Origin of the sequence: Mycolicibacterium tokaiense (assembly GCF_010725885.1) — a bacterium.
GTDB classification, from domain to species: domain Bacteria; phylum Actinomycetota; class Actinomycetes; order Mycobacteriales; family Mycobacteriaceae; genus Mycobacterium; species Mycobacterium tokaiense.
Genome location: NZ_AP022600.1, coordinates 5,409,122 through 5,466,792 on the forward strand (window position 1 = coordinate 5,409,122; position 57,671 = coordinate 5,466,792).

The following is a 57,671-nucleotide window of genomic DNA, read 5'->3' on the forward strand; positions in this document are numbered from 1 at the left end:
CACACACGCGGTGACGCACCGCCATGGCCCGGTCAGATTGGTGTTGATGACGTCGTCCCAGGTGGCTTCGTCCACCTCGTCGTAGCGCACCCCTTCACCCGGCCTGCCCGCGTTGGCCACCAGGACATCGATGCCGCCCAGCATCTCATTGGTGGTCGCGGCCGCGGCCTGGACCGAGTCGGACGAGGTGACGTCACAGACCACCGCGACACCGCCGATCTCCTCGGCCATGGCGTCGAGGGCAACGCGATCACGTCCCCACACCGCGACCCGAGCTCCCGCGGCGGCGTACTGTCTGCTGATCGCGGCGCCGATGCCCTTGGCACCGCCGGTCACCACAGCGCGGCGGCCGTCGAGCCGGATCCCGCCGCTCACAGCCCGCCCTCCGAGAGCTGGAACTCGGTTCGCTGCCCGCTCCAGGCGGGCACCCCTGCGCCTTGGACGGCCATGGCCACGAAACGGGATCCGAGCTCCTCCACCGACAGACCAGCGCCGGGTCGGTACCACTGCAGAGAGTGGTTCACCGCGCCCAGCAGGAACAACCGCAGCAGCGGATCGTCGGACACCAGACCGGCGTCCACCGCGTCGTCGATGACGCTCTGCCACAGCTGTTCGAAGGCGTCGCGGATTCGCACCACCCGTTGCCGCTCATCGGCGTCGAGGCGGTGGAATTCGCGCAGTGCCACCGTCACGAACGGACGCGAATCGCCGTGCAGCGCCTCGAGATGTGCCACCACCAGGACCCGTAGCCGTTCCAGCGGATCGGTGACACTCTGCAGCCGCGCCCGGACGTGCGCATCAGGACGGACGGTGCCCTCCGCCACCGCGGCCACAAGCAGCTCACGCTTGGAGGCGAACCTGTTGAAGAGGCTGCCCGTGGACATGCCGCACCGCTCCGCGATCTGGCGGACGGTGGCGGCGGCGAAGCCGGATTCCGCGAACTGATCCGCGGCGGCTATGAGCACCCGGTCCTCACCCTGTGGTTTCATGGCCGGCCCTCCTGTCCTCCTCTGCGGCTGCGTAGAAACCGCCGCCGGACTTCTGACCGTACCGCCCCTGTGCCACCAGATCGGCCAGCAACGGCGGCGGGGTGAACCGGTCACCGCCGTAATGCTCCGACAGTGCCGTGGAGACCTTCAGTGCGGTGTCGAGCCCGGCGAGATCCAGCGTGGCGATGGGCCCCATCTTGTGGCCGTACATGAGCTGCGCGACGGCGTCGACCTCGGCCGGGCTGGCTATTCCCTCGTCGACCAGCCGGGCGGCCTCCATGAAGAGCGCGGTGCTCATCCGATTGGAGATGAAGCCCGGAACGTCCTTGCGACACACCACGAATTGCCGGTTGTTGGACTCCAGATATCGCTGGGTGGCTTCCAGGGTGGCCCTCGACGTGGCCGGGGCGAGGATGATCTCGACCAGCATCATCAGCGGAGGCGGATTCGACCAGTGCACCCCGATCACGCGCTCGGGGCGCAGGCAGTGCTGACCGACGCTCTCGATGCGGAACTGCGAGGTGTTGGTGCCCAACACCACATCCTCGGCACACAGCTTTCCGAGACGTTCGAAGAGCTGTTGTTTGGGCGTCAGGTCCTCGACGATGGCCTCGATCACGAAGTCGGCCCGTTGCGCCGCGGCGTCGAGGTCCAGATCCAGGGTCAGGTTGTCGCGGGCGGTGTCGGCGACATCATCGGTGATCCTCCCCGAACGCTGCAGCCGGGCCAGGCTGTCCTGGATCCGGGCGTCGGCGGCTGCCAGGGCGCTCTCGGAGGTGTCGATCAGTGTGACCTCGAACCCGGACTGGGCCGCAACCTGGGCTATGCCGCTGCCCATCAGTCCCGAACCCACCACGAGCACGTTGTGCACCTGTCTCATCGGGCGGGTTCCGCGTCGAGCGTGGGACCGAAGATGGAGATGAACGAGATGAACTCGCCGGGCAACCCACCCATGTTGTGCGCCAGTCCCAATCGGGGTTCGGGCAACTGGCGGCTGCCCGCCTCACCGCGGAACTGCAGCCACAGCTCGTAGATCATCCGCAGCCCACTGGCGCCGACCGGGTGCCCGAATGACTTGAGCCCGCCATCGGGATTGACCGGCAGGGCGCCGGTCAGGTCGTAGCGACCGTCGAGGACGTCGCGCCACGCCTGTCCGCGTTCGGAGAATCCCAGGTCTTCCAGCAGGATCATTTCGGTGGGTGTGAAGCAGTCGTGCACCTCCGCCATCGAGATCTGGGTGGCCGGATCACTGACCCCGGCCTGACCGTACGCCTCAGCCGCACACGCGATCACCTCGGGAAAGCTGACGTGCTGATGCCCTGCGGTGGCCATGCCGTCGCTGCTCCCGGCATGCAGCGACATCCCTTTGAGAAAGATGGGCCGGTCGGTGTAGCGGTAGGCGTCCTCGGCCCGCACGATGATGGCCGCCGCCGCGCCGTCAGCCACCCCGGAGCAGTCGAAGACACTGAGGTCGCCGGCCACCCGCGGTGCCCGGGCGATCTTCTCCTTCGGCACCTCCGAGGTGTACTGCGCCAGCTCGTTGCGGGCGCCGTTGCTGTGGTTCTTCCACGCGATGTGGGTCAGGGCTTCGCGCAACTTGTCCGAATCCACGCCGTAGTGTTCGGAGTAGGCCGCGGGCAGCATCGCGTAGGCCGCCGGGTTGCTGATCTCGGCGGCGGTGTTGTCACTGGGCGCCTCGGCCAAGGTGAGTCCGGAAAACCCACTGTCCTTGAGCTTTTCGACACCCACGGCCATGGCCACGTCATACACCCCGGCCGCGACGGCGAACGCTGCGTTGCGAAAGGCCTCCGATCCGCTGGCGCAGAAGTTCTCCACCCGGGTGACCGGCGCCTCCACCTTGAGCGCCTTCGCCAGCGGCAGCCCCGAATGACCGGTGGACAAGGTGGAGAACCAGAAGGCCTCCACGTCCGACTTGGCCAGACCCTCCACCGAGGACAACGCCCGGTGCACCGCGTCGATCATCATGTCGTCGGCCGAGGAATCCCAGTTCTCGCCGAACTTGGTACATCCCATCCCGACGATGGCGATCCTGTCCCGCAGGCTGCCGCTCATGACGCTGTCTCCTCCCCGCCCGCTGCCGGGCGTGCTTTCCAGAAGTAGTTGGGTGTGCCCCGAACCGCATACGTGCGCCGGAAGGTCATCTCCACCGGACTGCCCAGTGTCAGGTCGTCGGCCGTCGCGTCGGCCACTTCCATCATGATGCGTCCGCCGCCATCGAAGTCCACCACGGCCGCCAGTGCCGGCGGCGCCGGGCTGTCGGAGACGGCATCGGTGCTCAGGGACACGACGGTGCCGCGGCGATCGGCGACGGAATAGGCCTCGGTGTCGTCGACGGAACCGCAGGCGCCGCAGACCCGGTGTGCGGGCAGGTACACCTTGCCGCACGCGCGGCACCGACTGCCCGTCAGACCGAACTTCCAGTCCACGTTGCGGTGGGCCGGCGCGGCCGCAGCACCGGGTCGCTCGGGACGACGGGTCGGCTCGCGTTCCAGCAGTCCCCGCCAGGTCAGATAACTCGGGTAGCTGATCTCGCGCCGTCCGGCGAGACTGGCCGACCCCGGCCCGTCGACGAGTGCGCGGACCAACATGGCGTCCACTCCACCGCCGACGTGGAGCACCAGGATGACGTCGCCCGTGGACGCGGCGTCCAACGCCCGCGCCAGCAGGAGACCGACGTCAGCAGCTCCGCAGAAGCCCACCGCGTCGCGATGCCCGTTCTGGGTGTCGCCCCCGCCGGTGGCCCCCACCGAAGCGGCTGTGGCGCCGGAGAATCGGCGGCTGGGTGCGGCGACCACGGTCTCGGTGGGCGTATCGGTGAAACCACTGGCCTTGCCGACTTCGGCCACGGCCTGAAGGACCGCCTCACCGAGGACGTGCTGGGAGAAGCGTTCCTCGGCGGTCTGACCGAATGGAGCTCCCGGCACGCGCCACAGATCCATCAGTTCCAGCGACACTGATGCGGTCCCGATGATCTCTGCCACCGCGTCCCCGTCCGGGGCGAACGCGAACGCAGCGGCGCCGTCGCCTCCGTCCACCTCGTCGGCGGAGCCGGCCCGTCCGGAGCGTTGGTCCCCAATGGCCGCGACCCCGCCGGTGGCCGCCGCCGTCACCAGGGCGGCGAAACCTCCTCGGAGACCGCCGAAGTCGGCCGTCATCCGCCAGTCGTCGCTACCGGTGGCAGCGTGCACCACCGTCGCGTTGGACTTGTCGAAGAACGGCGGGGATGACGTGGCGAAGTAGAGCGGCCCCTGCCGTTGCGGCGCGGGCAACTTGCGCAGCGCGGCCACCGCCATGGTGATGGGATCTTCGTCGTAGCTCGCCACGGCGCGTGCCCCGCGACCGCCACCGGCAGCACCCAATGCTGCGGCGACGGTGGCTCGGGACAGGACGTTGGCCGGCACGTAGTACGCGTAGCCCGTGATGCGGTTCGGGAACGTCATGTGCTGTCAGGCTCCTTCATCGGTCGGTGGGCCGGTCACCCTGATCGCGCTCACCGGGCAGCTGTCTTCGGCTTCCTGTAACTCCTCGATGTCGACACCGTCGAGGCTGGCCACATGGGCCTTGCCGTCGGGCCCCATCACGAAGGTGCGGGCTGCGACGGTGGTGCACCAGGTGGACCCGACGCACGTGCCGGCATCCACGTCGACCCGGACCGCCCCCTCGCCCGTCATGGCGCCGGCCTGCGATTGACCGGCAGGGCTTCGACCCCGTGCAAGATCAGCACCCGGTGCCAGGCCAGGTCCCTCTCCCCCACGGCCAGCACGGGCGGATCGATGGTCCTGGTCAGCGTTGTCAGCCCCGAGGTCAGCTCCATCCGGGCCAGCGCAGTGCCGAGGCAGAAGTGGATGCCCTGCCCGAACATCAGGTGCGGATTGGGTTTTCGGTCGATGACGAACGACTGCGGATCGTCGAAGCGCCTGGGATCGCGGTTGGCGGCGCCGGTCAGCAGATAGACCCGGCTGCCCTTCTCGATCTGCTGACCGCCGAGTTCGATGTCGGTGGCGGCCCGACGCACGATCACGTTGCCCGGCCCGAGGAACCGCAGACACTCCTCCACCGCCGCACCGGCCACCGTGGGGTCCGAGCCCAGCCGCCGCCAGTCCTGCGGCGAGGACATCAGCGTCAGCAGAGCGTTCGCCATGGCGTTCTGCACGGTCTTGTAGCCGGCGTCGAGGATCAGCATGCAGGTGCCGATGAGCTCGAGTTCGGACAGCGTTCCGTCGGCATCGTCGCTGGCTTCGACCAACCCCGACAGAATGTTGTCGGCGGGCTGTCTGCGGTACTGGAGAACCAGTTCCATCAGATAGTCCTCGAACTCGGCCATGGCCGCGGCCACGCGCTCATTACGCTGCGGATCGGCCAGTGCCCCGTTGATGAACAGACCCAGTTCCTCGGCCCACCCCTTCAATCGCACACCGTCTTCGACTGGCACACCGAACATCTCGGCAATCATCTGCCCGGGGAAAGGAACGCAGTAGTCAGCCATGAGATCCACGGTCTCGCCGTCGTCGAGTCGGCGTTTGACCGTGTTGGCGAGACCCTGCGCGATCTCGTCGGCCTTGCCCTGCAGCAACCTGATCCGGCGGGGCGTGAACGACTTGTGCACCAGACCACGCAGCCGGGTGTGGTCGGGCGGGCCCATGAAGACCATCCAGCTGGCCAGGATGTCGAACATCCTCTCGAAACGCCGACGGTCCTGGGCGGGTACCCGGCTGGCCAGGTAGGGACCCACCCGGTCAGACCCGAAAGCCTGATCGCGCAGCGCGGTACTCACGTCGTCGTAACGGGAGACCAGCCACGCCTTCATCGTGGTGTTCCACAGCACCGGAGCGTCTTCCACCAGCGACTCGAAGTAGGGGAACGGGTCGATGGCCAACTCGGGCGAGGTGAGACTGACCTCGTCGAGCAGGCGCGGACCGCTCGTCTGCGTCATGGGGGCCTCCGGGTATCGGGAACGACCCCAGCATCAAAACACCCGAACGCACGCTCGGTCAACCACCTGAACTCGCAGCTTTCCGTGTTTGACCGAGCGTGCGTTCGGACGTACCGTGTGCGTGATCGCAGTCACATCGAGCCCACACCCCGAGGGGAGCTCACATGGACGAGCCTCAACTGTTCCGCCCGTTGCGCGTCGTGATCGTTGGTGCGGGTGTGGCCGGTGTCCGTACCGCCACCGCCCTGCGCCGCCGCGGATTCGCCGGCGAGGTGGTGCTCCTGAGCGAGGAGGCGAGGCTGCCCTACGACCGTCCGCCGCTGACCAAGCAGATCCTCAACGGGACCTGGCATGCCGAGCAGGCCCGGCTGATCGGACCTGACCAGCTCGACGAGCTCGGCATCGACCTGCGACTCGGCGCCTGTGCGGTGGGCCTGGGCCCCAACAGTGTCCGGCTCGCTGACGGGGAGGCCGTGAGCGCCGATTTTGTGGTGTTGGCCACCGGATCACTGCCCCACCGACTCGCCGATCAACCGCGCGATCCGCGGGTGCACGTGGTGAACAACCTCGACGATGTCCTGCGCCTGCGGGCCGCGTTCGACACCGCGACCCGTCTGCTCATCGTCGGGGCGGGCCTCATCGGCGGCGAGGTTGCCTCAGCGGCACGCCGGGCGGGGCTCGAGGTCGACCTGGTCGACGCCCAGCCTGGCGCATTCACCCGGGCGCTGGGGCCCGTCGGAGGGACCCTGCTGACCGCCCGGCACCGCGAGCTCGGCGTACGGGTGCACACCGGCAGGTGGGCAGAACAATGGCTCGCCGACGACACCGGGATACATCTCGAACTGGACGACGGCACCCGGATCACCGGCGATCACGCAGTGATCGCCGTCGGCGCGCGCCCGGCACTCGACTGGCTGCTGGGCGCCCCGGAAACCGACCAGCCGATGCTGCAGGCGAACCTCGAACAGGGCCTGGCGTGCGACAGCGACGGCCGGGTCATCGGCACCTCGGCGCTCTACGCCGTCGGCGACAGCGCCGCCTGGGCCGACCCGGGCACCGGCGTGCGCACCCGAGGACAACACTGGACGCTGGCCATCGAGCACGCCGAGGTGGTGGCCGCGGTGATCACCGCGCGAGCCGGCACATCCGAGGCCGACGACGAGATGCCGTTTCCCACGGTGGGTCCGGCCTACATGTGGACCGATCAGGCGGACACCAAGGTGCAGGTGGTCGGCGATCCGCACCTGGGCGAAGAGCACCTCACGCTGTCCACCCCCGACGACGGCGCGGTGGTGCTGACCTCCGACCGTGGCCACGTGGTGGCCGTGACCCTGGTCGGCACTCCGCGCGCGTTGGCCGCCGCTCGCGCGGCCGTGGTCGACGCGCTGCCCACCGAGACGGCACTGGCCCAGATCGGCCATCGGGTTCCGTTGTTGCCCAGCACCTTCGACACCGCCCGGCGCTGAACGTCGCATGTACCCCGGACATCACGCAGCTGTGCGCCCTGACCACCCCGCGATCGTCATGAACGGTTCGGGCGAGGTCACCACCTACGCCGAACTGGAGCGCGAGTCGGCACGATTGGCCCGGTACCTGCACCAGTCGGGCCTGCGGATCGGAGACGGAGTCGTACTGGTCTCCCCCAACCACGCGATGTGCCTGATCGTGTACTGGGCCGCGGTGCGCAGTGGGCTCTACGTCACGGCGCTGAACTTCCACCTGGGCGCTGACGAGGGCTTGGCAGTGATGGCGAACTGCCGGCCGCGCGCACTCATCGCCTCGGCCGATTGCAGCGCGTTGGCCGCCGCGCTGGCGTGCGGCACGCCCACCCTGGAGGTCCGACTGTCCTTCGGAGGCGTCGTGGACGGGTGCGCCGACTATGACGATGAGCTTGCCGGTGTGTCAGCCGAACCACTGGCACATCAGCCGCGCGGTGCCGACATGCTGTACTCCTCGGGGACCACCGGCGGCATTCCCAAGGGCATCCGGCCGGCACTGCCCGACCGCGAGGTGCACGAACCGGGTGACCCGATGGTGACCTCGTTCGGCCCGCGCTACGGCTTCGCCACCGATACCGTCTACCTGTCCCCCGCACCGCTGTATCACGGCGGTCCGCTGCGCTTTGCCATCGTGGTGCTCGCCCTGGGGGGCACGGTGGTGGTACTCGAACGGTTCGACGCCGAGACCGCACTGGCGGCGATAGATCGTCACCGGTGCACACACAGCCAGTGGGTGCCCACGATGTTCGTCCGAATGCTGAAACTGCCCAAGGTGGTTCGAGATCGGTACGACGTGGGCTCCATGCGGTGCGCCGTTCACGCCTCGGCCCCGTGCCCGGTCGAGGTGAAGCGCGCGATGATCGAATGGTGGGGCCCGGTCCTCGAAGAGTATTACGCCTCGCAGGAGGCTGCCGGCATCACCATGATCTCCAGCCGGGACTGGCTGACACACCCGGGCTCGGTGGGACGTCCGGTGCTCGGCGAGATCAAGATCTGTGACGCAGACGGGGCGGAGCTGCCGCCCGGGTCCACCGGCACCATCTACTTCGCCCGCGACGAGGTGCCGTTCGTCTACCACGACGACCCGGAACGCACCCGCAAGGCGCAGCACCCCGAGCACGAGAGCTGGAGCACCCCAGGCGATATCGGTTACGTCGACGAAGACGGCTTTCTCTATCTCACCGACCGGGCCGCCTTCATGATCATCTCCGGCGGTGTCAACATCTACCCGCAGGAGATCGAGGACGAACTGGCACTGCATCCCGAGGTGTACGACGTCGCGGTGATCGGGGTGCCCGACGACGACCTCGGCGAGACGGTCGCCGCCTTCGTCATCCCCGCACCAGGTTCGGTGGCCGACGGCGAACTCGAACAGCGCATCCTCGACCACCTCGGCACCCGCCTGGCGCGCTACAAGATGCCACGTCGCGTCGAGTTCGTCGACGAGTTGCCCCGCACCCCGACCGGCAAATTGGCGAAGGCGGGTCTCATCGCGCGCTACCGCACACCGGCGCAGAAGGCCTGAGCTCGACCCACAGACCGCCCGCACCGGCCAGCGCCTGCCCGTCGAGCGTCAGCTCACCCTCCAGGAAACGCTTACGGCCCTCGACGGCGGCAACGCGGCAGAAGAACTGCAGTTGCCTACCCCAGGGCACCGGGTGACGGAAGTCGAGGTGCAGGTACGCGGTTCGCGCCATGGACCGGGGCGCCGCATTGGCCAGGCGTCCCAGAAGATCGTCGAAGAGAAGGGCGATGGCGCCCCCGTGCACCGCGCCGACGCCGTCGAAGTGACGCTCGATGGTGGTGACGCCGAACAGTTGCTCACCGTCGCCACCGGTGATGGTGTGCCGCGGTGTCAGGCCGCGGTCCCGGATCCCGTATCGCGGGTCGACCGTGAGCGCGGCGACGGCGTCCGGCTCCCCGGGGTCGAGCGCCGAGTCCACCAGCCGGTCGGCGACCCGGTCGAGCTCGTGCGCACATTCCCGCAACACCTTCGCGTCACCGCTGACACCGACCAGGGCGTCACGCACCCGACCAGACGCGGCCACCACGGCCGCGAACGCCGCCATCAGGTCATCTCTGTCGGTGGTCATCCGACGATTTCCGGCAACCACATACTGAATGTCGGCCACAGCGTGGTCACGATCAGAACCGCCAGCGCGGCCAGATAAAAGGGAACCAACGGTTTGACCACCTGGTCGAGACGGACGCCGGCCAACCGGCAGGACAGGAAGAGGTTTCCGGCGAATGGCGGTGTGATCATTCCGATCTCGAGGTTCAGCAGCATGATGGCCGCGAAGTGCAGCGGTTCGATGCCCATGGATGTAGCGACGGTTGCGAAGATGGGGGTGAGCACCAGGATGCTGGTGTTGGTCTCGAAGAACATCCCGATCAGCAACAGGACGATGTTGGTGATGAGCAGGAACAGCAGTGGGCTGCCGATGTTCTCGCTGACGAATGCGCTCAGCGAGGCCGGGATCTGCAGATTGGTCACCATCCGGCCCGCCACACTGGCGAACGAGATGAGCACCGAGAGAATGGCGCTCATCAGCGCGGCGCTCTGGAACAGTCCCCAGAGCCCGCGGGCCTTGATGCCCCGGTAGACGAATACCGAGACCAGCAGACCGTAGAGCGCGGTGACCCCGGCTGCCTCGGTGGGCGTGAACAGACCACCGTAGATGCCGCCGAAGATCAGTACCGGCATTCCCAGCGCGGGCAGCACCCGCCAGGAGGCCCGGCCGATACCCGCGACGTATTCGGCCACCGGAGGCCGGGCGGTGCGATCGTGGGCGCGGCGACTCTGGAAGTAGTTGACGATGCAGAACAAGACGATGAGCGCCAAAGCCGGTGCCACAGTGGACAACCAGACGTCGGCGATCGACAGACCCGCGGTGACCGCGTAGAGAATCCCCGGCACACTCGGCGGGATGAGAATCCCGATGAAACCTGCTGCCCCGATGAGGGCGGCGCTGTAACGACGGTCGTAACCGGCCTTGTCCATCTCCGGCATCATGAAACCGCCGACGGCGGCAATGGTCGCGATGGAAGAACCGCACACCGTGCCGAACAACGCCGACGCCGTTACCGCGATGGCCCCGATGCTGCCCCGCAGATGCCCCACGAACGCCGCGGCGAACCGCACGATGGCCGCGGACACCCCGCCGCGGGCCATCAACATCCCGGCCAGGACGAAGCCGGGGATGGCCAGCAGCGGGAAACTGTCCAAGGCCACCGTTGCGACCTGCGGTACCTCGCGGACATCGGTGCCCGCGATCAGCAAGGTAGTCAGTGCAGCACCGCCGACGGTCACACCGAAGGGCACCTTGAGGACCAACCCCACGATCAGCAGGATCACGAAGACGCCGAGCAACGCAAGGGGATTCACGGCACCGCCTGTTCAGCGGAGTCCGCCCTGGTGAGCAATTCGTCGGCCAGCGGCTCATTGAGCAGCACCGCGACATAATGGAAGACGCTGGTGACGGCGGCCACCAACAGTGCTGCGCCCACCGTCCACATCGGCAATCCCATCACCACCGACACGGTGCCGACCTCGAGCAGGAACATCACCTGCTGCACACACAGCATCGCGAGATAGGTGAAGAAGCACGCGGCCAGGAACGCCGACGTGCGCTGGACGGTGAGGATGACCCCGGGCGCGCGGTCGGGCGTGGTGACCCGCTCGACGATGGGGGTCAGGACGTCCACGCGGATCTCCTCCTTCCAGTGCACCGCGGCTGCCCCACCGAGGAACGACGACCAGATGAACAGGTATCGACTGGCTTCGCCGGGCCAGGACAGGCCCAGATCCAGTCCGATGCGGGTGCCGGCCTGCACCAGGATCAGCACCACCAGCAGGATCAGGCCCACCGTCGCGACCGCGAGTTCGGTCCGGGCCAGGATTGCACTGATCCGCCAGACCACCCGACGGACACCGGATGTCTTCGGAGCCGAGCCGAAGAGGACCTCAGAGGTCACTGCGCACCGAGTGTGGTCTGAATCTGCTCCATGATCTCGGGGTCGAAATTGCCGGCGGAATCGGCCCAGACCCGCTCGGCCTGCTCACGCAGGACGCCGGCGGCCTCGGGAGTCAGTTCGCTGAAGACGATTCCGCCGTCTTCGAGCTTCTGACGGTTGGTCTCCACATCCTGGATGTTCTGCTCCACCTCGAAGGCTGCGGCCTCGGTCGCAGCGTCCTGCACCACCTGGCGGTCGGCTTCCGACAGACCCTCGAAAGCCTGCTCGTTGATGACGAATCCGACAGCGCTGTAGGCGTGGTTGGTGATGGTCATGTACTCCTGGGCGTCCCCGAAACCGAAGCTTGCGGTGAGGTTCACGCCGTTCTCCTGACCGTCGACCAGTCCCTGCTGCAGCGAAGTGAGGGTCTCGGTGATGGGCAGAGGAGTGACCCGGGCGCCGAGGGCTTCGAAGTAGTCGATGAGCACCGGCACCTGGGTGACCCGCAGGTTCAGTCCCTCGATGTCCGAGGCGTTCTCCACGGGCCGAACGGAGTTGGACAGTGCGCGAAAGCTGTTGTCCCCCCATGCCAGTACCCTGATGCCGTGTTCGGCGAGCTTGCCGGCGCTGTACTCACCGAGGAACCCGTTGTAGTAGTGCTCCTTGACCTGATCCATGTCGGTGAACAGATACGGCAGGCCGGCCACTGACACGGCAGGCTCGACGCCGCTGAGGCCGAAGTCGCTGATGATGCCCATGTCGAGGGTCCCGCGCTGGATGGACTCCGACATGGTGAACTCATCCCCCACCACCCCGTTGAGCTGCAAGGTCACCCGGACGCGACCGTCGGTGCCCGATTCGACAGCCTCTTTGAACTGCTCGGCTGCCGGTGTCATGGCGTTGGTGGGTGCCGCTGCCGATCCCAGCGTCAGGGTGGTGGAACCGTCATCGCCACCCGAACCGCCGCAGGCTGTCACCACACAGACGGTCACGGCGCCGGCGATCAGCCCGGTCAGTACTTTTCGCTTCATCGTGTTTCCTTCATTGCTCGGCGTTGTCACGGATGCGCACCAGGCGGCGCAGGATCTTCCCGGTGGGGCTCTTGGGGAGTTCGTCGACGAGGTCGACGACACGAGGCACCTTGAATCCGGCGAGTTCTCGCCGGCAATGCGACTGCAGATCGGCAACATCACAGCGGGCGCCGGGCTTGCAGGCGACGACTGCACGCACGATCTCACCCCAGTGCGCGTCCGCCTGCCCCACCACTGCCACCTCGGCGACGGCCGGATGCATCAGCAAGACGTTCTCCACCTCGGAGGGGTAGACGTTCTCCCCACCGGAGATGATCAGATCGTTCTTGCGGTCGGCCAGGAACAGGTAGCCGTCCTTGTCGAGGCTGCCCATGTCGCCTGCGGTGCACCAGCCGTCCGGGTGCAGTGCCTCGGCGGTGGCGTCAGGGCGGCCGCGGTATGCGGTCAGCAGCACCGACTCACCGCGCACCCACACCTCCCCGACCGTGCCCGCCGGCACGGCCTTTCCGTCCGGGTCCCGGATCTGCACCTGCATCCCGATGACCGGCCGCCCCACCGAGGACTTCTTGTCGGGTGGATCGCCTGGCCGCAGCGAGGACACGATGCCGGTCTCGGTGGCACCGTAACCCTCGTTCACCGAACACCGAAGATGGCTCTCCACCTCGTCTTTGAGTGCGGCTGAGATCGGAGCCGACCCGCACAGAAAGTGCTTCAGGGACCCCAGGTCATGGGCACTGGCGCGTTCCTGTCCCACATCGACCAGCCGCTTGAGCATGGTGGGCACCACCGAGGTGTGGGTGATGCGTTGCGCGGCGATGGTCGCCAGGATGGCCTCGGGATCGAAGCTGGGTCCCGGCGCGATCACGTTGGTGGCCGCCGCCATGACGCAGCTGATGCCGAACCAGGTGCTGTTCGAATGGAACATCGGCATGACCGTGAGGAACCGGTGGTCACGCTCGCTGGGTGCGCCGTATTCGGCGATCAACGACAGGCCGTTGCGGATGAGTCCGCGGTGCGACACCAGGGCCCCCTTCGGCGCGCCGGTGGTTCCGGAGGTGAAGCCGAGGAAGAACGGCGTCTCCGGATCGACCGGACGCCGGTCGGTGGATCGCCCCCCTCCTCGGGTCAGCCACGTGTCGTAAGGGACTGCCCAGTCCGGGATCTCATCCGGACGGCCGATGACGACGTACTCAAGGGCGCGGTCGGTGAGGCGCTCACGTGCAGCGGCGACCACGGGCAGGAAGCTGGTCTCGGTGATCAGGATCAACGGCTCCGACACCGCGATCACGTGGCAGAGTTCACGTTCCACCGATCGGAAGTTGACCGGGGCGGCCGTCACACCGCAGCGGGCCATGCCGAACCAGAGATCGACGATCTCGCCGCAGTTGCGTAGCAGGAACGCACACCGATCCTCCTGCTGCAGACCCGATGCCTGCAGCGCCCGGGACACCAGTGCCGACCGCCGGTGAAGGTCGCCGTAGGTCACCGACCTCTCGCCCTGCACCCAGGCTTCCCCGTCGGGGTTCTTCGCCGCTGCCTGGTCGAGGTAGTCGGCCAGCGTCAACAACATGGCATCTCCTTCGGCGTCCCCGGAGCGGATGACAGAGCGATCGCTCGGGATAGCGTCTAGCATCATCATACGATCCTGTGATGTCAATCACCTGATTTCCGCATCTTGACCAGCTTTCGCGGTAGCGTGGCTCGAAAGCACTGCTACCGACCCAGATCAACGCGCCATCAATTGTTCAGCTTTTCTGATATTTGCACATTGGACATCCACGTGGATGACAGCGGAGAGGACACCGACATGCCCAAGAACTGGCCCGCAGAACTGGCCGTACGGGCTCTTCAGCGAGAAGGTGTCGAGGCAATGTTCGGCCTCCTCGGCGGACACATCAACCCCATTCAGGACTTCGCGTACCGGGCAGGCATCGAGATCTTCCAGATGCGCCACGAGCAGGCCGCGGTGCACGCCGCCGACGGGTACGCCCGCACCACCGGACGCCCCGGCATCGCATTCGCCACCGCCGGTCCCGGCATGACCAACACCGTCACCGCCATGCACATGGCCTACGGCGCGCGCACCCCGATCGTGTTGTTGCTGGGTGGGCACAAGCTACGCGAGGACGGGCGCGACACCGCGCAGGAGGCCGACGCGAAGTCGGTGCTGTCATCGGTCACGAAGTACTTTCAGCGTGTCACGCTGCCAGAACAGGCCGACCTGTTCATCAAGCGTGCGTTCCGGGAAGCGATGACCTATCCCTACGGACCGGTGGCACTCGAGTTCCCCGTCGACGTCTTCAATTACGAGCCGATGGCCGCCACCGACCAACTCGGTTACGTGCCCGGAGACGCCAGTCCGGTGGGCAGACCGCCGGCCTTCGACGGTGACCCCGACGCCGTCACCCACGCGTTCGAATTGATCGAGTCGGCACAACGTCCCGTCATCCTGGCCGGTGACGGCGTGCACTGGGATGGCGCCGCCGAGCAACTGCGCACGTTCGCCGAGACCATGTCCGTGCCGGTGAATCTGCGTCGCCACGCCCGCGGCGCGCTGCAGGAGACACATCCCCTGGGCGTGCCCGCGGCAATCCGTAAGCAGGTGCTGGCCGAGGCCGACGTGGTGGTGGTACTCGGCATGCACCTGAACTACTTCGAGGGGTTCGGCGATTGGAAGAGCGATGCCACCTTCATCCAGATCAGCAAGCACCCCAGCGATATCGGTGTCAATCTTCCCACGGCCGTCGAGATCACCGCGGACATCCGTTCGGTGCTCAGACAATTCAATGCGATAACCGAGACATCCGGCCGCCGGCGCAGCCCCGGACCGTGGCCGCAGCGCACGGCGGAGCTCGCAACTCGGTGGCGCGCCGACAGGGACGCCGATGTCAACCGCCGTCGCGACACAACTTCCCGGATCCACCCGGCAGTGTTCTCCCAGGAACTCGCCCAGTGCCTTCCTCCGGAGGTTCCGGTCATCTTGGATTCCTTCACCGCCTCCGGATACGTTGTGCAGCATCTGGATCCGACCGTCACCGGCCAGGTGATGGATGCCGGGCTGTCGGCGGCGTTCGGGCACGGGATCGGCATGGCGATCGGTGCGTCGGTGGCCCGCGGCTACCGTCCGGTGGTGTCGGTCCTCGGTGACGGCGGAATCGGCCTGGGCGGCGGCGACATCGAGGTCGCGGTCCGCTACGGCATCCCCGTGGTGTTCGTGGTCTACAACAACAGCGCCCTGTGCGGTGGGCTCGAGCTCTACGCCTATGGCGACGACTACTCGGTGCTCGGCCCCAATGCCCGCGGGGGTTTCGACGTAACCCGCGACATGCCCTACGAACAGATGTGGGAGCTGATCGGCTGCCACGGCGAGCGGGTCGAGTCACCAGGGCAGTTCCCCGCTGCGCTCGAGCGCGCGCTCATGTCCGGGAAGCCGGCGGTGATCAATGTGCTGGCCGACCGCGATGCGCAACCCGGTTTGTACGAGACACACCACGCCAAGGACATGTTCTGGCACCTGCCCGCCGACGAGGTGAAAGAGCCTGTGCGGCTGCGCCATCACGAGCAGCTCTACGAACGGTTCCACGCCGGGCGCAAGCTGGTCGACGACCTGGGCTGAGCGTGCGCTACTCCTGCACCCGGTAGATCCACACCATGGTGGTGGTCAGTTCACCGGTGTCGGTCCACTGGTAGCGGCGCTGCAGACCCTGACCGTCGTAGTTGCGCACGAACTCCAGCAGCGCCGGGCGGGTGATGGCACCGGAATCGATGCCCCGCAACAGCACGGTGCCCAGGTCGTAACCGCCCGCGCTGAACGGTCCAGGCTCCGTGCCGAAGCGCGCGGTGTACTCCTCGACGAACCTTTCCGGCACGGGAGCGCACGAGCACGACAGCACCGAATCCGCCGCTGCCCCACCGGCTTCGGCGATGAACTGGTCGTCCTTCACGGCGTCCCCACCGACGAAGGAGGCGGTCACGCCGGCGTCGCGGAGTTGCCGGACCAGCGTCGCCGCCTGCGCGGCGTATCCGGAGAAGAACACCGCGTCGGGACTCTGCGACTGGATGGCGCCCACCACGTCGGAGATGGACTGTTCGTCGTCCCCGCGCAATGAGGCAGCACAGCGCGGATCGGCCGCACCGCCCAGGGTGTCGCGGACCGCGGTCGCCAGCCCCAGTCCGTACTCGGAGCCGTCGTCCACGACGCAGACCCGCTCGCTGGCCAATTCGCGCCGCAGGTAGTTGCCGACAGCGGTGCCCTGGACACCATCGTTGCCCAGCCCTCGGAAGAACGTGCGCCAGCCGTTGTCGGCCAACCCCACCGCTGTCGCCGAGGCCGTGACCGCGACCATGCCGGCGTTGTCGAAGATGGCGCCGGTGGATTGCGCGTCCTGCGAGAGCTCGGGGCCGATCATGCCGATGGTGAAGGCGTCGTTGACGATCTGCCGACCGACCTCCTCGGCCCGGCCGGGATCGCCCTGGGTGTCGAAGGTCTTGAGCTGGACCTGGCAGCCGGGGTTGGCGTCGTTGTGTTTGTCGACCGCCAGCTGGATACCGTTCTCGATGTCGACGCCGGGCCCGGAGTCCACCCCGTCCACGGCACCGGCGACGGCAATGGACAACGGCGGGCAGATGGCGTCGCCACTACCGGCCGGATCGGCGGGAGCAGGCGGATCCGGCTGCGCGGAGACGGTTTTGCCGGACTGATCGATCTGGGCGACGGCCACGATCCGCAGATCCCCGCTGGAACTCCGGCCGGAACACCCCGTCACGATCACCACGGCTGCCACCGTCAGCACGATTCCCAACGTCGTGCTGACGCTGCGACCGCGCAATGTGCACCCTCCGGAGTCGATCACCCGCTTCGACGGTAAACATAGTCAACGATCACCCGTCATGCGGGGAGTAGACGCCGGCGGCGCGCCCGAAACCGGACGGGTTCAGAAATCGAAGCGGCCGTGCTGGGTGGACTCGCGGTGTGTATCCGGCGTCAGGTTGGCGATTCCGGCGATCGCCAGCACCGCCATCAAGACCAGGAAAGCGATGAGAATTGTCATGTGTCAAGGCTGCATCCAGCGACGATGCCGCAGCAGTGGCAGAAGTGCCAGACACCTGCAAAATCACGCCAACGTTGTCTCCAGGTACACGAAACACAACCGATACATCCGAGAAATAGCCTCACGCCACTTCTTGCGCCCGAAACTTATACAGTCCCGACCATCGCTTCATACCCTCGGAAGACCAACCACAACGGAGGTTCAGTAGTGCGCTCAGGTTCGTCGAGGAGAACGCAGCGCGCCGGGCAGGTCGAAGGGTGAAGCACTTGTTCTTCGTGCGCGCCGTCCTGCTGACGGTGTTCGCAGCATGGGCCGCACTGTTGTGCGCCGGCCACGCGGGCGCCGAACCGGCGCCCGACACCCAGACCGAGACAGCCACCGTCGCCGGCCGGCTGGTGAATTCCGGCGAACCTGTTGCGGGGGCGACGGTGCAGGCCCTCGACGACGCGGGCACCGCCGCCGGGTCCGGGGAATCGGGTGACGACGGTCGCTGGACGTTCGAAGTCCCGGTGGGCTCCTACACCTTCGAGGTGGTGCAGGACACCCTGCCCGAGGGCGTCAGCGTCCAGGGCACCGTGAACCGCGAGATCACCGCCGGGCGCACCAACACCGTCGTCTTCACCTTCGGTGAGGTGCGCACCTCGATCGAGACCCCGCTCTACGAGCGGATCATCCGGCTGGCCATCGACGGGCTGCGGTTCGGCCTGGTGATCGCCGTGGCGGCCATCGGGCTGAGCCTGATCTTCGGGACCACCGGCCTGACCAACTTCGCGCACGGCGAGCTGGTCACCATCGGAGCGGTGTTCGCCTGGGTGTTCAACGTGACGTTCGGTATGCCGCTGCTGCTGGCCTCGGTGCTGGCGATCGTGGTCGGCATCGGTGTGGGCTGGCTGAACAACGCCGGGGTGTGGAGACCACTGCGAAGACGCAGGGTGGGTCTGATCCCGCAGCTGGTGGTCTCCATCGGCCTGGCCATCAGCCTGCGCTACCTCATCCTGGCCCTGTTCTCGGATCGTTCGCAGGCGTTCGCGGACTACCCCGTGAGTGCCGAACGCCAGTGGGGACCCGTGGCCATCACCGACATCAACCTGATGACGATCATCATCAGCGTCGTCGTGCTGGTCGGGGTGGCACTGATGCTGCAGAAGACCGCTATCGGCAAGGCCATGCGCGCGGTGTCGGACAACAAGGACCTGGCCGCGTCATCGGGTATCAACGTCGAGCGGGTCATCACGCTGGTGTGGTGCCTGGGCGGCGCGCTGGCCGCCCTCGGTGGCGTGCTCCTGGCGATGTCGGAACTGGGCGGGCGCGTGCAGTGGGAGATGGGCTTCAAACTGCTGCTGCTGATGTTCGCCGGCATCACCCTCGGTGGTCTCGGTACCGCCTACGGCGCGCTGCTGGGCTGCATCGTGGTGGGTCTGCTGGTGCAGTTGTCGACCCTGGTGATCAACCCGGACCTGAAGTATGTCGGAGGCTTGCTGATCTTGATCGTCATCCTGATCGTCCGACCCCAGGGCATTTTGGGTTCCCGAGAAAGAATCGGGTGAGGACTGACCCATGGACATCCTAGGAGCTTTTCAGGTCGCGCTGGCCCAGCTGATCGGCCCGTCGGCCATCTTCTATGCGCTGCTGGCGATCGGACTCAACCTGCACTTCGGCTATACCGGTCTGCTCAACTTCGGCCAGATCGGCTTCGCGCTGGTGGGCGGCTACGGCGTCGGTGTCATGACGGTCACCTACCAGCAGCCGCTGTGGGTGGGGATCCTGGTGGGTCTGGCCGGGGCGGGCCTGCTGGCGGTGCTGCTCGGCATCCCGACGCTGCGCCTGCGGGCGGATTACCTGGCCATTGCCACCATCGCCACCGCCGAGGTGCTGCGACTGGTGTTCCGCTCCACCGTGGCCAACCCGGTCACCGGGTCCACCAACGGCCTGTTCGGCTATGCCGATCCGTTCACCAGATTCAGCCCCTTCGACTCCGGCAAGCAGTACTCGCTGCTCGGCCTGCGCTTCGTCGGCGACGACCTCTGGGCCATGGTGGTGGGCTGGACGCTGGTGCTGGTGCTGTGCGGCTTCGTGTACCTACTGACGCACAGTCCGTGGGGCCGCGTGCTCAAGGCCGTGCGCGAGGACGAGGACGCTGCGCGCGCGCTGGGCAAGAACGTCTTCGTCTACAAGCTGCAGGCCCTGGTGCTGGGCGGCATGATCGGCGGCCTGGGTGGCGTGTTCAACGCCTTGCAGACCAAATCGCTGCACCCGGACTTCTTCTCGACCGCGCAGACGTTCTACGCGTTCGGGGCACTGCTGCTCGGGGGCGCGGCCACCGTGTTCGGACCGGTGATCGGCGCCATGCTCTTCTGGTTCCTGTTGGCCATCCCGGATGCGTTGCTGCGCCAGGCGATCGCCGGGCCCGACCCGCTGCTGCCGTTCACCGATGCCCAGGTGGGTGCCATCCGCTTCATCCTGCTGGGCATCCTGATCGCGCTGCTCATGGTGTTCCGACCACAGGGCATCCTGGGCAGCAAACGAGAGGTGCAACTCGATGGCTGACACCGAATCCGCCCGCAAGGTGCTCTCCGCCGACGAGCGCGCCGCGATCTTCAGCGGCATCGACTCCGTTCCCGGATCGGCCAAACCCGATCCGGTGATGGTGGTGGACAACATCTCTCGCTCGTTCGGCGGTCTCAAAGCCGTCGACGTCGAGCACCTCGAGATCCAGCGCGGTTGTATCACCGGGTTGATCGGACCCAACGGCGCGGGCAAGACCACCTTCTTCAACCTGATCACCGGATTCGACCGGCCCGACACCGGCTCCTGGACGATGGACGGCGTCGACTTCCACACTCAGCGGCCCCATCAGGTGGCCCGCAAGGGTGTGGTGCGCACGTTCCAGCTCACCAAGGCGCTGTCGAAGATGACGGTGCTGGAGAACGTGCGGCTCGGCGCGTCCCAGCAGAGTGGTGAACGGATCCTGAATGCCCTGCTGCCCTTCACCTGGCGCAAACAGGAAGCGGCCATCACCGAACGTGCGCGTGCCATGCTCGCCCGGTTCAAGCTCGACGCCAAGGCCGACGACATGGCGGGTTCACTGTCCGGCGGGCAGCGCAAGCTGCTGGAGATGGCCCGGGCCCTGATGTCCGATCCCAAGGTGGTGATGCTCGACGAGCCGATGGCCGGCGTGAACCCCGCGCTGACCCAGAGCCTGCTCGAGCATGTGAAATCGCTGCGCGATGACGGCATGACGGTGGTGTTCGTCGAACACGACATGGATGTCATCCGCGAGATCAGCGACTGGGTGGTGGTGATGGCGCAGGGTTCGGTGATCGCCGAGTCCCGGCCGGACGACCTCTCGTCGAACACGGCGGTGGTCGATGCCTACCTGGGCAGCCACCACGATCAGGCCCTCGAATTCGACGACGAGGGCAATCCCACCGGCGCCACCGCCGAACTCGCCGAACAGATCGAGGCGGCCGAGGCCCAGGCCCTGGAGTCCGGCGGCGACCTGTCCGACGATCCGAGTACCACCGAAGGCAGCAAGTCATGACCGAACGCACTCCCGCCGAACTGGCCGCGACCCCGGAGGAGCACCAGCGCCTCGCCGAGGGCGCGCTGGTGCGCGGTGACCGCCTGATCGCCGGATACGTGCCCGGCGTCGACATCCTGCGCGGCTGCGACTTCTACCTGCGCGACGGTGAGATCGTCGGCATCATCGGCCCCAACGGCGCCGGCAAGTCGACTCTGCTCAAGACGTTGTTCGGGCTCATCCCCGTGCGTTCGGGCTCGGTGTCGCTGCGCGGTGAGGACATCACGTCGGCGCCGGCCCACGTACTCGTCACCAAGGGCGTGGGTTACGTCCCGCAGAACCGCAATGTGTTCCCGTCGTTGACCATCGAGGAGAACCTCGAGATGGGGATCTACCTGCGCCGGTCCAAGTTCGCCGAACGCTTCGACTTCGTGAGCGAGCTGTTCCCTCTGCTCTCGGAACGGCGCAAGGTCAAAGCCGGCGCACTGTCCGGTGGCGAGCGGCAGATGGTGGCGATGGGTCGGGCGCTGATGATGGAGCCGTCGGTGCTGCTGCTCGACGAGCCCTCCGCGGGCCTGTCCCCCATGTTCCAGGACGAGGTGTTCATCCGCTGCAAGAAGATCAACGCCGCGGGCGTCTCGGTGATCATGGTGGAGCAGAACGCCCGCCGGTGCCTGCAGATCTGCGACCGCGGTTATGTGCTGGACCAGGGCACCAACGCCTACACCGACAGCGGGCCCAACCTGATGAAGGACCCGAAGGTCATCGAGCTGTATCTCGGCACATTGGCGGGCAGCCGCGAAACCTGATCTCAGACAACAGAAAACGGGCCGGAGCTTAATGCTCCGGCCCGTTTCTTGTCGGTACTGACTCAGCCCTCGACGACGATGTAGTCCTCGGTGGTGAGCTTGTTGTCCGGCCCGAACAGCAGGCTGCCGTAGGAACCGACCGACGGCTCACCGGCCGGCCCGAAGGCCAGCTGACCGGTCACACCGTCGTAGTCGATGTCGGTTCCCGCGCGGATCAGGTCGCGGCACTGCACGAAGGTGGTGCACTTCTCGCCGTCGGCGGTGACCGCGTTGATGTTGGACGCGATGTCCACACCGGCGGTCGACTTGGCCTGCTCGGCAGCCAGCGCGGCGATCATCACCGCGTCGTAGGACTCACCCGCGTAGTTGAAGTCCACCAGTGCGGGATCAAACGCCAGCAGGCGCTGCTCGAACTCCGGGCCGACGTCGGTCAGCGGGGTGGTGCCCTTCATACCGGCCAGCAGGCCCGGGCCCATGCCCTCACCCAGCGCGTTGCCCATGTTGCCGTCGGTGCCGTAGGTCAACATGCCGTCTGACGGGCCGATGCCCACCTCGTGCATACGGGTCAGGATCTTGGCGGTCTCCTCGAAGCCGATCACGGCCACGGCGTCGGGGTTGAATTCCTTGACCTGGTCGACCTCGGCATTGAACGACTGTGCGTTCGGGTCGTAGATGATCGTGGTGATCTGATCGGAGGCGATGCCCGCGGCCTCGAGATCGCTGGCGGTGTTGCGCGCCAGGCCGGTGCCGTATGGGTCGTTGAGCGCCATGATGGCGACACGCTGGGCACCGTCACCGGTGATCAGCTGGGCCAGCGCCTGGGCCTGCAGCACGTCGGTGGGGGCGGTACGGAAGTACATGCCCTTGTCCGGATAGCAGACGAACTGATCGGAGGTGTTGGCCGGGGAGATCTGCACGACGCCCGCGCTGGCGATCTTGTCGATCACCTTCAGTGACACCGCGGACGACGCGGCGCCGATGATGACGTCGACGCCCTCGGCGAGCTGGCGGTCCACGGTGGCGTTGGCGGTGTCGGTGGTGGTGTCACCCGAGTCGCCGGTGACCAGCCCGACGGGCTGGTCGAGCACACCACCGGCCTCGTTGACCTCGTTGATGGCCACCTGCACACCCGCGACCTCGGGCGGGCCGAGGAAGGCCAGGGTGCCGGTCTCCGGCAACAGCGTGCCGATCTTCAGCGGAGCGGTGTCCGGAGCAGCGCCCGGCGTGGCCTGCGGCGGTTCACAATCCGTCGACACGACCTCAGCCTCGGCGGGAGCGCTGGTGGTGGCGTCGGCGGACTCGGAGGCCGCGGTTTCTTCGGTCGACTCGCTACTGGACGAACAGGCGGTCAACGCGAGGGAGGCGACGCCCAGAACCGCAAAGGCTCGGGCGAGAGTCCCAGTCATCATCGAGAACGCTCCTCAGGATTGGACTTCGGTGTGGTTGCCGGACCCCCCGGGGGCAGCCGACACCAGACGGTAACCCTTTCGGCAGGTACACGACTTCTACAGCCGTGGTCGTGACCAATCCGTTACCAAATCTCCGCGTGATTTAACGCCGCCGTAGCAGTGTCAGCTGGGCTCGGCATCGGCGGGCGGGTCCAGGGTTTCCAGGATCACCTCGGCCACCCGCTTCATGGTGGTCCGGCGGTCCATCGCCGCGCGCTGAATCCATTTGAACGCTTCGGGTTCCGACATGTTCTGCTTGGACTGCAGCAGACCCTTCGCCCGTTCCACCAGCTTGCGCGTTTCCAGCCGGTCGGACAGGTTGGCCACCTCGTTTTCGAGTTGCGCAAGCTCGCTGAAGCGGCTGACCGCCAACTCGATGGCCGGGATCAGGTCGTTGATCGAGAACGGCTTCACCAGGTAGGCCATGGCACCGGCGTCCCGAGCCTTCTCCACGAGGTCGCGCTGGCTGAACGCCGTCAAGATGACGATCGGGGCGATGCGCTTGGCGGCGATCTCGGCGGCGGCGTCGATACCGTCGCGCCGCGGCATCTTGACGTCCATGATCACCAGGTCGGGGTTGAGCTGCTCGGCCAGCTCCACGGCCTCTTGGCCGTCGCCCGCCTCGCCCACCACTTCATAGCCTTCTTCACGCAGCATCTCGGCCAGGTCGAGCCGGATGAGCGCCTCGTCCTCGGCGATGAGCACTCGGTGCGGGGTGACGACGTCGGCGTCGCTCTGTGGCGCGGTCATCCCGACATTGTGTCGTGAGCGCGGGCATTGGGCGAGCCCAGGGCCACATCGGTAACCTCTGACGGTTCGCGCGTGGCCATCCTCTATGGTGGTAACCCGCAGCAGGGACGCCCTCGTATCCCAACTGGCAGAGGAAACGGATTCAAAACCCGTGCAGTGTGAGTTCGAATCTCACCGAGGGCACCACCACTCCCCCGTTCACACGGCGAGGATCAGCACCTCCGCACCGGCGGTCTGCGGCACTTCCTTGATGCCCACCGCGTCGAAGGCGTCCTTGACGGCCTGCAGTTCGGTGTCGGTGAAGTAGTCGGCGGCGGCGTCGACGATCGCCGCGCGACCGTCGACGAACTTCGCGCCCGCGCCCAGGCCGTACATGGACTGGTAGATCACGGTGGCCCACAGGTCGTCGGAGACCGCCTTGGTCCGGGAATCGGTCATCATCTTGTAGGCGGCGTGGCTGAAGATGGTGCTGTTCCAGTGTTCGCCGAAGTCGTCCTGGCTGCCGGTGTAGTAGTCCCGCATGTGCGCGACGTAGCCGGTCCCGACCGAGCGCGGATTGGCCAGGTTGCGGATGGCGTGGAGGGCGGTGTCCTCGCCGATGAGCCAGCGGCCGGAACCGGTCTTGCCCTCGATCAGCACGCCCATGATGTCGGAGTAGGCCTCGTTGAGCGCTCCGGATTCGCCGGTGTCGAGCACCGATTCACCGTCGGCGATGATGTGGCTGATGACGCCGTGGGTGTATTCGTGCGCCACGATGTCCAGGGCTGCCTCGAAGCGCCCGGCGTTGCCGAATCCGAACAGCTGCCGGTCGGGATCCCAGAACGCGTTGGCGTAGCCGAAGAGATAGGTCTGCAACGAGTTCCGCGGGCTGTAGCCGATCGTGGACACCACCTTGGCGCCCTCGCCGTCGATGGAGGTCCGGCCCAACACCGCCAGGTAGTAGTCGTAGGCGGTGGCCATGTTGGCGTGGGCGGAGACCGCCGAGCCGCTGAAACCCCACGGTGGCCGGGTGACCGGATTGCCGGGCCCGATCGGCTGCCCGAATCCGAACAATCCGTAGGCCGTGTCGTGGGTGGAGAGGTTGCGCGGGGTGTCCACCAGCTTGCTGCTGTCGAAGAGGAACCACCACTTGGCCGGTTCGACGTTGATCACCCGGTTCTTGCCCTGCGCGTCGCGGGCGATGGCGCTGGCCGCCTGCACCGAGGCGGAGCCCCCCAGGATGGTGCCGACCTGTTCGCCGTTGGCGTGGATGTAGTAGACGGCCCCGGGGGCGGCCTCGTTGGCGCCGGTGATGGGACGCAGCCCGACCCGCCACACCAGCGTCGGCGCGGTGTCACGGTCGAGTGCCAGGATCATCAGGTCGGTGTCGATGGTGGTGGAGCCCAGCACCTGCTTCACTGCCGACGCGGTGGGCCGCAGGCCTGCCGACTGCAGCAGCCGGGTGGCGGCCAGGGTGGCCGCGGCTGAGCCGGCCCCGGCGTCGGCTGTGGTGTCGACCTCGGGCAGCCCGGGGTTGTAGTAGTTGAACAGGCCGGTGACCGTGCCCGCGCCGTCAGTGGTCACGACGACTTCACTGCCCAGCACGTCGATCCCGTCGATGCTGGGGCGCAGCCGGTAGAACTCCTCGATGACGCCAGTGGCTGCCGAGACGCGTTGCACAGTGATCAAATCCGTTGCGGCGAAGCCACTTTCCGCTCCCAACACCGGGGCGAAGGTGTTGAGGAACGCCGCTGCCCCTGCCGCGTCACGCACCTGCGTGTCGGTGAACTTCCCGCTGATCACCGAGATGCGGCCGCCGGTGTCCATCTGCACCGTCACCGCGCCGGGGCGGGTGACGTCGGGGTTGGCGATGTTGGTGGTGCTGGCGACGTCGACCGAGATGCGCGCCGAGGTGGGCCCGCTCAATCCCAGTAGCTGCCCCAGACCGTAGATGCGCGGCGGGTTGCCCGCTGCGTCGTCGATGGTGACCGTGAAGGTGTCGGTGATGCCTTTGAGGCCGGGCCGCGGGGTGTAGGTGAAGGTGCCGTCGGCGGCGATCGCCACCGTGCCGAAGCGCGCCGGGGTGACGACGGTGTAGGTCAGGGCATCGTCGTCGAGGTCGACGGCGTTGAGCTCCCCGCGCACCACGCCGTCGTCCCCCAGGCTGAGCGTGGGACGGGCCGTGGGTCGCTGGTTGTTCCACGCCGACTGCGTTTGCCGCAGCGCCACCCACATCATCTCCAGCAGCCGCGGCACCGGGAGGGCGGGCATTGGCAGATTGTTGGACAGCTGCCCCAGGCCCACCCAGGACAGGGCGTCGGTGACCATGGACGCGACGGTGACGGGCCGCCTCAGGGCCACCGGCGCCTCGGCGCGGTCACCGGTCGCGGAAAGCGCGGCGACCTGGGCCGCGGGCCGGGTGTCGACCGGCTCGGCTTCGGACTCGCTTGCTTGCGGTTCCTCGGCGGCGGGCTCCTCGGCGTCGGACGGTTGCGCCTCGGAGTCGGTATCGGCGCCGTTGTCCTGCTCTGAGGTATCGGGGCGATCACCTGTACCCCGACGCGGGGAGGTGGTCGGTTCGGCCTCCTGCGCCGCCGGTTCGGACTCGGGTCCGTCCTCGTCGTCGCGGTCGTCGAGGTTGTCGAGGTTGTCGCGGTCGTCGAGGCCATCTGGGTCGTCGGCCGGAGTTTCCTGTTCGGGCTCCGTCTCGACGCTCTCGTCGTCGGCCTCCTCGTCGTCGGAGTCCTCGCCGGCGTCCTCGTCGGCATCGGCGGTGTCGTCGGCGTCCGGCTTCTCTGGTGTCGATTCCTCGGACCCGGTGGCCGTCTCGGCAGTCGAGGTGTCGGTGCCTGCGGAATCGGATTCGGTCTCGGCGGCCGCGATGCCCGGCGCCGCCGCCACCAGACCGGCAGCGAAAACCACCGCAACGCTGCGGCGCACCCCCGTCAGAGCCGCAGTAGACGTCAAAACCGCAGGATTACAACGATGCGACACCACAGAGGACCCCCCACTCACGCCACAGCTGGCAATGAAACCCTAGCGGTTCGGGGCCGATATTTGACGGATTCGACGGCCGCGGTGGACTCAGGCCATCTGCTCCACGGTGTCGCGGCTGCGTTCGGGGTCGGTGCCCAGGACATAGGTGGGTGAGGTCGGCTCGGCGTCGGAACCCCTGACGCGTTCACGGGCGGCGCGGAATTCGGGCAGCGGCCCCATCGCCGCGTGGATGCCGTTGACCACCGACCACACCGCAGTCTGACGCGCCAACCGTTCCAGCGGGTTCGGGTTCCGGTGCATCACCATGGCGGCGGCCCAGCTGGGCAGCATGTCGCGAATCGCCCAGTCGATGACCTCACCACCGGGCGGGCCCAGGTCGCCGCCACTGATGTTCGGGCCGGTGAACATCGCCGCACCGTAGGTCAGCGCCAGCCTGGGCAGATAGGACTCCAGACACGCGAGGGTCTCGGCCTTCGTGGTCGGCAGGTCGGTACCGCCCAGGGCGTGCCCGACCTTGACAAATTCACCGTAGTACTTGTCGATCTTCTTGCCGCGCAACGGTTTCGGGTGGTAGTACTCGTGCGCGGTGGCAATCCCCCAGACCACCGTGGCGTAGTTCCAGCGCAGCCACTCCGGGTCGTCGGCGTCATAGGCCAGCCCGTCGGGGCGGGTGCCTTTGACCGTGTGATGCATGGCGCGCACGGTCTTGGCCAATCGTTCGGCGGTGGACGTGGACCCGTAGGCGGTGCCGGTGAAGAACGACACCGAATGCCCCAGCCGGACCATCGCCCCCTCGGGGTCCATCCGTCCGGTGGCCACACCGTTGTCGTCGCGCTGCGGAATCCTGGAGTGGTCGACACCCATCCAGAAAATCGACGGATCGAACCGCTCGAGATAGGCCGCAGCTTGCAGGCCGAGCACCAGGGCCGGCATGTGGGAGTGCACATGCCAGACCGCGCTGCCGGGTCCGAACCAACCGGGGTCGCCGGTGGGTTCGGCAAAATCCACCCCGCGGAAGTACCGCCCGCGGATCTCGTCGTCGTAGAAGCGCAGGAAACGCTGCTGAATCATCTGGTGGGGCAACGGAGGCAGTAGTTGCATACCGGTCGAGACTACTCTTCTGGATACGCCCGTGGCCAGAATTTGCCCGGCTACGATGTACCGGTGACTAGCCCCACCAGGTGGGCGGGCGTCCCGCTGACCGACCGCCGCATTGAGCGCCGCGGTCTGCTGGTCGCCGCCGCATTCGCGCTGTTCGGCGACGAAGGTGAGAGTGCTGTCTCGGTGCGCTCGGTGTGTCGCGAGTGCTCACTGAACACCCGCTACTTCTACGAGAGCTTCGCCGACACCGACGAACTGCTGGGCGCGGTGTACGACGTGGTCGCTGCAGGATTGGCAGCCGAGGTCGAGTCGGCGATCGCCGCCACCAACGCCGAGGGCGGCGATGATCTCGACCGGCTGCGTGCCGGCATCCGCACCGTGCTGGGGTTCAGCTCGGCAGACCCGCGCCGCGGCCGGGTGCTGTTCACCGAGGCCCGGGCGAACCCGGTGCTGACCGCGCGGCGGGCCATCGCACAGGAGAATCTGCGCCAGCTGGTTCTCAGTGAGCGCGAACAGAAACACCCGGGGGACGCGGCGGTGGCCACCCAGGTGGCGGCCGCGCTCTACACCGGCGCCATGGCCGAGCTGGCCCAGCAGTGGTTGTCCGGCAACCTCGGCGACGATCTCGAGGAAGTGGTGGCCCACACGGTCGCCATGGTTTCCGCCAGCGCCTGACCTGGTCCAACTCGCCGTTGCTCGTCGCCGCCGCGGGCTACGCTGCGCTGGTGGTGACCATGGGACGGCTCAGCGACGGCCGGTTCCGGCACGCGCATCCCTGTGTTCCGGTGCGCAGCGCCCACTACGCCGACTCCGCCGCCCGCCGCTTCCGCGTCCTGAAGATCGCCACCTGGATCGCGGCCACCGTCAGCGCGGGATTTGGCCTCTGGCAGCTGCTCGGCGGCTACGGCACCTGGCAGATCGGCCTCATCAACGTCATTACCGGACTGGCCTTCCTGGCCATCCCGCTGCTGCGACCACTTCCGGATCTGGTGGCCCCCATGGCGTTCGTCGTCGTGGCCTACGGCTCGATCTTCTTCATCACCTGGAATATCGGTACCGCCTCCGGGCTGCAGTTCTACTACCTCAGCTCGGCCTCGGTGCTGGTGCTGGTCCTCGGGATCGAACGCATCACCCTGGCCGGGGTCCTGGCGGGTCTGGGTGCAGTGCTGGTGGTTCTGCTGGAGGTGCTGGTGCCCGACAACGTGGGCGACCAGCCCGAATGGTCACTGCAGGTCGGATTCGTGACCTCGGTGGTGTCGTCGTGCGTGCTGGCATTCGCGACGGTCTGGTACGCCCTGCGCGAGATCGCCCGGGCCGAGGCCGCCATGGAGATGGAATACCAGCGCTCCGAACAACTCCTGGCCAACATGCTGCCCGCCAGCATCGCCGACCGACTCAAGGACCCCGACCGCAAAGCCATCGCCGACCGCTACGACGACGCCTCGATTCTGTTCGCCGACATCGCCGGATTCACCGAGCGGGCCGCCGACACCCCGCCGTGCGACCTGGTCGCCTTCCTCGACCGCATCTACACCACCTTCGACACCCTGGTGGACCGACACGGCCTGGAGAAGGTGAAGACCACCGGCGACTCGTACATGGTGGTCAGCGGGATCCCCCTCCCCCGCACCGACCACGTGCAGGCACTGGCCGACCTGGCACTCGACATGGCCGGCGCCGCAACTGGTCTCACCGACCCGCTGGGACGTGCGGTGTCCATGCGGATCGGCTTGGCCGCCGGCCCCGTGGTGGCCGGCGTGGTCGGCTCGAGCCGCTTCTTCTACGACGTGTGGGGCGACGCGGTGAACGTCGCCTCACGGATGGAGACCACCGACCAGGTGGGCCGCATCCAGGTGCCCGAGGACATCTATCTGCGCCTCAAGGACGACTTTGTGCTCGAGGAGCGCGGCAGCGTCGCGGTCAAGGGCAAGGGACTGATGCGCACCTGGTATCTGGTGGGCCGGCGCTCAGTACAGGTCCAGACGCCGATCGGCTAGCAGGTCCACGTGCTCGGTCAGCGACTTGTCGTGGGTGAGCGCCAGATCCACCTCGGCGAGCACCAGCTCGGGCCCCGGTCCCGCAGCGGCGGCCACCCAGCCGTCGGGGTCCACGATCACCGTGCCGGCCGTCCACGGCTGGCCCCGCTCGACACCGCAGCGGTCGCAGACCGCCACCGCCACCCGGTTGAGCCGGGCGGTGGACATGGCCGTGATCACCTCGCCGGGGCGCTCCCCCTCCGGGCGGGGAAACAAGGGCCAGTTCACCGACGCCACAATGAGTTCGGCGCCGGCGACCGTCACCGCTCGGGTGACTTCGGCGAATTCCAGGTCGTAGCACACCATCATGGCGATGTTGCCGTGCCGCGTCTTGACCACCGGCGGCAGCACACTGCCGGGCGTGAAGACCAACTTCTCCCGGTCCCAGAGGTGCGTCTTGCGGTATCCGGCCACGACGCCGCCCCGGTCGAGCATGACGGCGCTGTTGTAGACGTGTCCGTCGTCGCCGGCCTCGCAGTAGCCCACCACCACGATGGCGTCGCCGGCGGCGGCCGCCCAGTCCGCGAACACCGGAGCTGACGACGGCAACGCCAGCGCCCGCGCTTCGTCGGCGTCGGTGAACATGTAGCCGGTGGTGGCCAGTTCCGGCAGCACCACCACGTCCGCGCCCGCGGCGACGGCACGACCGATCAGGTCGGTGATGGCGGCACAGTTGCCGGCCACATCACCGAATTCGGGGGCGAACTGCGCGCAGGCAACCGACGTCGTCATGCCCACATCCTAGATATGCCCGTGGGGCCCGCCCGGCGAGAGAAGTTCCGGGCGGGCCGCACGGCCCCTCATCCAAGAATCGTCAGACTTTCCGGTTCTCCGACTTGATCAGCCACGCCAGCTTCTCCAGGCCGTCGATCAGCTGGTGCAGGATGTCAGCGGTGCTCGGGTCCTCGGCGTCCACGTCATCGTGAACCGCCCGCAGGGTCGCCACTGCCGCGTAGATCCGGGTCGTGATCAGGTCCACCACCTCGGTGGTGTTGTGTTCGAAAGCCGGGAATTCCGGCAGCGACGTGGTGGCGGCCACGGTGTCGGAACGGCCGTCGGCCACCCCGTCCAGAGCGCGGATGCGCTCGGCGATGGTGTCGCTGCCCTCGCGGGCGAAGTCCACCAGCTCATCGAGTTGCAGGTGCAGATCCCGGAAGTTGGTGCCCACAACGTTCCAGTGCGCCTGCTTGCCCTGAAGATGCAGCTCGATCAGATCGACGAGCACACGCTGCAGGTTGCCGTAGAAGGCCTCGGTGGGGACGAAGCCGGCGATCTCGGCGGCGTCGCGGCGGTTGGTGGTGGTAGCTGTGATGGCCATGGTTCAGGCACCTTCCTGTCACTCGGAACAACGGTGTCTGCACGTGGACCGCGGGGTCACGGTGCTGCTCACGTGCTTGTTGAATGTAACGCCGGAGGACGGGAAAGAATGCCCGCCGAGGTGTCTACTCCGTCACGGTTGGTGAGGCATGCCTTTGCTGTGAGTGCGTGGAATCGTTGCGGGCCAGACTCCGGGCGTACCCGGTGCCCATGACCAGCAGCGCCAGGCCGACCACGATGAACACCACCACCCGGAAGATTCCGTCGAGGGTGCCGAGGTCGAACAACAGCAGCTTGGCCGTCGCGGCACCGGTGAGCGTCAGCCCTGCGACGATGGGCGCGGTTCTGGCGGCGCGGTCAGCGGTGCGTTGTGCGTACCAGAGCAGTGCCGCCGCCATGGCCACCCAGCAGATGGTGGCGGCCATGTGCCCGGCCAGGAAACCGCTACCGCGCCCGCCGATCAGGACGCCGGCGGTGACGGTGAACACGGTGACCGCGTAGCCGATGACCGCCAGCGCCACCGCTGGGATGGCACGCGACCTGCGCGCGGTGGTCCAACTGAGCGACACCGCTGCCGCGATCAGCAGAACACTGGCGACCAGAACCGAAAGCGCTTCGGGCCCAGTGAGTTCCGTGGCGTACACCAGATGCCCCGGTGGCGCGTACTCGGTGTAGATGAGGGCGCCGATGGCGGTGAACGCGGCCGCGATCCACAACGCCACGGCACTGTGGCGACCGGCGACCGTCAGCACCACGGCCATGGCCAGGAACACCGGAGCCTCGATGTAACCGTCGAAGGCCACCGCCACCGCGACCACCGCAGCCACCGCAGAGGCCGCCGCCCAGATCGCCGCGACCGCCGGGGTGACACCGGGCAGTCGACGGTGCAGCAGCACGATGACCAGCAGCACCGCAGCCACCGCGGCGGCCAGCAGCACCGCGAGCAGCTGATTCACCGCCACGGCGGCACCCAGCGCCGGTACCACCCCGGCGGTCGCCAGTAGCGCCGTGCCGACCGGTCGCGACGTACCCGGCAGCAGTACCAGCGCACTGATCACAGCCAGCAGCGCCGCGATGCCGCACGCGCCGCCCAGCAGATAGGCGTCGCTGTCGGCGCCGAACCCGGCCGCCAGCAGTGCCAGCAGCAGCGACACGGTGACCGCGGCGACCCGTGCGGCGTGCATCCACAGCCAGTCGCGGCCCACCTGGACGGGCAGCGATGCGGCGGACAGCGCCAGCATGTATACCACCAGAAGTACCGTCAGCCCATCGGCCACGACGGGTGCCAGCACGGCCAGCGGACCCAGCACCAGCACGGCCAGCTGCTCGGAGTTCCAGCGGCGGGCCAACACCAGGGCACCCCCGCCGATCACCGACGCGAGCACCAGACCGGGCACCGGGGCCACCCAGCCGTAGATGGTGGTCATCGCCACCACATCCAGGTAGGCCGCCGCGATCCCGGTGGCCGCCATCGCGATGGCCCCCACCCGGCCGCCCGCGCGGCCGTGCAGCAGTACCGCAGACGCCACCAGGGCCCCCGCCAACACCGCGCCCCCGGCCACCCGGACGCCCGGAGCCAGCAGGCCGGCCTGGGCGGCCAGCACCAGCAGCAGCACCACACCGATGAGCGTGACCGCCACCCCCGCCGCCGCCAGCAGCTTGCCGATCCACCCCTCGCGTGGGGCGGACGGCAGCGCCACCGCAGCTGCGACCGGGCGTGCGGCAACAGGTGGGGGCGGCAGCGGGTACGGATACGGCGCGGGCGGCGGGTAGTACGGCGGCGGCACTGGCGCCGGGGTTCCCAGAGTGCGTTCCAGCTCGGCGATCTGCGCGCCGACCCGGGTCAGTTGCTGGGACAGCACGCTGAATTCCTGCGACAGGCGGGCCAGGGCAGCCTGGTGCGGTTGGCTCATGCCCACATCGTGACCCAGCGCCGGGTGGCGCGGATGAGTATGACTACTCGGATCTCATCAGGCGTCCTTGTCGAGCCCGTGCTCGATGGCGTAGCGCGCCAACTCCACCCGGTTGGCCAGGTGCAACTTGCGGAAGGTGGCCTGCACGTGGTTTTCGACGGTGCGGTGGCTGACCGACAGCTTGGCGGCGATCTGTTTGGCCGTCAGGCCTTTGGCGACGTGACGCAGCACCTCGGTCTCGCGTTCGGTCAAGGTGGGACCGTCAGTGCGCCGGGCCACCCGCCGGTATTCACCGAGCACCAGCCCAGCCAGGCCGGGGGTGAACACCGCCCGCCCGGCCGCGGTGGCCCGGACCGCTTGTGTCAGTTCGATTTTCGAGGCGCTCTTGACGAGATAGCCGGTGGCCCCGGCTTTCACCGCCTGCAACACGTCGTCCTGCTCGGCCGACGCCGACAGCACCAGCACGCGGGTGTCCGGCGACACCTCGAGCACCGCGGCGGTGGCCTCGGCGCCGGTGCCATCGGACAGGCTCATGTCCATCAGCACCACCTCCGGGCGCACCACCGCGGCCCGGCGCCGCGCGGCCGCCACTCCGTCGGCGGTGGCCACCACCTCGAAACCGTCCTCGGCGAGATCGCGGGCCACCGCGTCGCGCCAGATCGGGTGATCGTCGACCACCATCACGCTCGGCAGGCTGTCCTCAGTCACGCGGCACCGTCAACTCCCATTCCGTCCCTGCACTGTCGGTGGTCAGCGTCGCCGTGCCGGACAGCGCCTGCAGCCGGCCCACGATCGATTTGGAGATCCCCACCCGGCCTTCGGACACCGCTTCCTCGAGCCGCCCCGGCGCGATCCCGGCTCCGTCGTCGCGCACCGTGACGGTCACCGCGTCGTCCAGATCCTCGACCAGGACGTAGGCGCAGGCGCCCGGACCCGCGTGTGCGGCGGCATTGTCGAGTGCGTTGTCCACTGCGGCGGTCAGTTCCGCGGCCACCTCCGTGGCCAGCAGGACCGGGGTGGCCGGCAGGCTGACCACCACCGAGTCACCGGCCCGTCGCCGGATCGCCGCCCGGATGTCCACCGCCTCGGTGCCGGCATCAACGCTCTCGGAGCTGACCAGCCGGCGCAGCGCCCGTTCCTGCGCACTGGCCAGGTCAGCCAGTTCTGCTGTCGGTCCGCCGATCTCGCGACCCCGCTTGGCCACCAACGCCAGCACCTGGATGACGCCGTCGTGGACTTGGCGGGCCAGCCGTTCCCGCTCGGCCACCGCCGCCGACAGGCGCACCGCCCGTTCCAGTTCGGTGTGCGCACGCCGCGCCGTCTGGGCGGCCATGCCCACGGCCAGCCCGACCGCGAGTTCGATCACCAGGGTGGCGTTGCGCGCGAAGTCGAAACTGACCGAGCCCTTGAGCCCGGCGTAGACGGCCATCATGACGATGCCGGCGAGCATGCCCCACACCGGTCCGCGCAGGATCGCCGCCGAGATCGTGGCGTTGGTGGCCCACAGCGTGGTCGGCAGCGACTGGTTGTCAGCGATCCACTGATCTGTGGCGACCGCGGCGGTGGACACGATCAGCACGCACACCACCGCCAGCTCGGCGAGCACCCACACCACCCGTCTGCCGAAGCCCTGCAGATAGGCCGCCGCACACGCCAGCGTCCAGACCGACAGCAGACCGAACAGCAGCCACGCCAGCCAGGGCCGGGCCAGTTCGGCATAACTCACCACCGCAAAACCGGCGGCGTAGCCGAAACTCAGCAGCCGGAAGACCTGGGCGGCCCGCCACAGAGGCCCGCAGGGATCCCGGTCCGGCATGTGCCCAGCATAGGGCGGCGGCCGCAGGGTATGAATGACCGGTGAAGTGGGCCAAGCGCGCTGCAGCGCTGCTGCTGTCATCCGTCGTCTCTGCACTCACCGCCAACGCCTACCGGCCCTATCGCCGCGGTTATCCGTCGTTGTACGCGTTCGGCTTCGGCGTGGTGACCTCGGAGCTGCCACTGCAGGTGGCCGCGGGCCACGCCGCGGCGTTCCTGCCGATGTCAGGCCGGCTGGGCCGGGGCACGGCCGCGCTGGCGTGGGCACTGTCTGCGATGTCCTGGCTGGGCCTGGTCAGGCTCCACCACGCCGGACGCACCTGCGATGCGACGCTGACGGCGGCGCTGGACGCCGGGCTGGGTCCGCAGCGCCGGCGCGAGTCCCACGGGCTGTGGGAGGAACCGGTGCCCGGGGGCGCCACCGCGAAGAAACCCGGCCTGGTGCGGATGCTGCGGATCTACCGCGACTACGCCCACGACAGCGACATCCCCTACGGCGAGTTCGGTCGCCGCAACACCCTGGACATCTGGCGCCGTCCGGATCTGCCGAGGCACGGCCGCGCGCCGGTGCTGCTGCAGGTACACGGTGGGGCGTGGATCACGGGAAGCAAACGTGGGCAGGCGCATCCGTTGCTGAGCCACCTGGCCGAGCTGGGCTGGGTGTGCGTGTCGATCAACTACCGGTTGAGCCCGCGCTCCACCTGGCCGGACCACATCGTCGACGTCAAACGGGCGATCGCTTGGACCAAGGAGCACATCTTCGAATACGGCGGCGATCCCGACTGGCTGGCGATCACGGGCGGTTCGGCGGGCGGGCACCTCAGCTCCCTGGCCGCGCTGAGCGCCAACGATCCGCAGTTCCAGCCCGGTTTCGAGCACGCGGATACCCGCGTGCAGGCGGCGGTGCCGTTCTACGGGGTGTACGACTTCACCCGCAGCGACGATGCGTTGCACCCGTTCATGATTCCGTTGTTGCAACAGCGGGTGATGAAGCAGCGGCGCGGCAGCGTTCCCGAGGTGTTCGACCTGAGCTCGCCGATCCACCACGTCAGCGCCGAGGCTCCCCCGATGTTCGTGCTGCACGGTGCCAACGATTCACTGATCCCGGTGCAGCAGGCCCGCGATTTTGTGGCCCGTCTGCGCGAGGTCAGCGCAGCACCGGTGGTGTACGCCGAAATGCCCCTGGCGCAGCACGCTTTCGACGTCTTCGGATCTCCGCGGGCCATGCACAGCGCGGTGGCGGTGGAGCATTTCCTGGCCGAGGTCTACAGCAGGTCTACCGCTGCGCCCCGTTGATCACCGGCGCGTCGATCATGCCCTTGTCGACACCCCACATGGTGGCGATGGTGCGGTATTCGCCCGTGACCATGAGGTGCTCGAGCGCTTGGCGCAGCGACTCGGCAAGTGGCGAGCCCTTGCCCACCGGCCATCCGTAGGGCGCGGAGTCGAATACTTCACCGGCGGTCTCCAGGCTCCCGCCGCTGAGCTTCACCGCAAAGCCCGTGACCGGGGAATCGGCCGACATCGCGTCCACCGCGCCGGAGATCAGCGCGGCCGTCACGTCGTCCTGGCTGGTGAAGACCACCTTGTCCAGCGGTGCCCGTCCGGCCGCTTCACACGCCGCGCTCTTGGTGGGAATCTCGTCGGTCTCCTGCAACGTGCCGAAGGCAACGCCCACCCGCAGCCCGCAGGCGTCGTCCGGATCGATGCCGCTGCCCGGTCGCTGCGCCCACAGCGTGCCGGCCTCGAAGTAGGTGACGAAGTCGGCCGACTGCTCGCGGGCCACGGTATCGGTCACCGAGGACATCCCGAGGTGGAAAGCACCGGACTGCACCGAGCCCATGATCGTCTCGAACGCCGTCTCCCGGTAATCCGGTCGCAGCCCGAGCACGCGCGTGACGGCGTTCATGAGGTCGACGTCAAAGCCCACCAATTCACCTGAGCTGTCTCTGAATTCGTTGGGGGCGTAGGGCACGTTCACGCCGATCACCAACCGGCCCGCCGCGCGGATGTCCGCGGGCACCGTCGCAGCGATCGGGGCCACCGCACCGGGTGCGGGTTGCGCCGGAGGCGCCGTGCTCTCGGCCATGCCGACCGCGCGGGTGTCGGCCCGCTGCGGGCCTGCGCCGAAGTGCCACGCCGCCAGCGCGGACACCGCGATCACCACCACGCCGGCACTGAGCACCACGAGGCTGCGCCGGCGAGTCCGAACGGGGGCGCGGTGCCGGGCCGTCACGGGGGCCTGCGCAGCGCGGCGGGCCGCAACGGCCAGTTCGGTGGCGGTGCGGTAGCGCCGGCCCGGTTCCTTGGCCATCCCCTGGGCGATGACCGCGTCGAAGGCGGCCAGCGCCCGGTCGGTGTCCGAGGGCAGTGGCGGCGGTGTCACCATGTGGCCCGCGATCTGCTGTTCCAGACTGTCGTCGGGGTACGGCCGGCTGCCGGTCAGGCATTCGTAGAGCACACAGGCCAACGCGTAGATGTCCGAGCGCGGATCGGCCGGCCCGCCGCCGAAGCGCTCCGGCGCCATGTAGGCCAGTGTGCCCAAAGTGCTTCCTGCGGTGGTCAATCCGGGGTCGTTGGCGGTGCGGGCCAGGCCGAAGTCGATGAGGTAGACGAATTCACGGTCGGAGATCAGGATGTTCGACGGTTTGACGTCACGGTGCACCAGTCCCGCTGCGTGTGCGGCGTCGAGTGCCGAGGCCACTTGTTCGGTGACGCTGACCGCGAGGGCGGGTTCCAGTGGCCGCCTGCGCTGCCCGAGGATGGCGCCCAGGGTCATGCCCTCGATCAGCTGCATGTCCAGATACAGCCTGCCGTCGATCTCCCCATAGCCGTGGATGGGCACCACGTGCGGGTCATTGACACCGGCTGCGGCCTGCGACTCCCGACGGAACCGCTGCTGGAACACCGTGTCCGCGGCCAGGTGCGGGGGCAGCACCTTCAGCGCGACGATCCGGTCGGTGCGGGTGTCACGCGCCCGGTAGACCACCCCCATGCCGCCGCGCCCCAGGACCTCCATCAGGTGGTAGTGCCCGAAGGATCCGTGGGGTCCGTCATCGTCCGGCCCAGTACTGTCTGTGACCACCGTCAACTCCTGGCAGGCGAGGGGTTACATCACCTTCGACAGGAACGCCTTGGTGCGTTCATGGCTCGGATTGCCCAGCACCTCTTCGGGATCGCCCGATTCTACGATCACCCCGCCGTCCATGAACACCAGCTGATCGGCGACCTCGCGGGCGAATCCCATCTCATGGGTCACCACCACCATCGTCATTCCCTCGGACGCCAGGGTTTTCATGACGCCGAGCACCTCGCCCACCAATTCGGGATCCAGTGCCGAGGTAGGCTCGTCGAACAGCATGAGCTTGGGGCTCATGGCCAGCGCCCGGGCGATCGCGACCCGCTGCTGCTGGCCGCCCGAGAGCTGGGCGGGATAGGCATCGGCCTTGGCGGACAGCCCCACCTGGCTCAACAGATCCTTGGCCCGGGCCACCGCGGCATCCTTCTTGACACCCTTGACCTGCATGGGTGCTTCGATGATGTTCTCCAGTGCGGTGCGGTGCGGGAACAGATTGAAGTGCTGGAACACCATGCCGATGTCACGACGCTGCTTGGCGGCCTCGCGCGGGGACATCTCGTGCAGCTTGCCCCCCCGTTCGTTGTAACCGATCAGCTCACCGTCGACGTAGAGCCGCCCGGCGTTGACCTGCTCGAGGTGGTTGATACAGCGCAGAAAGGTGGACTTGCCCGAACCCGATGGTCCGACCAGCACCAGTACCTGGCCGCGCTGTACCTCGAGGGTGACGCCCTTGAGCACCTTGAGTGCGCCGAAGTCCTTGCAGACCGCCTCGGCTCGGACCATCGGTGTCACGGCTGCTCCCCCATCTGCGCCTTGGCCAGCGCCTCGAGCTGCTTGGTGGTCAGCTTGCGCGACGCCCCGCGGGAGAAGTGCCGCTCGAGGTAGAACTGGCCCACCATCAGGATGCTGGTGACCACCAGGTACCAGGTGGCGGCGACCAGGAGCAGCGGTACCGGTTCGAAGGTGCGGGCCGCGATCTCCCGTGAGGTGATGCCGTAGAGGTCCAGGGTGAAGGGCACCGCCGTCACCAGCGACGTGGTTTTCAGCATGCTGATCACCTCGTTGCCCGTGGGCGGGATGATCACCCGCATGGCCTGGGGCAGCACCGTGCGCCGCATGGCCAGGCCCCACGACATGCCCAGCGCCGTGGACGCCTCCAGTTGCCCTTCCGGCACCGAGCTGATGCCGGCCCGGATGATCTCGGCCATGTACGCGGCTTCGTTGAGCGCCAGCCCGATGATGGCCAGCGCGAACGGGAACGACAGCGCCTGCAGGTTGAACTGCAGCAGCGACGGCCCGAACGGGACGCCCAGTTGGACGTTCTGATAGATGGTCGGCAGCAGGCCCCAGAACACCAGCTGGACGTAGACCGGGGTGCCGCGGAAAACCCAGAGGTACACCCAGGCGACGTAGCGGAACACCGGGTTGGGCGACAGCCGCATGACGGCCAGCAGGATCCCGAGCAGGATGGCCAGCACCATCGAATAGACGGTCAGCTGCAAGGTGTTGACCAGGCCGACCATCAGTACCCGTTCGTTGAACAGGTACTCCATGAACACCGACCAGCGGTAGGCCGGGTTGGTGGCCGCTCCGTAGAGGAACAACCCGACCAGGATGAGGATGACGGCCGCCGCCACCCACCGCCAGGGGTGCCGTAGTGGAATAGCGTCTATGGCAGCCGGCGCAGTGGGCGGCGGGGCGTCAACACTCATGGATCAGCTGATCGCTCCGTTGATGACCGGCTTGTCGATCATGCCGGCCTCGACACCCCAATCGGTGGCGATCTTCTCGTACTCACCGTTCTCGATCAGGTGCTCGAGCGCCTGCTGCAGCGACTGCGCCAACGGCGATCCCTTGGCCACCGGCCACCCGTAGGGCGCGGCGTCGAAGATCTCACCGGCGGTCTCCAGCTTGCCTGCGCTCTGCTTGATGGCGTAGGCCGTCACCGGCGAATCGGCCGACATCGCGTCGGCCTGGCCGAGCACCACCGCGTTGGTGGCGGCGTCCTGGCCGTCGAACGGGATGATCTCGATGGCGGGGTTGCCGGCGTCGGTGCACGCCTTGCTCTTGGCGGGCAGTTCGTCGGTCTCCTGGTAGGTGGTGGCCTGCACCGCGACCTTCTTGCCGCACGCGTTGTTGGGATCGATTCCCGAGCCCGGCCGCTGTGCCCACTGCGTACCCGCCGAGAAGTAGGTGACGAAGTCGACCGTCTGCTCGCGCTCCTTGGTGTCGGTGAACGATGACATCCCGACGTTGAAGGTGCCGCCCTGGATGGACGGGATGATCTTCGCGAAATCGGACTCGCGGTATTCGGCGGTGAGGCCGAGCGTGGAGGCGATGGCGTTCATCAAATCGACGTCGAACCCGACGATCTTGCCGGACTCGTCTTTGAATTCGTTCGGTGCGTAGGGGATGTTGACGCCGACGACCAGCTTGCCGGAGGACTTGATGTCCTCGGGCACCGTGTTCGCGATCTCCTCGACCGCGCCCGAGGAGGCCGCACCACCGGTGGTGGGCTCCTCCTCACTGCCGCCGGAACTGTCGGTTCCTGCCGCACAGCCTGACAGCGCCATGACGCCGGACACCGCGAATATCGCTGTGGCGTACCACCAGCGTGGGCGTCCCGAGCGGCTCTGGTTTCCAGATTCCACGTTCCCTCTTCTCGTTGTTCGGGCCGTCCTGCGGCGGTCCCGGACCGCCGACGACCTTAACCACCGGCGACCCAGAGTGCAGTCCCGGTAACGAAACATTAATCACCGCGCCGACGGGGCAGGAGCACATTGTGTGTACTCGACGACGTTACCGACTGTGACCCGAACTCCACGCCGCCGTGACGCTGCTGTGCCACACTTCCGCCATGGTCACTCCTACCGTTTCGGGGCCGGCACCGTCTCTGCTGCCGCACCTGTGGAAATCCACCCTGGTATCGGGTGTGCTGGCCGTGCTGCTCGGGATCGCCGTGGTCGCCTGGCCGGGCATCTCGATCCTCATCGCCGCGATCTTCTTCGGCGCCTATCTGTTGGTCACGGGCATCGCGCAGGTGGTGCTGGCTTTCAGCCTGCGGGCCCCCGTCGGCAGTAAGGTGCTCCTGGGCATCAGCGGCCTGGCCTCGGTGGTACTGGGCGTGCTGTGCTTCCTGAGCCTGGCGGACTCCGTTCTGCTGCTGGCGATTTGGATCGGCATCGGGTTCATCTTCCGCGGCGTGGCCACCACCGCGTCGGCGATCAGCGACAAGACCCTGCCCGGGCGGGGCTGGGAGATCTTCTTCGGCGTGGTCTCCCTGATCGCGGGCATCGTGATGATGGTGCTGCCGTTCGAATCCCTGGCGACACTGGCGCTGGTGGTCGGCATCTGGCTGATCGTGACGGGCGTGTTCGAGATCGTGATGGCCTTCGGCATCAGGAAAGCATCCAAAGTCCTCCCCGGGTAGCCAAAGGTCCCTTGTCGGCGACATCACTGCCTGCGAGGCTGGAATCGCTGGTCGCACGGCCATGCGACTACTACAGTGTGTCGTAGTAGATGAGACCTGCAGCCCTCGGAGATGCCCATGGACGCCCTCGACGTATCGCGATGGCAGTTCGGAATAACAACGGTCTACCACTTCATCTTCGTGCCGCTGACCATCGGTCTGGCGCCGCTGATCGCGGTGATGCAGACCGTCTGGGTGATCACCGGGCGCTCGGAGTGGTACCGGCTGACCCGGTTCTTCGGCAAGCTGTTCCTGATCAACTTCGCGATCGGCGTGGCCACCGGGATCGTGCAGGAGTTCCAGTTCGGGATGAACTGGAGTGAGTACTCCCGCTTCGTCGGCGACGTCTTCGGTGCACCGCTGGCCATGGAGGGCCTGGTGGCCTTCTTCTTCGAGTCGACGTTCATCGGCCTGTGGATCTTCGGCTGGACCCGATTGCCCCGGTTGGTGCACCTGGCCTGCATCTGGATCGTCGCCATCGCGGTGAACCTGTCAGCCTTCTTCATCATCACCGCCAACTCCTTCATGCAGCACCCCGTCGGAGCGCGCTACAACCCGGAGACCGGCCGCGCCGAACTGGAGAGCATCGTCGCGCTGTTCACCAACGAGACCGGCGTGGCCGCGTTCTGGCATGCCGTCGCCGGAGCTTTCCTCACCGCCGGCACCTTCGTGGCCTGCGTCTGCGCCTGGTGGATGGTGCGCAATGCGCGCAGTGGGACCGAGACCGTTCCCGAGACCCGCACGATGTACCGCCCCGCCACCATCCTCGGATGCTGGGTGGCGCTGATCTCGGCGGCCGCGTTGTTCTTCACCGGTGACATTCAGGGCAAGCTGATGTTCGAACAGCAACCCATGAAGATGGCGTCGGCAGAGTCGTTGTGCCACACCGAAACCGATCCCGACTTTTCGATCCTGACGGTGGGCACCCACAACAACTGCGACAGCGTCATCCACCTCATCAAGGTGCCGTTCGTGCTGCCGTTCCTGGCTGAGAGCAAGTTCACCGGCGTCACACTCGACGGTGTCGAGGACCTGCAGCAACAGGCCGAGGAGAAGTTCGGCCCCGGCAACTACCGCCCCAACCTCTTCGTCACCTACTGGTCCTTCCGCGCCATGATCGGCTTCATGGCCGTGCCGGTGCTGTTCGCGCTGGCGGCGCTGTGGCTGACCCGGGGCGGTCGCACCACGGACAAGAAATGGCTGTCGACGCTGGCCCTGGTGACGCTGCCGACACCGTTCCTGGCCAACAGTGCGGGATGGATCTTCACCGAGATGGGACGCCAGCCCTGGGTGGTGGTACCCAACATCGACGGTGACCCACTGCTGCACCTGACTGTGCAGGAGGGGGTGTCCGGACATTCGGCGGGCATGGTCTGGATCAGCTTGGTGAGCCTGACGGCGGTCTACGGAGTGCTCGCCGTGATCTGGTTCTACCTCCTGCGCCGCTACATCGTCTCGGGCCCACAGGAACACGACTCCGAGCCGGCGCCACCCAAGCCACCCGGCGGCGAGGACGTGGCCCCACTCTCGTTCGCCTACTAGGGAGCAACCGACCATGGGACTTCAAGAAATCTGGTTCATCCTCGTCGCCGTGTTGTTCCTCGGATTCTTCGTCCTCGAGGGTTTCGACTTCGGCGTCGGCATGCTGATGGAACCCCTTGCCCGCATGGGCAGCAGTTCCGATCCCGTGACGATCGACAAGCGCCGCCGTGCGGTGCTCAACACCATCGGACCGGTGTGGGACGGCAACGAGGTGTGGTTGATCACCGCGGGCGGAGCGATGTTCGCCGCCTTCCCCGGCTGGTACGCCACGGTGTTCTCGGGACTGTTCCTCCCCCTGCTGGCGATCCTGGTGTCGATGATCCTGCGGATCGTGGCCATCGAATGGCGCGGCAAGATCGATGACGCGACCTGGCGCCGACGCGCCGACCTCGGGATCGCCATCGGCTCCTGGGTGCCGGCCATCCTGTGGGGGGTGGCCTTCGCGTCTCTGGTGCAGGGGCTGCCGGTGGACGCGGACGCCCAGATCCACCCGACCTTCGCCGCGCTGATCAATCCGTACACACTGCTGGGCGGACTGGCCACCGGCGGGCTGTTCCTGCTGCACGGCGCCGCGTTCCTGGCGCTGAAGACCGAAGGTGAGATCCGAACCGACATCCTGCGGGTGGCCCGGCTGTTGACCTGGCCGGTGACAGGGTTGGTGGCCTGCTTCGGCATCTGGACCCAGCTGGGATACGGCAAAACCTGGACCTGGGCGGTGCTGATCCTGGCCGTCGTGGCCCAGCTGGCCGCAGTTGCCCTGCTGCACAAGGGGACTCGCGACGGATGGGCGTTCATCTCGACGACACTGGTGGTGGTGGCCGTGATCGTGCTGGCGTTCGGGGCACTGTTCCCGAACCTGGTGCCATCAACCCTGAATCCGGACTGGAACCTGACCATCTTCAATGCGTCCTCCACCCCGTACACATTGACGGTGATGACCTGGGCGGCGGCCATCTTCGCGCCACTGGTGATCATCTACCAAGCCTGGACGTACTGGGTGTTCCGGCAGCGCATCTCGACGGAACGCATACCCGATCCCATCGGTCTGGGGCACTCGCACTGACCGCCACCCCACGCACGCCAGGGAGCCGGGCGCCGCTGGATCCGCGGCTGATCCGGGCCTCGGCAGCGGTGCGGCGCTTCCTGGCGGCCACCGTGGTGTGCGGTGTCGTGATCGCCGGGTGCGCCCTGGCCGCCGCGGTGCTGCTGGCCCACATCGTCGCGGGCATCATCACCGACCCCTCCGGCCGGACGTTGGACCGGTGGGCACCGGAGTTGGTGTTGCTCGCCGCGCTGTGGGCGGTGCGGGCATGCGCACAGTGGGCGCAGGCCCGGCTGAGCCAACGCGGCGCCAGCGGCGCCATCGCCGACCTGAGCGGACGGGTCCTGGAATCCGTGACCGCCGGTGACCCCCGCACCGTCACCGAGCGGCGGGCGCAGGCCGCCACCGTGGTGGTGCGCGGCCTGGACGGGCTCCGGCCGTTTTTCACCGCCTACCTGCCCGCGCTCATCCTGGCCGTCATCCTGACCCCGGCCGCCGTGCTGGTGATGGCCCTGTTCGACCTGCAGGCCACCCTGATCGTGCTGGTGGCACTGCCGCTGATCCCGATCTTCATGATCCTCATCGGCCTGGCCACCGCCGAGCGGTCCGCCGCCGCCCTGGACGCCATGACCACGCTGCAGGCACGGCTACTGGACCTGATCGCGGGCATCCCCACCCTGCGCGCCCTGGGCCGTGCACAGGGACCCGGCCGCCGCATCAGTGAACTGTCGGCCGCACACCGCCGATCCACCATGGCCACACTGCGCATCGCCTTCCTGTCGTCCTTCGTGCTGGAACTGCTGGCCACCCTCGGAGTGGCGCTGGTGGCCGTCAGCGTGGGCCTGCGGCTGGTCTACGGCCACCTCGATCTGGCCACCGGGCTGACGGTGCTGCTGCTGGCACCGGATGTGTTCTGGCCGCTGCGCCGCGTCGGCGTGGAGTTCCACGCCGCGCAGGACGGCAAGACGGCCGCCGAACGCGCGTTCACGCTCATCGACTCCACCCCCGCCCCGCGCCCGGGCACTGCGTCGGTGTCGGCAGCCGGAGCCACCATCGTCATCGAATCACTGCGTGTGCCAAGCCGTTCCGGCTTCGCACCGGACGGTCTGGGTGCGGTGCTGGAACCGGGTCGCGTCACCGTGCTCACCGGGCCCAACGGCGCTGGCAAGTCCACCACCGTGCACGTGCTCACCGGCCTGACCCGGCCCGCCGAGGGCACGGTGCGGGTCGCCGGTGTGGACATCGCCGACCTGGACCCCGCCTCCTGGTGGGCTCAACTGAGTTGGCTGCCCCAGCGTCCGGTGCTGGTTCCGGGCACCGTCGCCGACAACCTGGCACTGTTCGGCCCTCTGGTCGATCCCGAGTCAGCCTGCGCCGCTTCCGGATTCGACCGGGTGCTCGCCGATCTGCCCGACGGCACGCAGACGCTGCTGGGCCGCGGCGGTGTCGGGCTGTCGCTGGGTCAACGCCAGCGCCTCGGCCTGGCCCGGGCGCTCGGGTCGTCGGCTCCGGTGCTGCTGCTCGACGAGCCCACCGCCCACCTCGACGCCGCCACCGAAGCCGCGGTACTGCGTGCGTTGGTGGCGCGGGCACACGCCGGAGCCACCGTGGTGGTGGTCGGCCACCGCGCACCGGTGCTGGCGATCGCCGACCGCGTGGTCGAGGTGGGTGGCCATGCGACGGTCTGATCCCCTGCTGCTGTCCTGGACACTGCTGCGCCCGCGGCTACCCCGACTGTTGCTGGCCATCCTGTGCGGCGTGCTGTCCCTGGGCAGTGCGTTGGCCCTGGCAGCGGTGTCGGCCTGGCTGATCACCCGGGCCTGGCAGATGCCCCCCATCCTGGATCTGTCCGTCGCGGTGGTGGCGGTGCGCGCCTTCGGCATCTCGCGTGGGGTGCTGCACTACTGCGAACGGCTGGCCTCCCACGACACCGCACTGCGCGCCTCCGGCAGCGCACGCACCGAGCTCTACCGCGCACTGGCCGACGGCCCCGTGGACACCGTGGCCCGGCTGGGCGGCGGCGAACTGGCCGGCCGGGTGGGTGCCGACGTCGACGAACTGTCCGACGTACTGGTACGCGCCGTACTGCCGGTCGCCGTCGCTGCGGTGCTGTCGGTCGCGGCTGTGGGGGCCATCGCACTGATCTCCCCGGTGGCGGCCGCCGTCCTGGCGGCCTGCCTGGTTATCGCCGGAGTGGTCGCCCCCTGGCTGTCGGCTCGCGGCGCCGCCGCCCAGGAGGTGGCGGCCCGGGATCTGCACGCGGAGCGTGACGTGCTGGCGATGCTGGCCCTCGACCATGCCGCCGAACTGCGGGTCGGCGGCCGGCTGCCGGGCATCATCGCCGAAGCCCAAAAGCACCAACGCGACTGGGGTGCAGCACTGGACCGCGCCGCGAGGCCGGCGGCGCTGGCCGCAGCGGCGCCCACCCTGGCCATCGGCGTCAGCGTGCTGGGCGCGGTGATCGCCGGGCTGTCCATCGCGCCGACCGTGGCACCGACGACACTGGCCATCCTGATGCTGCTGCCGCTGTCGGCCTTCGAAGCGTGCACGGCGCTGCCGGCCGCGGCGATCCAGCTCACGCGTTCCCGGATCGCCGCCCGACGTCTGCTGGCGCTGGTGCGGCCCGCGCCGCCGCAGACCTCGACCGGGCACCCCGCGGACAGCACGCTGCGCGCCGAGCAGCTGCGCGCCGGATTCACCACCGAGACCGCGGGCACGCCTGTGACGTTGGAACTGCCCCCGGGGAGCCGGCTTCTGCTGCGGGGGCCCAGCGGGGCCGGCAAGACCACCCTGTTGATGACCCTGGCGGGGCTGCTGCCCCCGGTGTCGGGTCGTGTCAGCCTGGGCGGTCTGGACCTGGCGGCCGTGGCCGAACCCGACCTGCGCTCGGTGGTGGCGTTCTTCGCCGAGGACGCGCATGTGTTTGCCACCACGGTGCGCGACAACCTCCTGGTGGCCCGCGGCGACTGCACCGACGACGAGCTGCGCCGGGCGCTGGACGCAGTGGGCGCAGGCCGCTGGTTCGACGGCCTGCCCGACGGCTTGGACACGCTGCTCGACGGCGGCGCCGCGGCGTTGTCGGCAGGGCAGCGGCGCAGGCTGCTGCTGGCCAGGGTGCTGCTGTGCCGCGCCGAGGTGGTGCTGCTGGACGAGCCGACCGAACACCTGGACCGCACGGACGCCGACGCGCTGCTACGCGCCCTGCTGCATGCCGACGGCGGCCTGCTGAGCGCCGCGCGCACCGTGGTGGTGGCAACTCACCACCTGCCCGATGATATCGCCGACACCCCGGGCGTTCGCGCCCTAACCGTGCCGGTCCAGCAATCGTGACGGGTAACGTTGCGCCCGTCTGTGGTCCGCACGAGCCTGATCCGGAGAGTCATGACTGAAACGCCCGACCCCAACAAGCCCGAAAATCCGTATCCGGGCGGGTATTCCGGCGGCGGTTACCCGCCGCCCCCACCGCCGGGCGCCTACCAGGGCGGGTATCCCCCGCCCCCGCCCCAACCGTATTCGGGGGGCTATCCCGGATACCCCGGGCCCGACGGGATGGGCGGTTACGGCCAGCCGCCGGTGGCACCCAAGAACGGCCTCGGCATCGCCGCTCTGGTGGTGGGCATCCTGTCCCTGCCCGCCGTGCTGACCGTCTTCGGCGGCTTCGTGCTGGGCCTGGTGGCCATCGTGCTGGGCGTGATCGGCTACCGCCGCGCCAAGAAGGGCGCGGCCACCAACGGCGGTATCGCGATCGCGGGTGCGGTCATCGGCCTGCTGGGCATCGTCTTGAACGCGGCACTGATCGCGTTCGGGGTGTGGGGCTTCCTCCAGGTCGGCGGCGGCGACTACTTCGACTGCATGCAGCAGGCCGGCAACGACACCTCAGCACAGATGCAGTGCGAAGACGAATTCCGTGGCAACCTCGAGAATCGGTTCAGCGTCACCCTCACTCCGACCCCCTGAGGCAGCCAAACTGCCCCGTCGAGCCCGCCCTCGACAAGCGAATCCATTGCTGGAACCAAATTTCATTGCGGAATCGGTTGCGACGAAGCCAATGATGGGTGAAGGTTGACTGACAGTTGCGTCAGCCGGGTCGAACCCGTGCCGTCGGCGAACGCAACGTTGTACCGAGGAGGCAGGGTTCTGAGCAAGACCGGCGCACAAGCCACAGAACACACAGCACGGCAGGGCAGCGCAACACCGGGCGCCCCGGTCGTCGAGATCGACCATGTGACCAAGCGGTTCTCCGACTACGTCGCGGTGGCCGACGCCGACTTCTCCATCGGCGCCGGTGAGTTCTTCTCGATGCTGGGACCATCGGGGTGCGGGAAGACCACCACGCTGCGGATGATCGCGGGCTTCGAGACCCCGACGTCTGGGGCCATCCGGCTCGAAGGTGCCGACGTCTCCCGCGTCGCCCCGCACAAGCGCAACGTCAACACCGTGTTCCAGCACTACGCGCTGTTCCCCCATATGTCCGTGTGGGACAACGTGGCCTACGGGCCGCGGAGCATGAAGAAGGACAAATCCGAGGTCAAGCGGCGCGTCGACGAACTACTCGAGGTGGTCCGCCTCACCGACTTCGCGCAGCGCCGGCCCGGCCAGCTCTCCGGTGGCCAGCAGCAGCGCGTGGCGTTGGCCCGTGCGCTGGTCAACTACCCCAGCGCTCTGCTGCTCGACGAACCCCTCGGAGCGCTGGACCTCAAGTTGCGCCACGTCATGCAGTTCGAGCTCAAGCGGATCCAGCGTGAGGTCGGGATCACCTTCGTCTACGTCACCCACGACCAGGAGGAGGCGCTGACGATGAGTGACCGCATCGCGGTCATGAACGTCGGCAAGGTCGAGCAGATCGGCACCCCCACCGAGATCTACGACAACCCCGCGTCGGTGTTCGTCGCCGGCTTCATCGGCCAGGCGAACCTCTGGCACGGCACGCAGACCGGATCCTCCGACGGGTTCGCCGACCTGACGGTGCTCGGCACCAAGCTCAAGGCCCGGTCCGGGGACACCAGGATCGAGAACGGTGGACAGGCCACGCTCATGGTCCGTCCCGAGCGGGTCCGCGTCTCGACCACCCAGCTGGCCGACCCCGGTGTGGTCTCGGTGCCCGCCACCGTCACCGACCTGACCTTCCAGGGCCCGGTCGTGCGCCTCTCCCTGGTGGCCGCGGACTCCTCTCCCATCGTCGCCCACGTCGGACCGGAGCAGAACCTGCCGCTGCTGCGCCCCGGCGACCAGGTGTCGGTGGGCTGGGCCGCGGACGCGTCGCTGGTGCTGCCCGCCGGCGACATCCCGACCGCCGAAGACCTCGAGGACATGCTCGACGAGTCCTGACCGCTTCGAACCGCCCGAGCCCCTACCCCCTACGCTTCCTCGAAAGGCTTGATCCCATGGCCCGTAACCCTGACATCGACCCCGCACTGCTGTCCCGCCTGACCGCCAACCGCACCTCGCGCCGGCGCTTCCTCGGCGGCAGTGCCGCGGCGGCCGCCGGCCTGGCACTGGGCGGATCCTTCCTGGCCGCCTGTGGTGGCAGTGACTCCGGCGGCTCCGCGAGCAGCGCCACGGCCGTGCCCGACGACGGCTCGCCGGCCACCGGCACCCTGCGGGTGTCGAACTGGCCGCTGTACATGGCCGACGGTTTCGTCGCCGCGTTCCAGACCGCGACCGGCCTGACCGTCGACTACAAGGAAGACTTCAACGACAACGAAGAGTGGTTCGCCAAGGTCAAGGAGCCGCTCTCGCGCAAGCAGGACATCGGCGCGGACCTGGCGGTGCCCACCAACTTCATGGCGGCCCGGCTCAACGGCCTCGGCTGGCTCAACGAGATCAACCACGACCGCGTCACCAACTTCACCAACCTGCGCCAGGACCTGATGGACGCGCCGGACGACCCGGGCCGCAAGTTCAGCGCGCCCTACATGTCCGGACTGGTGGGTCTGGCCTACAACCGCGCCGCCACGGGCCGCGACATCACCTCGATCGACGACCTGTGGAATCCGGAGTTCAAGGGCCGGGTGAGCCTGTTCTCCGACCTGCGCGACGGTCTCGGCATGATCATGCTCTCTCAGGGCAGCGACATCGGGAACCCCAGCATCGAGACGGTGCAGAAGGCCGTCGACCTGGTGACCGAGCAGCGCGACGCCGGCCAGATCCGCCGGTTCACCGGCAACGATTACGCCGACGACCTGGCCGCCGGCAATATCGCGATCGCCCAGGCGTATTCGGGTGACGTGGTGCAGTTGCAGGCCGACAATCCGGATCTGCAGTTCATCGTCCCCGAGTCGGGGGCGGTCAACTTCGTCGACACCATGGTGCTGCCGTACACCACGCAGAACCAGAAGGCCGCCGAGGAGTGGATCAACTACATCTACGACCGGGTGAACTACGCCAAGCTGGTGTCGTTCGTCCAGTACGTGCCCGTGCTGTCGGACATGACCGACGAACTCGCGAAGATCGACCCGGAGGCCGCGGCCAACCCGTTGATCAACCCGACGCCGGAGACGCTGGCCAATGTGAAGTCCTGGGCGGCGCTCACCGATGAGCAGACCCAGGAGTTCAACGCCGCGTACGCCACCGTCACCGGGGGCTGACCGTGGCCGGCGTAGCTTCCAGCAGCCGGCAGCGCAGCAAGATCGCTCCGTATCTGATGATCCTGCCTGGGCTGGCGTATCTGGGCCTGTTCTTCGTGGTGCCGTTCATCTCGCTGGCGCGCACCTCACTCTCCAGCTCGGGCGGGTCGGTGTTCATGCCGACCCTGACCTTTTCCTGGGATTTCGGCAACTATGCCGACGCGTTCAGCGCCTACACCGACCAGATCATCCGGTCGTTCAGCTATGCCTTTGCCGCCACGCTGATCTGCCTGGTGCTGGCATTCCCGCTGGCGTACGTGATCGCGTTCAAGGCGGGCCGGTACAAGAACCTGCTGCTGGGTCTGGTGATCCTGCCGTTCTTCGTGACGTTCCTGATCCGGACCATCGCGTGGAAGACGATCCTGGCCGACGACGGCTGGGTGGTGGACCTGTTCGGCTCGATCGGGCTGCTGCCCAGCGAGGGCCGACTGCTGTCGACCAGCTGGGCGGTGATCGGTGGGCTGGCCTACAACTGGATCATCTTCATGATCCTGCCGTTGTATGTGAGCCTGGAGAAGATCGACCCGCGGCTGCTCGAGGCCTCCAAGGACCTGTACTCGACCAACCGCCGTACCTTCACCAAAGTGATCGTGCCACTGGCACTTCCGGGTGTGCTGGCCGGCAGCATGCTGGTCTTCATCCCCAGCGTCGGCGACTTCATCAACGCCGAGTACCTGGGCAGCACCCAGACCACCATGATCGGCAACGTGATCCAGCAGCAGTTCCTGGTGGTCAAGGACTACCCGGCCGCGGCGGCGCTGTCGATGCTGCTGATGGGGCTGATCCTGGTGGGCGTGCTGATGTACACCAAGGCCCTGGGAACGGAGGATCTGGTGTGACGATCCAAGACCGCATCGCCAAGGCCAATGCCGATGTCGCCGACCGCGCGGGCGAGAACCAACCGGGGCTGCTGGCACGACTCAAGGTGGGCGACATCGCCTTACGGGTGGTCGCCGGACTGGTACTGCTGTACCTGTTCATCCCCATCGCGGTCATCGTGGCGTTCTCGTTCAACAACCCCCAGGGCAAGTTCAACTACACCTGGCAGGGCTTCACGCTGGACAACTGGGCCGACCCGTTCAAGTACCCGGCGCTGACGGCCGCTCTCCGGATGAGCCTCAACGTCGCCGCGGTGTCCACCGCGATCGCCCTGGTGCTCGGCACTCTGCTCGCCATTGCGCTTGTCCGGCAACGCTTCCGGGGCGACCGCCTGGTGGACGGATTCCTGATCCTGCCGCTGACCGCCCCCGAAGTGGTGATGGGCGCCTCGCTGCTGGTGCTGTTCCTGGACCTGGGGTGGCCGGCGGGGTACACCACCATCGTCATCGCGCACATCGCCTTCCAGGTGAGCTTCATCGCGATGACGGTGCGGGCCCGGGTACGCGGCTTCGACTGGACCCTGGAGGACGCGTCGATGGACCTGGGCGCCAGCCCGGCCCGGACGTTCTTCAAGGTGACACTGCCCCTGATCGTGCCCGGCATCGTGGCCGCGGCCATGCTGTCGTTCGCGCTGTCGCTCGACGATTTCATCATCACCTATTTCGTCAGCGGTCCCACGGTGACTTATCCGCTGTATGTCAATGCCGCGGTCAAGGCTGCCGTGCCCCCGCAGATCAACGTCCTGGCCACCGCCATCCTGGTGGTCAGCCTGCTGCTGATCGGCATCGGAACGCTATACCGCCGCAAGCGAATCGACACCTAGGTCTGTCCCCGTCAGGTCGGAAAACCGCTTGCCGCCAGGCGCGGCGGCGGCAAGGCTGAACCCATGCAGGTACCCGACAGCAGGCCGGCAGGTTATCTGGTGCCCGCAGCCGCGGGCGTCACCGTCCTGATGTGGGCGTCGTCGTTCGTGGTGATCCGCGCGGCGGGGACCGCGCTGTCACCGGGGCCGATGTCGTTCATCCGGATGCTGGTGGCCACGGCGGCGCTGGTGCCGGTGGCGCTCTACTACCGGCGCCCGTTGCCCCGCGGCCGGACGCTGGTGCTGGTGCTGGCCTACGGCGTGCTGTGGTTCGCCGCATACACGGTGCTGCTGAACTGGGCCGAACAACACCTCGACGCGGGCACGGCGGCGCTGTTGGTGAACTTCGCGCCCATCATCGTCGCGGTGTTCGCGGGACTCTTTCTCAGCGAAGGCTTTCCGCGCGCCCGGGTGATCGGCATCCTGATCGCCTTCAGCGGCATCGTGCTGATCGCCCTGGGCGGTTCCGGCGGCGTCACCAACGACCGCCTGGGGGTCACCCTCGGTCTGATCACCGCGGTGCTCTACGCGGCCAGCGTGCTGATCCAGAAGGTGGCGCTGCGCTCGGTGGACGGGGTGACGGCCACCTGGCTGGGCTGCGCCACCGGGCTGCTGGTCACCACACCGTTTGCGCCGCAGGCATTCACCGAGATCGCGGCGGCCCCCACCGCCGCCGTTCTGGGAGTCGTGTACCTGGGCATCGGCCCCACCGCCATCGCGTTTCTCACCTGGGCCTACGCGCTGGCGCGCTCGGATGCCGGCGCGCTGACCGCGACCACGCTCGCCGTTCCCGCCATCGCCATCGGCCTGTCCTGGGTGTTCCTGGCCGAGGTGCCGACGGCGCTCGGATTCGTCGGCGGGGCCCTGGCCCTGCTGGGTGTGGCGATCACCCGGAGGTGACTGCCGCGGCGCGTCCGGTTTGTCGTCCCCGGTGGCCGGGTACCGGAATTGACATGGTCGACAATCGGGTTCACGGCGCGGTGGACCGCGCCACCAACACCACAGCATTCGAGTACGCCGCCCGGGCGGGCTACGCCACCAGCGGGGTGCTGCACCTGTTGCTCGGCTACATCATCGTCCGGTTGGCCTTCGGCGGCGGGGGCGCCAGCCAGAACGCCGACCAGTCCGGAGCCCTGGCCACCCTGGCCTCCAGCGGCGGCGGCGCGGTGTCACTGTGGCTGGCCGCCATCGGTCTGTTCGGCCTGGCCGCCTGGCGGCTGGCCGAAACAGTGGTGGGCTCGCACCCCAATGAGCCCACCGACGACGACAAGGGCGCCAAGAAACAGTTCAAACGGGCCAAGTCCCTGGCGCTGGCCATCGTGTACTGCGGCCTGGCGGTGTCGGCCATCCGGTTCGCCACCGGCAGCGGTCAGAACAGCGGCCAGCAGAACTCCGGAATGTCGGCGCAGTTGATGCAATCCGCCTGGGGCAAGGCGGTTCTCATCATCGTCGGCCTGGTGGTCATCGGCGTGGGCGGCTACCACGTGTACAAGGGCGCATCCGAGAAATTCCTCGACGACCTCAAGGTCTCGGGGGGTTCGGTGATCACCCCGCTGGGCAAGGTCGGCTACATCGCCAAGGGTGTGGTGCTCGCCGGTGCCGGTCTGCTGGTCATCTTCGCCACCCTGACGGCCGACCCGGCCAAGGCGTCCGGCATCGACGCGGCGGTCAAGACGCTCGGCGAAGCACCGTTCGGGCAGTTCCTCCTGGTGGCCGCCGCGGTGGGCTTTGCCGCCTACGGCGCCTTCTGCTTCGCGATGGCACGCTACGCCCGACTCTGATCGGGGTCCGCGCCGGCGGCGAACAGCCGCACCGTCCACGGGTCGGTGTCGATCAACACCACCGCCGGCCCGTCGGCGCCCCGCAGCGAGACCGCCGTGGTGAACCCCGCGGTGATCCGAGACGCCACCCGTGCGCCTACCAGACGGGCACCCAGCGCGTCGACCCCGATCGGATCGCCGTCGCCCGCGGTGACCCTCGATCCCGCACCCAGCATCCGGCGGCCGGCCAACTGGTCGCCACCGGTCAGAGCTGACAGCAGGGTGTCGACCTCACGACGGTGTCTGCGCGCGGGCCGGTGCAGCCCGGTGAGGAACCCGGCCACGCCGCGCGGTCGCTGGTTGACCAGCATCGCCCGGCTGAGCCCCAACGCCACCGGCACGGCAGGTACTCCCCTGCGCGCGAACCGCCACAACATCGGCGGTAACTCCCAGAACGCCTGCAGCTCTCTGATTTTGAGCTCGCCACCGACATCCACGAGGGCGTAGCGCAGGATGGCCGCGACATCGATCGAGACTGCGGGACCCATCCGCACTTCCAGTGTCACGTCCCTGATCACCGTGGAGCCGCAGACGATGTCGGCGTGGGGGTGGAAGGTGATGTCGCGGGGTGCGATGAAGGTGTCGAAGAACAGCCCGATGGCTTCCGGCCCGCGATGCGGCACCGATCCCACCGGATCCTCCACCGACGCGTCATCGGTGAACAGCCCCACCCAGCCGGACCGGTCCCGACGCGCCGCAGCCTGTGGCGACTGCTCGACCGCAGCCAGCAGATCGGCGTCGGTGTGCGCCGTCACGCCGAGGCGCCGAGGATCTCGACGCCGGCAGCGCCCAGCTCCTGCACCGCCTGCTCGGTGGAGTCCGGCGCCACGCCGGCGGTGAGGTGGAGCAGGACCCGGGTGGCCAGGCCCGCGCGCACCGCGTCGGCCGCGGTGGCCCGCACGCAGTAGTCGGTGGCGATCCCCACCACGTCCACCGCGTCTACTTCACGGGCAGCCAGCCAGTCGGCCAACGAAACTCCCGCATCGTCGGCGCCTTCGAACCCGCTGTAGGCGGCCGCGTACTGCCCCTTGTGGAAGACGGCTTCGACGGCCGCGGTGGACAGCTCGGGATGGAAGTCGGCCCCGGGGGTGTCCACCACACAGTGCCGCGGCCAGGACACCCGGAAGTCGGGGGTCTCGGAAAAGTGCTCACCCGGGTCGATGTGGAAATCCTTGGTGGCCACCACATGGTCATAGCCGTGCGAGCCGGCGAGCAGGCGGCTGATGTCCCGGGCCACGGTGGCGCCACCCGCCACCGCCAGGGCACCGCCCTCGCAGAAGTCGTTCTGGACGTCGACGATGATCAGCGCGCGCATTCCCCCACCGTATCGGGACGTACAGTGGATCGGCACAATTCGGGACAGGAGCAGCGTTGAGCACCTTTGACTTCTTTCAATCCACCGAGCTGCCGGTGCCCGATCTCGACAGCGCGGACGCCGCGCGGATCGCGCGCGTGCATTTCGGCGTCGACGTGACGGCCACCGCGCTGGGCAGCCAGCAGGACGCGAACTTCCTGCTGGCCGGAGACACCGGGGCCGTGGGAGTGCTCAAGGTGGCCAATCCCGCCTTCAGCCGCGTGGAGATCGAGGCCCAGGACGCCGCCGCCGATCACATCGCCGGGCGCGAACCCACCGTCCGCACCGCACGCAACGTCGGCCCGGCGGCGGGCCCCATCGCCGATGTGGGCACCGGAACCAGTCTCTACGCCCGGATCATCGACTTCCTGCCCGGCGGGACGCTCGGCGGCGACGGGTACGTCGCCCCGTCGCGGTGGGCTGCCCTGGGCACGCTGGCGGGCCGGACGGTGCGGGCACTGGTTGACTTCGATCACCCAGGGGTCGACCGGGTGCTGCAGTGGGACCTGCGCCATGCCGACCGGACCCTGGAGTTGCTGACCCCGTACGTGTCGGACCCGAACAAGCGGGCGCTGCTCGAGAGCGCGGGTGGCGCGGCCTGGGACGCGGTCTCCGAGCGGGCCGATCAGCTGCCCGTGCAGGTGATCCACGGCGATCTCACCGACGACAACGTGGTGTGCTCGGACCGGACCCGGCTGCCGGACGGCATCATCGACCTCGGGGACCTCACCCGGTCCTGGGCGGTGGGCGAGCTGGCCATCGCCGCGTCTGCCGTGCTGCGGCACGCCGACGGCGAGCCCGCGAGCGCGCTGCCCCTGATCGCCGCGTTCCACCGGCAGCGGCCGCTGGATGCCGCCGAGATCGAGGTGCTGTGGCCGCTGGTGATCCTGCGCGCAGCCATCCTGGTGGTCAGTGGCCACCAGCAGGTCGCGATCGACCCGGGCAACGACTACGCCGCGGGCGCCCAGGACGACGAGTGGCGGATCTTCGAACGGGCCACGTCCGTTCCCGCGGCGGTGATGGCCCGGCTGATCGAGCATGCACTCGGCGCCGACACCGCCGTCGCGGCACCGGACTGCGGCCCGCTGATCGCGGGTGTCGAGCCCGAGCTGCTCGATCTGTCCATCCAGTCCGATGCCATGGACGCCGGCCGCTGGCTCGAGCCTGACGCCGAGGACAGCCTGGCCGCCGAGCGCGACGCCGAGGTGGTGGTCACCGCCTACGCGGCGCCCCGGCTGACCCGATCCGCGGTACTCAGCAGCCGGTCACCGGCCACCGTGCCGACGGGGATCGACATCTGGCTGTCCCGACCCGCCGCCCTGTGCGCGCCGTGGTCCGGCACCGTCATCTCCGAGGGCGGCGAGGTGCTGCTGACCGGAGCCGGGCTGACCCTGCGGATCGTCGGCGACGCCTCCGCCACGGTCGGCACCGTCACCCGCGGCGAGGAGCTGGCCACGGCTGGTCCCGGCCGTCTGTGGGTGCAGGTGACAGCCGAGAATGCCTGCCCGGTTCCGGATTTCATCCGCCCCGAGTACGCGCCGGGGTGGCTCGCGCTGACCCGCGATCCGGGTGCCCTGGTGGGGCTGTCCGCCGCCGTAGAGGGTCCCGACAGCTCCGCTCTGCTGGCCCGCCGCGCACGGTCCTTCGCCGCAGTCCAGGAGCAGTACTACAGCGCCCCGCCGCGCATCGAGCGCGGGTGGCGGGAACACCTGCAGGACACCGAGGCCCGCAGTTACCTCGACATGGTCAACAACGTCACCAGCATCGGCCACGGACATCCCGAGCTGGCCGACGCGGTGGCCCGCCAGTGGCGCCGGCTCAACACCAACTCGCGC

Annotated in this window: 51 protein-coding genes and 1 tRNA gene (2 of these 52 running past the window's edge); 24 read left to right on the forward strand and 28 right to left on the reverse strand. The window is 68.0% G+C overall.

Annotation, left to right across the window (positions count from 1 at the left end; genetic code table 11):
* The 7 genes in view from G6N58_RS26125 to G6N58_RS26155 are tightly spaced (at most 6 nt apart) and all read right to left on the reverse strand, a layout consistent with a single transcriptional unit that may run on beyond the window.
* A protein-coding gene (locus G6N58_RS26125) for an SDR family NAD(P)-dependent oxidoreductase (protein ID WP_163908427.1) crosses the window boundary here: on the reverse strand, window positions 1-375 show its 5' portion. The gene continues 378 nt to the left of window position 1, outside the view; 375 of the gene's 753 nt are visible here — the first part of the coding sequence; the start codon lies at window positions 373-375; its stop codon lies off the left edge, out of view.
* Window positions 372-989 carry a TetR/AcrR family transcriptional regulator gene (locus tag G6N58_RS26130; RefSeq protein ID WP_115280909.1) on the reverse strand — a complete coding sequence of 206 codons (618 nt, stop codon included), beginning with the start codon at window positions 987-989 and terminating at the stop codon, window positions 372-374. Before G6N58_RS26130 ends, G6N58_RS26125 begins: the two co-directional genes overlap by 4 nt.
* Window positions 973-1,869 (reverse strand): 3-hydroxyacyl-CoA dehydrogenase family protein, encoded by an 897-nt coding sequence (locus tag G6N58_RS26135; protein ID WP_115280908.1) that lies wholly within the window; start codon window positions 1,867-1,869, stop codon window positions 973-975. Before G6N58_RS26135 ends, G6N58_RS26130 begins: the two co-directional genes overlap by 17 nt.
* On the reverse strand, window positions 1,866-3,062 hold the full coding sequence (locus tag G6N58_RS26140; protein WP_115280907.1) for an acetyl-CoA acetyltransferase: 1,197 nt from the start codon (window positions 3,060-3,062) through the stop codon (window positions 1,866-1,868). The genes G6N58_RS26135 and G6N58_RS26140 overlap by 4 nt, the downstream gene beginning before the upstream one ends.
* On the reverse strand, window positions 3,059-4,450 hold the full coding sequence (locus tag G6N58_RS26145; protein WP_115280906.1) for an OB-fold domain-containing protein: 1,392 nt from the start codon (window positions 4,448-4,450) through the stop codon (window positions 3,059-3,061). The genes G6N58_RS26140 and G6N58_RS26145 overlap by 4 nt, the downstream gene beginning before the upstream one ends.
* Window positions 4,451-4,456: 6 nt before the next feature.
* Entirely contained in the window at window positions 4,457-4,681 is a 225-nt protein-coding gene (locus G6N58_RS26150; protein ID WP_115280905.1) for a ferredoxin, read from the reverse strand.
* Window positions 4,678-5,943 carry a cytochrome P450 gene (locus G6N58_RS26155; protein WP_115280904.1) on the reverse strand — a complete coding sequence of 422 codons (1,266 nt, stop codon included), beginning with the start codon at window positions 5,941-5,943 and terminating at the stop codon, window positions 4,678-4,680. Before G6N58_RS26155 ends, G6N58_RS26150 begins: the two co-directional genes overlap by 4 nt.
* Window positions 5,944-6,107: 164 nt before the next feature.
* Between G6N58_RS26155 and G6N58_RS26160 the strand changes: the two genes are divergently transcribed.
* Both G6N58_RS26160 and G6N58_RS26165 read left to right on the forward strand, forming a co-directional pair.
* Window positions 6,108-7,409: an NAD(P)/FAD-dependent oxidoreductase gene (locus G6N58_RS26160; protein ID WP_115280903.1), complete on the forward strand. Its 1,302-nt coding sequence runs from the start codon at window positions 6,108-6,110 to the stop codon at window positions 7,407-7,409.
* A 7-nt stretch (window positions 7,410-7,416) separates the two neighbouring features.
* Window positions 7,417-8,967 carry an acyl-CoA synthetase gene (locus tag G6N58_RS26165; RefSeq protein WP_115280902.1) on the forward strand — a complete coding sequence of 517 codons (1,551 nt, stop codon included), beginning with the start codon at window positions 7,417-7,419 and terminating at the stop codon, window positions 8,965-8,967.
* Here the strand turns inward: G6N58_RS26165 and G6N58_RS26170 are convergent.
* The 5 genes from G6N58_RS26170 to G6N58_RS26190 are packed head-to-tail and all read right to left on the reverse strand — an operon-like array spanning window position 8,930 to window position 13,997.
* Window positions 8,930-9,535 carry a PaaI family thioesterase gene (locus G6N58_RS26170; protein WP_232068011.1) on the reverse strand — a complete coding sequence of 202 codons (606 nt, stop codon included), beginning with the start codon at window positions 9,533-9,535 and terminating at the stop codon, window positions 8,930-8,932. The two genes, G6N58_RS26165 and G6N58_RS26170, sit on opposite strands and share 38 nt — an antisense overlap.
* Window positions 9,532-10,827, reverse strand: coding sequence for a TRAP transporter large permease (locus G6N58_RS26175; RefSeq protein WP_115280901.1), 1,296 nt, complete (start codon window positions 10,825-10,827; stop codon window positions 9,532-9,534). The genes G6N58_RS26170 and G6N58_RS26175 overlap by 4 nt, the downstream gene beginning before the upstream one ends.
* Window positions 10,824-11,417: a TRAP transporter small permease gene (locus G6N58_RS26180; protein ID WP_163908429.1), complete on the reverse strand. Its 594-nt coding sequence runs from the start codon at window positions 11,415-11,417 to the stop codon at window positions 10,824-10,826. Before G6N58_RS26180 ends, G6N58_RS26175 begins: the two co-directional genes overlap by 4 nt.
* Window positions 11,414-12,427 carry a TRAP transporter substrate-binding protein gene (locus G6N58_RS26185; RefSeq protein WP_163908431.1) on the reverse strand — a complete coding sequence of 338 codons (1,014 nt, stop codon included), beginning with the start codon at window positions 12,425-12,427 and terminating at the stop codon, window positions 11,414-11,416. The genes G6N58_RS26180 and G6N58_RS26185 overlap by 4 nt, the downstream gene beginning before the upstream one ends.
* Before the next feature lie 10 nt (window positions 12,428-12,437).
* Complete coding sequence (locus tag G6N58_RS26190; RefSeq protein WP_163908433.1) at window positions 12,438-13,997, reverse strand: class I adenylate-forming enzyme family protein; 1,560 nt, start codon at window positions 13,995-13,997, stop codon at window positions 12,438-12,440.
* Window positions 13,998-14,207: 210 nt separating this feature from the next.
* Here G6N58_RS26190 and G6N58_RS26195 point away from each other — a divergent pair, with 210 nt between their 5' ends.
* Window positions 14,208-16,043 carry a thiamine pyrophosphate-binding protein gene (locus tag G6N58_RS26195; protein WP_147289422.1) on the forward strand — a complete coding sequence of 612 codons (1,836 nt, stop codon included), beginning with the start codon at window positions 14,208-14,210 and terminating at the stop codon, window positions 16,041-16,043.
* Between the two features lie 7 nt (window positions 16,044-16,050).
* On the opposite strand, the gene G6N58_RS26200 is transcribed toward G6N58_RS26195, so the two are convergent.
* Window positions 16,051-17,256, reverse strand: a complete 1,206-nt coding sequence (locus G6N58_RS26200; protein ID WP_276016876.1) for a branched-chain amino acid ABC transporter substrate-binding protein — start codon at window positions 17,254-17,256, stop codon at window positions 16,051-16,053.
* 479 nt (window positions 17,257-17,735) lie between these two features.
* Here G6N58_RS26200 and G6N58_RS26205 point away from each other — a divergent pair, with 479 nt between their 5' ends.
* From G6N58_RS26205 to G6N58_RS26220, 4 genes are read left to right on the forward strand one after another with little or no spacing between them, the layout of a single operon-like run.
* On the forward strand, window positions 17,736-19,025 hold the full coding sequence (locus G6N58_RS26205; RefSeq protein WP_115280896.1) for a branched-chain amino acid ABC transporter permease: 1,290 nt from the start codon (window positions 17,736-17,738) through the stop codon (window positions 19,023-19,025).
* Between the two features lie 10 nt (window positions 19,026-19,035).
* A complete protein-coding gene (locus G6N58_RS26210) occupies window positions 19,036-20,025 on the forward strand; it encodes a branched-chain amino acid ABC transporter permease (protein WP_115280895.1) in 990 nt (329 codons plus the stop codon).
* Window positions 20,018-21,019 carry an ABC transporter ATP-binding protein gene (locus G6N58_RS26215; RefSeq protein ID WP_115280894.1) on the forward strand — a complete coding sequence of 334 codons (1,002 nt, stop codon included), beginning with the start codon at window positions 20,018-20,020 and terminating at the stop codon, window positions 21,017-21,019. The genes G6N58_RS26210 and G6N58_RS26215 overlap by 8 nt, the downstream gene beginning before the upstream one ends.
* Window positions 21,016-21,807 (forward strand): ABC transporter ATP-binding protein, encoded by a 792-nt coding sequence (locus G6N58_RS26220; protein ID WP_115280893.1) that lies wholly within the window; start codon window positions 21,016-21,018, stop codon window positions 21,805-21,807. The genes G6N58_RS26215 and G6N58_RS26220 overlap by 4 nt, the downstream gene beginning before the upstream one ends.
* A 62-nt stretch (window positions 21,808-21,869) precedes the next feature.
* Here the strand turns inward: G6N58_RS26220 and G6N58_RS26225 are convergent, their stop codons facing one another.
* Both G6N58_RS26225 and G6N58_RS26230 read right to left on the reverse strand, forming a co-directional pair.
* Window positions 21,870-23,216 carry an ABC transporter substrate-binding protein gene (locus G6N58_RS26225; protein ID WP_115280892.1) on the reverse strand — a complete coding sequence of 449 codons (1,347 nt, stop codon included), beginning with the start codon at window positions 23,214-23,216 and terminating at the stop codon, window positions 21,870-21,872.
* Between the two features lie 162 nt (window positions 23,217-23,378).
* Window positions 23,379-24,005, reverse strand: coding sequence for a two-component system response regulator PdtaR (locus tag G6N58_RS26230; protein WP_115280891.1), 627 nt, complete (start codon window positions 24,003-24,005; stop codon window positions 23,379-23,381).
* A gap of 109 nt (window positions 24,006-24,114) precedes the next feature.
* Here G6N58_RS26230 and G6N58_RS26235 point away from each other — a divergent pair.
* Window positions 24,115-24,191, forward strand: a tRNA-Leu gene (locus G6N58_RS26235).
* Between the two features lie 12 nt (window positions 24,192-24,203).
* Here the strand turns inward: G6N58_RS26235 and G6N58_RS26240 are convergent.
* Window positions 24,204-26,951: a M4 family metallopeptidase gene (locus G6N58_RS26240; protein WP_147289421.1), complete on the reverse strand. Its 2,748-nt coding sequence runs from the start codon at window positions 26,949-26,951 to the stop codon at window positions 24,204-24,206.
* Window positions 26,952-27,068: 117 nt separating this feature from the next.
* Window positions 27,069-28,082, reverse strand: coding sequence for an oxygenase MpaB family protein (locus G6N58_RS26245; protein ID WP_115280889.1), 1,014 nt, complete (start codon window positions 28,080-28,082; stop codon window positions 27,069-27,071).
* 63 nt (window positions 28,083-28,145) lie between these two features.
* Between G6N58_RS26245 and G6N58_RS26250 the strand changes: the two genes are divergently transcribed.
* Window positions 28,146-28,757 (forward strand): TetR/AcrR family transcriptional regulator, encoded by a 612-nt coding sequence (locus G6N58_RS26250; RefSeq protein ID WP_115280888.1) that lies wholly within the window; start codon window positions 28,146-28,148, stop codon window positions 28,755-28,757.
* 59 nt (window positions 28,758-28,816) lie between these two features.
* Entirely contained in the window at window positions 28,817-30,079 is a 1,263-nt protein-coding gene (locus tag G6N58_RS26255; protein WP_115282052.1) for an adenylate/guanylate cyclase domain-containing protein, read from the forward strand.
* On the opposite strand, the gene G6N58_RS26260 is transcribed toward G6N58_RS26255, so the two are convergent.
* From G6N58_RS26260 to macS, 5 genes are all read right to left on the reverse strand, one after another.
* Window positions 30,050-30,850 carry a nitrilase-related carbon-nitrogen hydrolase gene (locus G6N58_RS26260; RefSeq protein WP_115280887.1) on the reverse strand — a complete coding sequence of 267 codons (801 nt, stop codon included), beginning with the start codon at window positions 30,848-30,850 and terminating at the stop codon, window positions 30,050-30,052. The genes G6N58_RS26255 and G6N58_RS26260 overlap by 30 nt on opposite strands.
* An 82-nt stretch (window positions 30,851-30,932) precedes the next feature.
* Window positions 30,933-31,436 carry a Dps family protein gene (locus G6N58_RS26265; protein WP_115280886.1) on the reverse strand — a complete coding sequence of 168 codons (504 nt, stop codon included), beginning with the start codon at window positions 31,434-31,436 and terminating at the stop codon, window positions 30,933-30,935.
* A gap of 124 nt (window positions 31,437-31,560) precedes the next feature.
* Entirely contained in the window at window positions 31,561-33,348 is a 1,788-nt protein-coding gene (locus G6N58_RS26270) for a DUF2339 domain-containing protein (protein WP_115280885.1), read from the reverse strand.
* A 57-nt stretch (window positions 33,349-33,405) separates the two neighbouring features.
* Window positions 33,406-34,029 carry a response regulator gene (locus G6N58_RS26275; protein WP_163908679.1) on the reverse strand — a complete coding sequence of 208 codons (624 nt, stop codon included), beginning with the start codon at window positions 34,027-34,029 and terminating at the stop codon, window positions 33,406-33,408.
* Between the two features lie 19 nt (window positions 34,030-34,048).
* Window positions 34,049-35,164: a MacS family sensor histidine kinase gene (macS, locus tag G6N58_RS26280; protein WP_115280883.1), complete on the reverse strand. Its 1,116-nt coding sequence runs from the start codon at window positions 35,162-35,164 to the stop codon at window positions 34,049-34,051.
* 41 nt (window positions 35,165-35,205) lie between these two features.
* On the opposite strand from macS, the gene G6N58_RS26285 reads away from it, so the two are divergent.
* Complete coding sequence (locus G6N58_RS26285) at window positions 35,206-36,459, forward strand: alpha/beta hydrolase (RefSeq protein WP_178057584.1); 1,254 nt, start codon at window positions 35,206-35,208, stop codon at window positions 36,457-36,459.
* Here G6N58_RS26285 and stpK7 read toward each other — a convergent pair.
* From stpK7 to G6N58_RS26305, 4 genes are all read right to left on the reverse strand, one after another.
* Complete coding sequence (stpK7, locus tag G6N58_RS26290; protein WP_115280882.1) at window positions 36,440-38,182, reverse strand: serine/threonine protein kinase StpK7; 1,743 nt, start codon at window positions 38,180-38,182, stop codon at window positions 36,440-36,442. The genes G6N58_RS26285 and stpK7 overlap by 20 nt on opposite strands.
* Window positions 38,183-38,272: 90 nt before the next feature.
* A complete protein-coding gene (locus G6N58_RS26295; RefSeq protein ID WP_115282050.1) occupies window positions 38,273-39,025 on the reverse strand; it encodes an amino acid ABC transporter ATP-binding protein in 753 nt (250 codons plus the stop codon).
* 5 nt (window positions 39,026-39,030) lie between these two features.
* The gene (locus G6N58_RS26300) at window positions 39,031-39,954 is read right to left on the reverse strand and encodes an amino acid ABC transporter permease (protein WP_115280881.1); all 924 of its coding nucleotides are present in this window, start codon (window positions 39,952-39,954) and stop codon (window positions 39,031-39,033) included.
* A gap of 3 nt (window positions 39,955-39,957) precedes the next feature.
* Window positions 39,958-40,815: an ABC transporter substrate-binding protein gene (locus G6N58_RS26305; protein ID WP_115280880.1), complete on the reverse strand. Its 858-nt coding sequence runs from the start codon at window positions 40,813-40,815 to the stop codon at window positions 39,958-39,960.
* Window positions 40,816-41,081: 266 nt separating this feature from the next.
* On the opposite strand from G6N58_RS26305, the gene G6N58_RS26310 reads away from it, so the two are divergent.
* From G6N58_RS26310 to G6N58_RS26365, 12 genes are all read left to right on the forward strand, one after another.
* Window positions 41,082-41,672 (forward strand): HdeD family acid-resistance protein, encoded by a 591-nt coding sequence (locus G6N58_RS26310; RefSeq protein WP_407664189.1) that lies wholly within the window; start codon window positions 41,082-41,084, stop codon window positions 41,670-41,672.
* 117 nt (window positions 41,673-41,789) lie between these two features.
* On the forward strand, window positions 41,790-43,253 hold the full coding sequence (locus G6N58_RS26315; RefSeq protein WP_115280879.1) for a cytochrome ubiquinol oxidase subunit I: 1,464 nt from the start codon (window positions 41,790-41,792) through the stop codon (window positions 43,251-43,253).
* 13 nt (window positions 43,254-43,266) lie between these two features.
* Window positions 43,267-44,316 carry a cytochrome d ubiquinol oxidase subunit II gene (gene cydB / locus G6N58_RS26320; RefSeq protein ID WP_115280878.1) on the forward strand — a complete coding sequence of 350 codons (1,050 nt, stop codon included), beginning with the start codon at window positions 43,267-43,269 and terminating at the stop codon, window positions 44,314-44,316.
* A gap of 68 nt (window positions 44,317-44,384) precedes the next feature.
* Entirely contained in the window at window positions 44,385-45,983 is a 1,599-nt protein-coding gene (gene cydD, locus G6N58_RS26325; protein ID WP_115280877.1) for a thiol reductant ABC exporter subunit CydD, read from the forward strand.
* A complete protein-coding gene (gene cydC, locus G6N58_RS26330; RefSeq protein ID WP_115282048.1) occupies window positions 45,970-47,625 on the forward strand; it encodes a thiol reductant ABC exporter subunit CydC in 1,656 nt (551 codons plus the stop codon). Before cydD ends, cydC begins: the two co-directional genes overlap by 14 nt.
* Before the next feature lie 51 nt (window positions 47,626-47,676).
* Entirely contained in the window at window positions 47,677-48,252 is a 576-nt protein-coding gene (locus G6N58_RS26335; protein WP_115280876.1) for a DUF4190 domain-containing protein, read from the forward strand.
* A gap of 267 nt (window positions 48,253-48,519) precedes the next feature.
* Complete coding sequence (locus G6N58_RS26340; protein WP_115280875.1) at window positions 48,520-49,623, forward strand: ABC transporter ATP-binding protein; 1,104 nt, start codon at window positions 48,520-48,522, stop codon at window positions 49,621-49,623.
* Between the two features lie 56 nt (window positions 49,624-49,679).
* A complete protein-coding gene (locus G6N58_RS26345) occupies window positions 49,680-50,882 on the forward strand; it encodes a polyamine ABC transporter substrate-binding protein (RefSeq protein ID WP_115280874.1) in 1,203 nt (400 codons plus the stop codon).
* 2 nt (window positions 50,883-50,884) lie between these two features.
* Window positions 50,885-51,760, forward strand: a complete 876-nt coding sequence (locus tag G6N58_RS26350) for an ABC transporter permease (RefSeq protein ID WP_163908435.1) — start codon at window positions 50,885-50,887, stop codon at window positions 51,758-51,760.
* A 68-nt stretch (window positions 51,761-51,828) separates the two neighbouring features.
* Window positions 51,829-52,623, forward strand: coding sequence for an ABC transporter permease (locus G6N58_RS26355; RefSeq protein WP_232068159.1), 795 nt, complete (start codon window positions 51,829-51,831; stop codon window positions 52,621-52,623).
* Between the two features lie 63 nt (window positions 52,624-52,686).
* Window positions 52,687-53,562: a DMT family transporter gene (locus G6N58_RS26360; protein ID WP_115280873.1), complete on the forward strand. Its 876-nt coding sequence runs from the start codon at window positions 52,687-52,689 to the stop codon at window positions 53,560-53,562.
* Window positions 53,563-53,615: 53 nt separating this feature from the next.
* Entirely contained in the window at window positions 53,616-54,443 is an 828-nt protein-coding gene (locus tag G6N58_RS26365) for a DUF1206 domain-containing protein (protein ID WP_163908437.1), read from the forward strand.
* Here G6N58_RS26365 and G6N58_RS26370 read toward each other — a convergent pair.
* Together G6N58_RS26370 and G6N58_RS26375 are read right to left on the reverse strand one after the other, a co-directional pair.
* Window positions 54,428-55,237: a nuclear transport factor 2 family protein gene (locus G6N58_RS26370; protein WP_163908439.1), complete on the reverse strand. Its 810-nt coding sequence runs from the start codon at window positions 55,235-55,237 to the stop codon at window positions 54,428-54,430. The genes G6N58_RS26365 and G6N58_RS26370 overlap by 16 nt on opposite strands.
* The gene (locus tag G6N58_RS26375; RefSeq protein WP_115280872.1) at window positions 55,234-55,797 is read right to left on the reverse strand and encodes an isochorismatase family protein; all 564 of its coding nucleotides are present in this window, start codon (window positions 55,795-55,797) and stop codon (window positions 55,234-55,236) included. The genes G6N58_RS26370 and G6N58_RS26375 overlap by 4 nt, the downstream gene beginning before the upstream one ends.
* Before the next feature lie 56 nt (window positions 55,798-55,853).
* Between G6N58_RS26375 and G6N58_RS26380 the strand changes: the two genes are divergently transcribed.
* Window positions 55,854-57,671 carry the 5' portion of an aminotransferase gene (locus G6N58_RS26380; protein WP_115280871.1) on the forward strand. It continues 1,056 nt past the right edge of the window, so 1,818 of the gene's 2,874 nt are visible here — the first part of the coding sequence; the start codon lies at window positions 55,854-55,856; its stop codon lies off the right edge, out of view.

Excerpts from the sequence above, each read along its gene's own strand:
- G6N58_RS26130 (WP_115280909.1), bottom strand. The coding sequence starts at position 989 with ATGAAACCACAGGGTGAGGACCGGGTGCTCATAGCCGCCGCGGATCAG.
- G6N58_RS26135 (WP_115280908.1), bottom strand. The coding sequence starts at position 1,869 with ATGAGACAGGTGCACAACGTGCTCGTGGTGGGTTCGGGACTGATGGGC.
- G6N58_RS26140 (WP_115280907.1), bottom strand. The coding sequence starts at position 3,062 with ATGAGCGGCAGCCTGCGGGACAGGATCGCCATCGTCGGGATGGGATGT.
- G6N58_RS26145 (WP_115280906.1), bottom strand. The coding sequence starts at position 4,450 with ATGACGTTCCCGAACCGCATCACGGGCTACGCGTACTACGTGCCGGCC.
- G6N58_RS26150 (WP_115280905.1), bottom strand. The coding sequence starts at position 4,681 with ATGACGGGCGAGGGGGCGGTCCGGGTCGACGTGGATGCCGGCACGTGC.
- G6N58_RS26155 (WP_115280904.1), bottom strand. The coding sequence starts at position 5,943 with ATGACGCAGACGAGCGGTCCGCGCCTGCTCGACGAGGTCAGTCTCACC.
- G6N58_RS26160 (WP_115280903.1), top strand. The coding sequence starts at position 6,108 with ATGGACGAGCCTCAACTGTTCCGCCCGTTGCGCGTCGTGATCGTTGGT.
- G6N58_RS26165 (WP_115280902.1), top strand. The coding sequence starts at position 7,417 with ATGTACCCCGGACATCACGCAGCTGTGCGCCCTGACCACCCCGCGATC.
- G6N58_RS26170 (WP_232068011.1), bottom strand. The coding sequence starts at position 9,535 with ATGACCACCGACAGAGATGACCTGATGGCGGCGTTCGCGGCCGTGGTG.
- G6N58_RS26185 (WP_163908431.1), bottom strand. The coding sequence starts at position 12,427 with ATGAAGCGAAAAGTACTGACCGGGCTGATCGCCGGCGCCGTGACCGTC.
- G6N58_RS26190 (WP_163908433.1), bottom strand. The coding sequence starts at position 13,997 with ATGTTGTTGACGCTGGCCGACTACCTCGACCAGGCAGCGGCGAAGAAC.
- G6N58_RS26210 (WP_115280895.1), top strand. The coding sequence starts at position 19,036 with ATGGACATCCTAGGAGCTTTTCAGGTCGCGCTGGCCCAGCTGATCGGC.
- G6N58_RS26215 (WP_115280894.1), top strand. The coding sequence starts at position 20,018 with ATGGCTGACACCGAATCCGCCCGCAAGGTGCTCTCCGCCGACGAGCGC.
- G6N58_RS26220 (WP_115280893.1), top strand. The coding sequence starts at position 21,016 with ATGACCGAACGCACTCCCGCCGAACTGGCCGCGACCCCGGAGGAGCAC.
- G6N58_RS26225 (WP_115280892.1), bottom strand. The coding sequence starts at position 23,216 with ATGATGACTGGGACTCTCGCCCGAGCCTTTGCGGTTCTGGGCGTCGCC.
- G6N58_RS26230 (WP_115280891.1), bottom strand. The coding sequence starts at position 24,005 with ATGACCGCGCCACAGAGCGACGCCGACGTCGTCACCCCGCACCGAGTG.
- G6N58_RS26245 (WP_115280889.1), bottom strand. The coding sequence starts at position 28,082 with ATGCAACTACTGCCTCCGTTGCCCCACCAGATGATTCAGCAGCGTTTC.
- G6N58_RS26255 (WP_115282052.1), top strand. The coding sequence starts at position 28,817 with ATGGGACGGCTCAGCGACGGCCGGTTCCGGCACGCGCATCCCTGTGTT.
- G6N58_RS26260 (WP_115280887.1), bottom strand. The coding sequence starts at position 30,850 with ATGACGACGTCGGTTGCCTGCGCGCAGTTCGCCCCCGAATTCGGTGAT.
- G6N58_RS26265 (WP_115280886.1), bottom strand. The coding sequence starts at position 31,436 with ATGGCCATCACAGCTACCACCACCAACCGCCGCGACGCCGCCGAGATC.
- G6N58_RS26270 (WP_115280885.1), bottom strand. The coding sequence starts at position 33,348 with ATGAGCCAACCGCACCAGGCTGCCCTGGCCCGCCTGTCGCAGGAATTC.
- G6N58_RS26275 (WP_163908679.1), bottom strand. The coding sequence starts at position 34,029 with ATGGTGGTCGACGATCACCCGATCTGGCGCGACGCGGTGGCCCGCGAT.
- macS (WP_115280883.1), bottom strand. The coding sequence starts at position 35,164 with ATGCCGGACCGGGATCCCTGCGGGCCTCTGTGGCGGGCCGCCCAGGTC.
- stpK7 (WP_115280882.1), bottom strand. The coding sequence starts at position 38,182 with ATGGAGGTCCTGGGGCGCGGCGGCATGGGGGTGGTCTACCGGGCGCGT.
- G6N58_RS26295 (WP_115282050.1), bottom strand. The coding sequence starts at position 39,025 with ATGGTCCGAGCCGAGGCGGTCTGCAAGGACTTCGGCGCACTCAAGGTG.
- G6N58_RS26300 (WP_115280881.1), bottom strand. The coding sequence starts at position 39,954 with ATGAGTGTTGACGCCCCGCCGCCCACTGCGCCGGCTGCCATAGACGCT.
- G6N58_RS26305 (WP_115280880.1), bottom strand. The coding sequence starts at position 40,815 with ATGGCGCTGTCAGGCTGTGCGGCAGGAACCGACAGTTCCGGCGGCAGT.
- G6N58_RS26315 (WP_115280879.1), top strand. The coding sequence starts at position 41,790 with ATGGACGCCCTCGACGTATCGCGATGGCAGTTCGGAATAACAACGGTC.
- cydB (WP_115280878.1), top strand. The coding sequence starts at position 43,267 with ATGGGACTTCAAGAAATCTGGTTCATCCTCGTCGCCGTGTTGTTCCTC.
- cydC (WP_115282048.1), top strand. The coding sequence starts at position 45,970 with ATGCGACGGTCTGATCCCCTGCTGCTGTCCTGGACACTGCTGCGCCCG.
- G6N58_RS26335 (WP_115280876.1), top strand. The coding sequence starts at position 47,677 with ATGACTGAAACGCCCGACCCCAACAAGCCCGAAAATCCGTATCCGGGC.
- G6N58_RS26345 (WP_115280874.1), top strand. The coding sequence starts at position 49,680 with ATGGCCCGTAACCCTGACATCGACCCCGCACTGCTGTCCCGCCTGACC.
- G6N58_RS26360 (WP_115280873.1), top strand. The coding sequence starts at position 52,687 with ATGCAGGTACCCGACAGCAGGCCGGCAGGTTATCTGGTGCCCGCAGCC.
- G6N58_RS26365 (WP_163908437.1), top strand. The coding sequence starts at position 53,616 with ATGGTCGACAATCGGGTTCACGGCGCGGTGGACCGCGCCACCAACACC.
- G6N58_RS26375 (WP_115280872.1), bottom strand. The coding sequence starts at position 55,797 with ATGCGCGCGCTGATCATCGTCGACGTCCAGAACGACTTCTGCGAGGGC.